Source organism: Actinokineospora sp., assembly GCF_050699995.1.
In the GTDB taxonomy this organism is placed as follows: Bacteria; Actinomycetota; Actinomycetes; order Mycobacteriales; family Pseudonocardiaceae; genus Actinokineospora.
In genome coordinates, this window is record NZ_JBOHGC010000098.1 from 1 (window position 1) to 41165 (window position 41165).

The 41165-nt window shown below is 70.2% G+C and carries 27 protein-coding genes and 2 pseudogenes; 11 read left to right on the top strand and 18 right to left on the bottom strand.

Features of this window, described 5'->3' with window-relative positions:
• Together ACRDSQ_RS05735 and ACRDSQ_RS05740 are read right to left on the bottom strand one after the other, a co-directional pair.
• Nucleotides 1–3573: type I polyketide synthase (locus ACRDSQ_RS05735; protein ID WP_431419469.1), on the bottom strand; the 3573-nt coding region annotated here is incomplete at its 3' end.
• 7 nt (nucleotides 3574–3580) lie between these two features.
• The gene (locus ACRDSQ_RS05740; protein WP_431419424.1) at nucleotides 3581–12055 is read right to left on the bottom strand and encodes a type I polyketide synthase; all 8475 of its coding nucleotides are present in this window, start codon (nucleotides 12053–12055) and stop codon (nucleotides 3581–3583) included.
• 419 nt (nucleotides 12056–12474) lie between these two features.
• Here ACRDSQ_RS05740 and ACRDSQ_RS05745 point away from each other — a divergent pair, with 419 nt between their 5' ends.
• Entirely contained in the window at nucleotides 12475–13836 is a 1362-nt protein-coding gene (locus ACRDSQ_RS05745) for a condensation domain-containing protein (protein WP_431419425.1), read from the top strand.
• Nucleotides 13837–13905: 69 nt separating this feature from the next.
• Entirely contained in the window at nucleotides 13906–16065 is a 2160-nt protein-coding gene (locus tag ACRDSQ_RS05750) for an MMPL family transporter (protein WP_431419426.1), read from the top strand.
• Between the two features lie 57 nt (nucleotides 16066–16122).
• Here the strand turns inward: ACRDSQ_RS05750 and ACRDSQ_RS05755 are convergent, their stop codons facing one another.
• From ACRDSQ_RS05755 to ACRDSQ_RS05765, 3 genes are read right to left on the bottom strand one after another with little or no spacing between them, the layout of a single operon-like run.
• The gene (locus tag ACRDSQ_RS05755) at nucleotides 16123–17316 is read right to left on the bottom strand and encodes a pyridoxal-dependent decarboxylase, exosortase A system-associated (RefSeq protein ID WP_431419428.1); all 1194 of its coding nucleotides are present in this window, start codon (nucleotides 17314–17316) and stop codon (nucleotides 16123–16125) included.
• Complete coding sequence (locus tag ACRDSQ_RS05760) at nucleotides 17313–18854, bottom strand: acyl-CoA ligase (AMP-forming), exosortase A system-associated (RefSeq protein ID WP_431419430.1); 1542 nt, start codon at nucleotides 18852–18854, stop codon at nucleotides 17313–17315. Before ACRDSQ_RS05760 ends, ACRDSQ_RS05755 begins: the two co-directional genes overlap by 4 nt.
• Nucleotides 18855–18863: 9 nt before the next feature.
• Nucleotides 18864–19112: a phosphopantetheine-binding protein gene (locus ACRDSQ_RS05765; protein WP_431419431.1), complete on the bottom strand. Its 249-nt coding sequence runs from the start codon at nucleotides 19110–19112 to the stop codon at nucleotides 18864–18866.
• A gap of 283 nt (nucleotides 19113–19395) precedes the next feature.
• On the opposite strand from ACRDSQ_RS05765, the gene ACRDSQ_RS05770 reads away from it, so the two are divergent.
• Both ACRDSQ_RS05770 and ACRDSQ_RS05775 read left to right on the top strand, forming a co-directional pair.
• Complete coding sequence (locus ACRDSQ_RS05770) at nucleotides 19396–19602, top strand: DUF5988 family protein (RefSeq protein ID WP_431419433.1); 207 nt, start codon at nucleotides 19396–19398, stop codon at nucleotides 19600–19602.
• A gap of 2 nt (nucleotides 19603–19604) precedes the next feature.
• On the top strand, nucleotides 19605–21209 hold the full coding sequence (locus ACRDSQ_RS05775) for a condensation domain-containing protein (RefSeq protein WP_431419434.1): 1605 nt from the start codon (nucleotides 19605–19607) through the stop codon (nucleotides 21207–21209).
• On the opposite strand, the gene ACRDSQ_RS05780 is transcribed toward ACRDSQ_RS05775, so the two are convergent.
• From ACRDSQ_RS05780 to ACRDSQ_RS05805, 6 genes are all read right to left on the bottom strand, one after another.
• Nucleotides 21206–22210: a hypothetical protein gene (locus ACRDSQ_RS05780; RefSeq protein WP_431419436.1), complete on the bottom strand. Its 1005-nt coding sequence runs from the start codon at nucleotides 22208–22210 to the stop codon at nucleotides 21206–21208. The genes ACRDSQ_RS05775 and ACRDSQ_RS05780 overlap by 4 nt on opposite strands.
• A gap of 241 nt (nucleotides 22211–22451) precedes the next feature.
• Nucleotides 22452–23144, bottom strand: a complete 693-nt coding sequence (locus ACRDSQ_RS05785; RefSeq protein ID WP_431419438.1) for a response regulator transcription factor — start codon at nucleotides 23142–23144, stop codon at nucleotides 22452–22454.
• Between the two features lie 376 nt (nucleotides 23145–23520).
• Entirely contained in the window at nucleotides 23521–24783 is a 1263-nt protein-coding gene (locus ACRDSQ_RS05790; protein ID WP_431419440.1) for a helix-turn-helix domain-containing protein, read from the bottom strand.
• Between the two features lie 151 nt (nucleotides 24784–24934).
• Complete coding sequence (locus tag ACRDSQ_RS05795; RefSeq protein WP_431419442.1) at nucleotides 24935–25144, bottom strand: hypothetical protein; 210 nt, start codon at nucleotides 25142–25144, stop codon at nucleotides 24935–24937.
• A gap of 111 nt (nucleotides 25145–25255) precedes the next feature.
• A complete protein-coding gene (gene folE, locus ACRDSQ_RS05800; protein ID WP_431419444.1) occupies nucleotides 25256–25879 on the bottom strand; it encodes a GTP cyclohydrolase I FolE in 624 nt (207 codons plus the stop codon).
• Nucleotides 25876–26313, bottom strand: a complete 438-nt coding sequence (locus tag ACRDSQ_RS05805; RefSeq protein ID WP_431419446.1) for a hypothetical protein — start codon at nucleotides 26311–26313, stop codon at nucleotides 25876–25878. Before ACRDSQ_RS05805 ends, folE begins: the two co-directional genes overlap by 4 nt.
• A gap of 78 nt (nucleotides 26314–26391) precedes the next feature.
• Between ACRDSQ_RS05805 and ACRDSQ_RS05810 the strand changes: the two genes are divergently transcribed.
• The 5 genes and pseudogenes from ACRDSQ_RS05810 to ACRDSQ_RS05830 all read left to right on the top strand — a co-directional run.
• Nucleotides 26392–27075 carry a helix-turn-helix transcriptional regulator gene (locus ACRDSQ_RS05810; protein ID WP_431419448.1) on the top strand — a complete coding sequence of 228 codons (684 nt, stop codon included), beginning with the start codon at nucleotides 26392–26394 and terminating at the stop codon, nucleotides 27073–27075.
• A gap of 188 nt (nucleotides 27076–27263) precedes the next feature.
• On the top strand, nucleotides 27264–28064 hold the full coding sequence (trpA, locus tag ACRDSQ_RS05815) for a tryptophan synthase subunit alpha (RefSeq protein WP_431419450.1): 801 nt from the start codon (nucleotides 27264–27266) through the stop codon (nucleotides 28062–28064).
• Nucleotides 28042–28767, top strand: coding sequence for a GntR family transcriptional regulator (locus ACRDSQ_RS05820; protein WP_431419452.1), 726 nt, complete (start codon nucleotides 28042–28044; stop codon nucleotides 28765–28767). Before trpA ends, ACRDSQ_RS05820 begins: the two co-directional genes overlap by 23 nt.
• Nucleotides 28768–28957: 190 nt before the next feature.
• Nucleotides 28958–29884, top strand: a complete 927-nt coding sequence (locus ACRDSQ_RS05825; RefSeq protein ID WP_431419454.1) for an anti-sigma factor RsbA family regulatory protein — start codon at nucleotides 28958–28960, stop codon at nucleotides 29882–29884.
• A 28-nt stretch (nucleotides 29885–29912) separates the two neighbouring features.
• A pseudogene (locus ACRDSQ_RS05830) lies at nucleotides 29913–30987 on the top strand (aminotransferase class V-fold PLP-dependent enzyme); the annotation flags it as partial.
• Here the strand turns inward: ACRDSQ_RS05830 and ACRDSQ_RS05835 are convergent.
• Entirely contained in the window at nucleotides 30947–31993 is a 1047-nt protein-coding gene (locus ACRDSQ_RS05835) for a sugar phosphate isomerase/epimerase family protein (protein WP_431419456.1), read from the bottom strand. The pseudogene ACRDSQ_RS05830 and the gene ACRDSQ_RS05835 sit on opposite strands and share 41 nt — an antisense overlap.
• A pseudogene (locus tag ACRDSQ_RS05840) lies at nucleotides 31990–32946 on the bottom strand (alkaline phosphatase family protein); the annotation flags it as partial. The pseudogene ACRDSQ_RS05840 and the gene ACRDSQ_RS05835, both read right to left, overlap by 4 nt.
• Nucleotides 32947–33089: 143 nt before the next feature.
• On the opposite strand from ACRDSQ_RS05840, the gene ACRDSQ_RS05845 reads away from it, so the two are divergent.
• Together ACRDSQ_RS05845 and ACRDSQ_RS05850 are read left to right on the top strand one after the other, a co-directional pair.
• On the top strand, nucleotides 33090–33563 hold the full coding sequence (locus tag ACRDSQ_RS05845) for a hypothetical protein (RefSeq protein ID WP_431419458.1): 474 nt from the start codon (nucleotides 33090–33092) through the stop codon (nucleotides 33561–33563).
• A gap of 323 nt (nucleotides 33564–33886) precedes the next feature.
• Entirely contained in the window at nucleotides 33887–34660 is a 774-nt protein-coding gene (locus tag ACRDSQ_RS05850) for a nuclear transport factor 2 family protein (RefSeq protein ID WP_431419460.1), read from the top strand.
• Between the two features lie 57 nt (nucleotides 34661–34717).
• On the opposite strand, the gene ACRDSQ_RS05855 is transcribed toward ACRDSQ_RS05850, so the two are convergent.
• The 5 genes from ACRDSQ_RS05855 to ACRDSQ_RS05875 all read right to left on the bottom strand — a co-directional run.
• Nucleotides 34718–37273 (bottom strand): phosphocholine-specific phospholipase C, encoded by a 2556-nt coding sequence (locus ACRDSQ_RS05855; RefSeq protein ID WP_431419462.1) that lies wholly within the window; start codon nucleotides 37271–37273, stop codon nucleotides 34718–34720.
• A 40-nt stretch (nucleotides 37274–37313) separates the two neighbouring features.
• Nucleotides 37314–38555, bottom strand: coding sequence for a haloacid dehalogenase-like hydrolase (locus ACRDSQ_RS05860; RefSeq protein ID WP_431419463.1), 1242 nt, complete (start codon nucleotides 38553–38555; stop codon nucleotides 37314–37316).
• Nucleotides 38556–38696: 141 nt separating this feature from the next.
• The gene (locus ACRDSQ_RS05865) at nucleotides 38697–39404 is read right to left on the bottom strand and encodes a FadR/GntR family transcriptional regulator (RefSeq protein ID WP_431419465.1); all 708 of its coding nucleotides are present in this window, start codon (nucleotides 39402–39404) and stop codon (nucleotides 38697–38699) included.
• A gap of 8 nt (nucleotides 39405–39412) precedes the next feature.
• The gene (locus tag ACRDSQ_RS05870; protein ID WP_431419467.1) at nucleotides 39413–40177 is read right to left on the bottom strand and encodes a 3-oxoacyl-ACP reductase; all 765 of its coding nucleotides are present in this window, start codon (nucleotides 40175–40177) and stop codon (nucleotides 39413–39415) included.
• A 6-nt stretch (nucleotides 40178–40183) separates the two neighbouring features.
• A partial coding sequence (locus ACRDSQ_RS05875; protein WP_431419468.1) for an aldehyde dehydrogenase family protein occupies nucleotides 40184–41165 on the bottom strand: 982 nt, incomplete at its 5' end.

The window sequence follows — 41165 nt, forward strand, 5'->3', positions numbered from 1 at the left end:
CACCGACACCGCGTCCGGGCCGACGGGCGCGATCCGCACCCGCACGGACGAGGCGCCGGTGGCATGCAAAGTGACACCGGACCAGGCGAACGGCAGCCGGATCTCGCCGCCGTCCCCGGCCGTGTCCCCGGCGAGGTCGGTGGGGCGTAGTGCCGAGTCGAGGAGGGCGGGGTGCAGGCCGAACCGTCCGGCGTCGTGGTGCGCGTCCTCGGGCAGCGCGGCCTCGGCGAAGATCTCGCCGTCCTTGCGCCAGGCGGCGCGCAGGTTCTGGAACATGGGCCCGAAGTCCAGGCCCGCCGTGTCGAGGGTGGCGAGATCGACCGGCTCGGCGCCTTCCGGCGGCCAGGCGGCCGTCATCCCGGACGGGTCGGCGGGTGGCGCGGTGGTGGCCAGCGTGCCGGTGGCGTGCCGGGTCCAGGGCTCGTCGAGGTCGGCGGCGGCAGCGGCGGGCCGCGAGAAGATCTCCACGGGGCGGTGCCCCGGTTCTGCGGACGGTCCGACCACGACCTGCACCGCCACCTCGCCGCCGCCGGACGGCAGCGCCAGCGGCGACTCCAGGGTCAGCTCCTCCACGGCGGCGCAACCGGCCTCGTCCCCGCCCCGGAGGGCCAGGTCGACGAACGCGGTGCCGGGCAGCAGCACGGTCCCCGCGATGACATGGTCGGCGAGCCACGGCTGCGCGCGCGTCGACAGGCGTCCGGCCAGGACGACGCCGCCGGTCCCGGCGAGATCGACGACCGTGCCCAGCAGCGGATGCCCGTTCGGGTCGCGTCCGGGGGCGCCGGTCCCGGCGTCCAGCCAGTAGTGGCGGCGCTCGAACGGGTAGGTCGGCAGGTCGACGCGGCGTGCCTCGCGTCCGGCGAACACGCCGTCCCAGTCGACGTGGGCGCCGTGCGCGTGGACGAGCCCCACGGCCGACAGCAGTTCACGTCGCTCGTCGCGTCCGTCGCGCATCACCGGCACGAACAGCGCGTCGTCGGTCCCGACCTCTGGGTCGAGGCAGGCGGGGCCCATGGCCGACAGGACGGCGTCGGGCCCGACCTCCACGAACGCGGTGACACCCTCCGACCGCATCCACCGGACGCCGTCGTGGAACCGGACGGCCTCACGAACATGCCGGACCCAGTACTCCGCGTCGGGCACGACCGGCCGCCCCGTCACGTTCGACACGAGCGGGACGCGCGGCGGCGAGTACGTCATCACCTGCGCGATCCGCCGGAACTCGGCCAGCATCGGCTCCATCAGCGGCGAGTGGAACGCGTGCGACACGCGAAGGCGCCGCGTCCTGCGCGGCCCACCGAGTTCACTGGCGAGCCGCGCGGCGATGTCGGTGACGGCGTCCTCGTCGCCGGACAGGACGACGGACGTCGGTCCGTTGACGGCCGCTATGCCGACCCGTTCGCCGTCCAGGTAGGGGGTCACCTCGTCCTCGGCGGCCTCTACCGCGATCATCGCGCCGCCGGAGGGGAGTTCCTGCATCAGGCGGCCTCGCGCGGCCACCAGCATCGCCGCGTCCTCCAGCGACAGGACACCGGCGACGTGCGCGGCGACCAGCTCGCCGACCGAGTGGCCCGCCACGTGGCCGGGGGTCACGCCCCACGACTCCAGCAGGCGGAACAGTGCCACCTCGACGGCGAACAGCGCGGTCTGCGCGTAGGCGGTCTGGTCGAGCAGTTCGGCGGCGTCCGGGACGCTCCCGAACAGCACGTCGAGGAGCGGGACGTCGAGCTGGAGGTCAAGGTGCGCGGCGGCCTCGTCCAGGGCGCGCGCGAACACCGGGTACGCGTCGTACAGGTCGCGTCCCATGCCGAGGCGCTGGCTGCCCTGCCCGGTGAACAGGAACGCGGTCGCGCCGCGCGTGTGCGGGACGGTGCCGCGCACCATCCCGGCGATCGTCTCACCGGCGGCGAGCGCGTCCAGGCCGCGCAGTGCCTCGTCCGCGTCGGCGGCGACGATGACGGCGCGGTGCCCGAAGGACGCGCGGGTCGTGGCCGCCGAGAACGCTACGTCCGTCCAGGACGGGGCGTCGGGAGAGCCGGGGCCGAGCAGCGATCTCAGCCCCGCCGCCTGCGCGCGCAGCGCCGTCTCGGTCTTCGCCGACAGCGGGATCGGGGTGATCTGGTCTTTGGGGGCCGCCGGTTCCACCTCGTCAGGCGCCGGTGGCTCCTCGATGATGACGTGCGCGTTCGTGCCGCTGGCCCCGAACGACGAGACTCCGGCGCGGCGCGGAGAGCCGTTGACCGGCCAGTCGCGCGTCTCGGTCAGCAGCCGGACGGTCCCGTCCGACCAGTCGACGTGCGGGGACGGCGCGTCCACGTGCAGGGTCTCCGGCAGCACACCGTGCCGCATCGCCATGATCATCTTGATCATCCCGGCGGCGCCCGCGGCGGCGCCGGTGTGGCCGATGTTCGACTTCACCGACCCGAGCCACAGCGGCCGGTCCGGCGCGTGTTCGCGCCCGTAGGCGGCGATCAGCGCGCCCGCCTCGATGGGGTCGCCGAGCTTGGTGCCGGTGCCGTGCGCCTCGACCGCGTCGATGTCGGCGGCGTCGAGGCCCGCGTCGGCCAGCGCGTCGAGGATGACGCGTTCCTGGGCGGGGCCGTTCGGCGCGGTCATGCCGTTGCTGCGGCCGTCCTGGTTGACCGCGGAACCCCGCACCACGGCGAGGATGTCGCGGTGGTTGCGGCGCGCGTCGGACAGCCGCTCCAGCAGCAGCACCCCCACGCCCTCGGACCACGCGGCGCCTTCCGCGGCGGCGGAGAACGACTTGCACCGGCCGTCGGTGGACAGCGCGCGCTGTCGGCAGAACTCGATGAACGGATCGGCCGTCGCCATGACCGTGGTGGCCCCGGCGAGGGCCAGCGAACACTCGCCGTTGCGCAACGCCTGCACCGCAAGGTGAATCGCCACCAGCGACGACGAACACGCGGTGTCGAGAGTGAGCGCGGGGCCGGTCAGGCCGAGGGTGTACGACACGCGTCCGGAAAGGACACTCGGGGCGCTCGACACCAGGAGCATGCCTTCCAGTGCGGGCGGCGACGCGCCGTTGAACCGCATCGCGTAGTCGTTGTACATCAGTCCGGCGAAGACCCCGGTCTTGGTGCCGGGCAGCGTCGCCGGGTCGATGCCCGCCCGCTCGAACACCTCCCAGCAGGTCTCCAGGAACACCCGGTGCTGCGGGTCGGTGGCCAAAGCGTTGCGGGGACTCATGTCGAAGAAGCCCGCGTCGAAGTCCGCCGCGTCGTACAGGAAGCCGCCGTGGCGGGTGTACGACTTGCCCAGCGCCTCCGGGTCCGGGTCGTAGAGCCCGTCGAGGTCCCAGCCCCGGTTCTCGGGGAACGGCCCGATCGCGTCGACCTCGTCGGTCACCAGCTCCCACAGTCCCTCGGGGCTGGTCACGCCGCCCGGGAACCGGCACGCCATCCCGACGATCGCGATCGGTTCGTGGCGAGCCTGCTCCACCTCGGCCAGGTGCCGACGGGCCTCGGTGAGGTCGACTGTCACGCGCTTGAGGTAATCGCGCAGCTTGTCCTCGGTCGCCATGAATCGAGCCTTTCGGAGCGTGGAATCCAGGGAGGGGTCAGAACTTCTGGTCGATGAAGGCGAACATCTCCTCATCCGAGGCGGAGTCGACCTGGTCGAGGACGGTGTCGTCCAAGGGGACGTCGTCGGTCCTCGACGCCTGCCCGGAACCCAGGCGGTGCAGGGTGCTGTGCAGGATCGCGGCGAGCTTGGTGCGGGTGTTCTCGTCGTCGTCGGACAGCACGCCGTGGATGTGGTCGAGCGTGGTGCGCAGCAGGTCCTCGGGTGACTGGGCCGACGGCGCGATGGTGGTGCGCAGGAACTCGGCGAGCGCGGCGACCGTGGGGTGGTCGAACGCGACCGTCGCCGGGAGCCGGACACCGACCTCCGCGTCGAGCCGGTTGCGCAGCTCGACGGCGGTCAGCGAGTCGAAGCCCATTTCGCTGAACTCGATGTCCACCGCCACCGCGTCGCCGCTGGGGTGGGCCAGCACTGCCGCGACGTGCGAGCGGACGAGTTGGGTCATGACCTTGCGGGCGTCTGCCTCGGCCATCGACGAAAGCCGTTGCGCCAGGCCGTCTACGGGGGTCGCGACCGCGTTCGCGGCGGTCGTGGTTGCCGCGGCCTTGCGGGTGACCCGGACGAGTCCGCGCAGGACGGCGGGCAGTTCGCCGGTCTCGCCTCGCTGCCGCAGACCCGCGGTGTCCCACTTCGCCGCGACCACCTGCGGGTCCGGTGAGCTGAGCGCGTGGTCGAGCAGGTCGAGACCCTGTCGCGGGGTCAGCGGGGCGATGCCGGAGCGGGCCAGCCGGGCGGTGTCCGCCGCGGTCAGTCCACCGGTCATGCCCGCCTCGGTGTCCCACAGGCCCCAGGCGACCGAGACCGCGGGCAGGCCGAGGTCGTGCCGGCGCGCGGCGAGGCCGTCGAGGAACATGTTCGCCGCGGCGTAGTTGCCCTGGCCGGGGGTGCCGACCACCCCCGCCACCGAGGAGAACAGGACGAACGACGACAGCGGCAGGTCGCGGGTCAGTTCGTGCAGGTGCCAGGCGGCGTCGGCCTTCGGCGCGAACACGGTGTCCAGTCGACCGGCGGAAAGCCCGTCGACGGTCGCGTCATCGAGGACCCCGGCCGTGTGCACGATCCCGGTGAGCGGCCGGTCGGCGGGGATCGAGTTCAGCAGGTCCGCCACGGCGTACCGGTCGGAGACGTCGCAGGCGGCCACGTCGACCTCGGCGCCCAAGTCGCACAGGCGGGTCACCAAGTCTTCGGCGCCGGGTGCGGCCGTGCCGCGCCGCGAAGCCAGGAGCAGGTGCCGCACACCGTGCTGCTTCACCAGGTGCTCGGCGACCAAGGCGCCGAGACCACCGGTGCCACCAGTCACCAGCACGGTTCCCGAAGCGTCCATAGTGGACACCCCGGCTGTGGTGCCGCGGCGAGTCAGGCGGGGAATCAGGACGTCCGCGTCGCGCACCATCAGCTGGGTCTCGCCCGTCGCCACCGCGGCGGCGACCGCGGCCCACTCGGTGCAGCCCTCGTCGACGTCGACCAGCGCGAACCGCCCGGGGTGCTCCGCGGCGGCCGACCGGACCAGGCCCCAGAGCGGGGCGCCCGCCACGCCTTCAGCCGATCCGGCGAACACGCCGCGGGTCACGAACAGCAGCCGGGACCCGCTGAACCGCTCGTCGCCGAGGAAGACCTGGATGAGGTCGAGGACCTGGTACATGCCTTCGCGGGCCGAGTAGGCGAGGTCAGCAACCACACCATCCACATCGGACAGGGACGAGACCACGATGGTGTCGGGCACCTCGCCCGCGGTGATCTCGGCGAGGGAGGAGAGGTCGTAGTAAAGGGGGGCGTCGATGCCCGCCAGGCCGAGTGTCGCGCTGAGGTTGTCGGCGGCGCTGTCGCTGCCCACGACTGCCCAGCGTCGGGTGTCCGCCGGCGCTTCGGTGACGGTGAGGTCGATCCAGTCGATCGCGTAGGGCGCCACACCGCTCCGCGCCGGTGCGGCGGCGCCTTGGCGCTCGACCGGGCGCAGCGTGAGGGCATCCACGTCGGCGATCGGCTGTCCGGCGTCGTCGTGGATCGCCAGGGACACCCGGTCGCCCGCGGTCTCGGTGATCCGCACCCGCAGCGCTCGCGCGCCGACCGCGCTCACCCGCACACCGCTCCAGGAGAACGGGAGCAGCAGCGAGCCCTGGTCCATCAGCGCGTGCGCCGGGTCGCCCAGGACGATCACGTGCAGCGCGGCGTCCAGCAGCGCGGGGTGCAGGGTGAAGCTGTCCGCGTCCCCGCGCACGGAGTCGGGAAGGGCGACCTCGACGTAGGTGTCGGTGCCGCCGTCGGTGGACACCCGCCAGGCGTCGACCAGACCCTGGAAGGCGGGCCCGTAGGCGTAACCCCGATCGGCGAGCCGCTCATAGGCCTCGTCGAGATCGACCGCGACACCGTCGGCGGGCGGCCAAACCAGGACGTCGGCCGGTGTCGGCGCGGCCACCGCGAGCACGCCGGTGGCGTGCCTGGTCCACGACGCCGTGTCGTTCAGGTCGTCGGCAGGCTCCGACGGGCGGGTGTGGACGGTGAGTCCGCGCCGGCCTGAGGTGTCGGCCCCGCCGACCACGACCTGGAGCTGGACGGCGCCGGTCTCCGGCAGCACGACCGGTGACTCCAGGGTGAGGTCGGCGATCTCGTCGCAGCCGCAGACGGTGGCGGCTTCGAGGGCGAGTTCGACGAACGCGGTGCCCGGGAGCAGCACCTGGCCGTCGACGGCGTGGTCGGCGAGCCACGGCAGGGCGGCGACGGACAGCCGCCCGGTGAGCAGGAACCCGTCGCCCTCGGCGAGGGATACCACCGCGCCGAGCAGCGGGTGCCGGGACTCGGCCATGCCGCTCGCGGCGAGGTCCGCGGTCGGGGCCGCGTCCTCGATCCAGTAGCGGCGGTGCTCGAACGGGTAGGTGGGCAGGTCGACGTGGCGGCGCGGCACGTCGGCCAGCGCGGCGGACCAGTCGACGTCGGCGCCGAGCACGTGGGCTTGGGCCGCGGCAAGGAGGAACCGGCGCCTGCCGCCGTCGCCGCGGCGCAGCGAACCGATGGCGGTGCCCGCGGAGTCCGCGGCGGAGAGCGTGTCCTGGATGTGGCCGGTCAGCACGGCGTGCGGGCTCGACTCGATGAACAGCGGGGTGCCCTGGCCCGCGAAGGCGCGGACCGCGTCGGCGAACCGGACGGGGTTGCGCAGGCCGCCGTACCAGTAGTCGGCGGTCAGGTCGGCCGCGTCGATGAACGTGCCTTCCATCGCCGAGCAGAACGCGATGTCGCTCGGCCGCGGCTTGACGACGTCCAGGGCGGTGAGCAGTTCCTCACGCAGGGCCTCGATGTGCGGGGTGTGCGCGGCGTAGTCGATGGCGACCTTGTGGACGCGCACATCCGTGCAGATGGCGGCGAACTCGTCGAGCGCGGTCAGGTCACCGGCGACGACCGTGCTGCTGGGCCCGCTCAGGATGGCGATCCACAGCTGGTCGGCCCACGGCTCGATCCGTCGCCCGGCTTCGTCAGCGGGCAGGGACACGGCGAGCATGCCGCCGGTGCCGGTGAGCTTCATCAGGGCCTGGCTGCGCAGCGCCACGATCTTCGCCGCGTCGTCCAGGCTGAGCGCGCCCGCCGCGCAGGCCGCGGTGATCTCGCCCTGGGAGTGGCCGACGACGGCGGCGGGCTCGATGCCCACCGACCGCCACACCGCGGCGATGGACACCATGACCGCGAAGAGCACCGGCTGGATGACATCCGAGCCGACCAGGTCGGGCGCGTCCTCGTCGCCGCGCAGGACGGCCAGCACGGACCAGCCTGTGTACTTGCCCAGCGCTTCATCGCACTTGGTCAGCTCGTCGCGGAAGACCGCGTCTGTGTCGAGCAGCTCCGTGGCCATTCCCGCCCACTGCGAACCCTGACCGGGAAAGACGAACACGGGTCGGACGTCCGCGGCGGCCACACCGTCCACTACGGACTGATGTGGGAGTCCTTCGGCGAGCGCGGCCAGTGCGGCGGTCAGGTCGTCGCGGTCCTCGGCGACGACCACCGCGCGGCGGTCGAACCTGGCCCGACGCGACAACACGTGGCCCGCGGCGGGGAGATCGGACTCTGGGGCGGTGACCGCGTAGTCGCACAGGCGGGCGGCTTGCGCGCGCAGCGCGGCCTCGGTCTTGGCCGACAGCGTCCAGACGAGCGGTCCGGGTGCCGTGGTGGGCTCGGTCGTGGCTTCGGGGGCCCGCTCCAGAATGACGTGGGCGTTGGTGCCGCTGATGCCGAAACTCGACACCGCCGCCCGCGACGGCCGGTCACCGGGCAGGTCGACCGGTTCGGTGAGCAGCCGGATGCCGCCGCCCGCCCAGTCGACGTGCTCGGTCGGGGTGTCGACGTGCAGGGTGCGGGGCAGCACGCGGTGTTCGAGGGCCTTGACCATCTTGATCACGCCCGCGACTCCCGCCGCGGCCTGGGTGTGGCCGATGTTCGACTTCAGCGAGCCGAGCCACAGTGGACGGTCCTGCGGCCGGTCCCGGCCGTAGGTGTCGTGCAGGGCCTGCGCCTCGATCGGGTCGCCGAGCCGGGTGCCGGTGCCGTGCGCCTCGACGGCGTCGATGTCGGCCGGGTCGAGCCGGGCGTCGGCGAGTGCCTGCCGGATCACGCGTTCCTGCGACGGCCCGTTCGGGGCGGTCATGCCGTTGCTGCGGCCGTCCTGGTTGACCGCGCTCCCCCGCAGCACCGCGAGCACCGGGTGTCCGTGCTGGCGGGCGTCGGAAAGGCGTTCCAGGAGCAGCACTCCGGCGCCCTCGGCCCAGCCGGTGCCGTCGGCGGCCGAGGAGAACGCCTTGCAGCGCCCGTCTTCGGCGAGCCCGCCCTGGCGGCTGAACTCGACGAACATGCCGGGGGTCGACATCACGGTCGCGCCACCGGCCAGGGCGAGCGAGCACTCGCCGCGGCGAAGTGCCTGCGCCGCCAGGTGAACGGCGACCAGCGACGCTGAGCACGCGGTGTCGATGGTGAGCGCGGGACCCTGGAGTCCCAGGGTGTAGGCGATGCGGCCCGAGACGACGCTGAGCGCGTTCCCGGTGAGCAGGTGGCCGTCGACGTCGCCGACGGGCTGGTGCAGGCGCGGGCCGTAGTCGGGGGCCATGGCGCCGATGAACACACCGGTGTCACTGCCGCGCAGGAGGGCGTGGTCGAGTCCGGCGCGTTCGATGGTCTCCCAGCAGATCTCGAGCAGCACCCGCTGCTGCGGGTCCATCGCCATGGCCTCGCGCGGGCTGATACCGAAGAGACCCGCGTCGAACTGGTCCGCGTCGTGCAGGAACCCGCCGTGCCGGGTGTCGCTGGTGCCGGAGCGCTCGGCGCCGGTGGCGAACAGGGCTTCGACGTCCCAGCCGCGGTTGGTCGGGAACTCCGAGATCGCGTCGGTGTCCGTGGCGACGAGCCGCCACAGGTCCTCGGGGGTGGTCACCTCGCCGGGGTAGCGGCAGCCCATGGCGACGATCACGACCGGGTCGTCGTCGGCAGGCTGGGAAGCGGTGATGACGACGGCTTGCTTGTCGTTGTCCGACAACGAAGTCAGGTGGTCGACGACCGCGTCCGGGGTCGGGTGGTCGAACAGCAGGCCGGTCGACAGGCGCAGCCCGGTCGCGGCTCGTAATCGGTTGCGCAGCTCGACGGCGGTGGCCGAGTCGACGCCGAGTTCCTTGAAGGTCCGGCTCGGCAGGACGCTCGCGGCGTCCTGGTGGCCCAGCACGCCCGCGGTGGTGCTGAGCACCAGGTCGCGCAGGGAGCGCCGGGAGTGCGCAGCACCCCTCACCGGCTCCTCGACCGACCGCGTCTGTCCATTTGCGACGAGCGGTCGCGGGGAAGCCTCGGCGGACCAGTGGCGCTGCCGCTGGAACGGGTAGGTGGGCAGGTCGACGATCCGCGCCGAATCAAGCGTTCCCGCCCAGTCGACCGGAGCGCCAGCGGTGTACGCCTCGGCGAGTGCGCGCTGGAACCGGTCGAACCCGCCGTCGGCGCGGCGCAGTGTGCCGACGACGACGGTGTCGCGCTCGGCTTCCTCGGCGGTCTCCTCGACCCCGGCGACGAGCACGGGGTGCGGGCTGCACTCGATGACCAGGTCGCAACCGTGGTCAAGCGCGCGGCGCACGGCGTCGGCGAACCGGACGGGCTGACGCAGGCTGCGGTACCAGTACCCGGCGTCGAGACCCGCGGTGTCCATCGGTTCACCGGTGAGCGTCGAGATGAACAGGGTGTCCACGGACACGGGCCGGATCGGTTCCAGCGCCACGAGAAGCCGCTCACGCAGCTCTTCGACCGCGACCGAATGCGATGCGTAGTCGACGGGGACGATCTTCGTGCGGTAGTCGGCGTCGAAGATCCGGCCGAGTTCGGCGAGCACCTCACGGTCGCCGGACACGACCACCGACGCGGGCCCGTTGACCGCGGCCACGGTGGCGCGGGGAGCGTGCGCGGCGACAACGGACTCGACCACGTCGAGCGGGGCGGCGACCGACATCATGCCGCCGCTGCCCGCGATGGCCGCGATCGCCTGGCTGCGCAGCGCGACAACCCGCGCTCCGTCGGAAATGGACAGTGCGCCGACGGCGGTCGCGGCGGCGATCTCCCCCTGCGAGTGGCCGATCACCAGGTCCGGCTCGACGCCGTGCGAGCGCCACAGGTGCGCGAGGGAGACCATGACGGCCCACAGGGCGGGTTGGACCACATCGACCCGGTCGAGGTCGGGCCCCGCACCCCGGAGCACGTCGGTCAGCGAGTAGTCGACGAACGGCGCGAGCGCCGCGTCGCACTCGGCGACGCGCTCGGCGAACTCGGGCGAGCTGTCGAGCAGCGCGCGGGCCATCTCCGGCCACTGCGATCCCTGGCCGGGAAAGGTGAACGCGCAGCGGGCCGGGGTCGCGGTGCCGGTGACGACGGACATGTCCTGGCGCCCGGCGGCGAGCGCCGAAAGTGCCTCGACCTTGCTCGGCAAGTCGTCGCCGAGGAGCACCGCGCGGTGGTCGAACTCGGCGCGGGTGCGCACCAGGGACAGCGCCACGTCCGCGGAGTCGAGGCTGCCTTCCCCGATGCGGGCACGCAGCCGCTCGGCCAGCGCGGACAACGCGGGGGCGGACCGGGCGGTGAGCACCCACGGCGCGTCCGGCCTGCCCGAGCCACTGGGCTCGTCGGCGCTCGCGGGCGCGGCGGCGAGGACCAGGTGGCAGTTGGTGCCGCCCATGCCGAAAGAGCTGACCCCCGCGACCAGCGTGGCGTCCGGCCGGGGCCAGGGCTGTGCCGTGGCGGCCACGCGCAGGCCGAGGTCGTCCAGGGGGATGTTCGGGTTGGGGGTCTGGAAGTTCAGGCTCGGCGGAAGTTCGCCGTGCTTGATGCTCAGGACGACCTTGAGCAGGCCCGCGATGCCGGCGGCGCCTTCGAGGTGGCCGATGTTGGTCTTCACCGAGCCGACCAGCAGCGGGGCCGGTCGCCCCTCGCCCAGTGCGGCGCCGAGCGCGGCGGCCTCCACCGGGTCGCCGACCCTCGTGCCGGTTCCGTGCAGCTCGACGTACTGGACGTCGGCGGGCCGGACACCGGCGTGCGCGCAGGCCGCCTCGATGACCTGCCGCTGCGCCGAGCCGTTCGGCGCGGTCAGGCCATCGCCGCCGCCGTCGTTGTTGACCGCGCCGCCGAGGATCACGCAGTGCACGACGTCGCCGTCGCGCAGCGCCGCCGACAGCGGCTTGAGCACGACCAGGGCGCCGCCCTCGCCGCGCACATAACCGTTGGCGCGGCTGTCGAAGGCGTAGCAGCGGCCGTCCGGAGACAGGGCCCCGAAGGAACCGATGGCGTCGGTGGTCTCGGCGAGCAGGTTCAGGTTCACCCCGCCCGCCAGCGCCAGCTCGATCTCGCCGCGGCGCAGGCTCTCGCAAGCCAACTGCACGGCGACAAGAGACGAGGACTGGCCGGTGTCGAGGGTCAGGCTGGGGCCCGCGAGGCCGAGGAAGTAGGACACCCGGTTGGCGATCATGGCCCGGTTGGCGCCGGTGTAGCTGTGCGGGCCGGGTGCGCCCACGCGGTCCTGCATCGCCGCGTAATCCTGGGAGATGGCACCGAAGTAGACACCCGCGGCGGTCTGGCGCAGCGCCGTCGGCGCCAGGCGGGCGTTCTCCAACGCCTCCCAGGCGAGTTCGAGGGCGAGGCGCTGCTGCGGGTCCATCACCGCGGCCTCGTTGGGTGAGATCCCGAAGAAGTCGGCGTCGAACCGGTCCACGTCCGCGATGAAGCCGCCGCGGCGGTACTCGGGTTCGCCAAGGACACCGAGGTGCGGCCAGCGGCCTTCCGGCACCTCGGTCACGGCGTCGACGCCCGCGCGAAGGTGGCGCCAGAACGTGTCGGGGTCGCCCGCCTGGGGCAGCCTGCAGGACATGCCGACGACGGCGATCGGCTCGGCGGCCGCACGGCGAATCCCGTCGACCTTCGTGCCATTCGGTTGAATCGTCTCACCAACCATGCGATGCGCCACCCTCACGGTCGTCGCCTTTATTTCTGTTCGGCAAATTCGCGGGAAGAATGGTCGGCGAGACCACTCGGACCGCGGAATACGTGCCGGGTTATCCACTCGTTCGTGCTTGTCCCGGAATTAATACCCGATGACCGAGCCGCCCGACAGGAGAACTAGGCCATCTGCGCGGGGTCCGCGGTGACAACAAACGGCCACCAGAATCTGCCGTCGGCCGCGCTTGACGCTGCGTCACGGCCGCCGCTAGCGTTGCGATCACGCAGCGCGACGTAAGGCGTCGATCACGTGTTCACGGTCGGACCGAAACAAGTTTCACATTGCTTTCGGCGGCGGAATCTTCAGATAGCGAACAAGTTGCGGTAAGGCGTCTCGCGCGTGAAGAGGCCGATTCACCTCATTTAGGAGTCCACGTGCACGTCGACGCCCTCCTCAGCCATGGCCAGCTCTACAGCTGGCGCGAAGTGGACACATATCCGCGGGACTGGAAGAAGGAAGCCAATCTCCCGGCGACCTGGGACCTGCGCGGACGCACTCTCGAGCAGGTGCGGACAGCCCTGCGGCGGCTTTTCGACCGCCACGAGCCACTGCGCACCACCTACCACCTGCGTGACGGCGAGCCGGTGCAGCGGGTGCACGCGGACCTGCCGATGCCGGTCGACCGCGTCGACCGGGTGATCACCGACTACGGCGACCCCGACCGCACCACCGCGGCGCTGGTCGACGTGGCGTTCCCGATGACGGATTCGCTGTGCTGGCGCGCAGTCCTGGTCACCACCGGCGGCGAGCCGATGTTCCTGTCGCTGTCCTTCTCGCACCTGATCGTCGACGTGTGGTCGATCATCGAGCTCGAAGCGCAGTTCAAGGCCCTGATCGAGACCCCGGACGCGCCGGAGCCGGTGTGCCTCTCGCCGCGCGAGCTGGCCGGGCGGCAGCGCGAGGAGTCGTGGCAGGGCAGGCAGAACAGCGCCGAGCGGTACTGGCGGCGCGTCCTGGCCGACGACCTGACCCACCAGTTCCCGACGCTGCCGCTGGAGAAGACCGAACACCGCGTCCAGGCGACGCTGCACTCGAACCGCCTCGGCGGTTTGGCCGCCCAGGCCGCGAAACAACACGGCGTGTCCGCGCCCGCCGTGCTGCTGGGCCTGGTCGCCGCGGGTCTCGCCGAGCACACCGGGGCCGAGCGGGTCGCGATGAGCGTGATGTCGTCGAACCGCTTCGCCGCCGAGTACCAGCACGTAGTCGGAACGCTGAACCAGCTGATCCCCGTGGTCACCACGGTCGACCACCGCTCGACGCTGGCCGAGCACCTCACCGCGCTGCACTGGGCGAGCGCGAAGGCGTACCGCTCCTCCCTCTACGACCTCGACCGGATCGCGGCCATGGCCGAGGAGGCGAACGCCGCGGGCGAGCACGACTGCTGGTTCAACCACCTGTTCCAGTGCTGGTTCAACTACCTGCAGCTCGACGGCCGGCCGTGCGACGCCGCGGATGAGACCCCCGCCGAGCTGGTGTGGACCCCGGTGGCCCGGCAGTACGGGCAGCCGTTCGACGTGCGGGTCACGGTCAAGGGCGGCCGCACCAGCGTCGCGCTGCGCGCCGACCCGGATGTCGTCTCCGCGCAAGGCATCACCGACATCCTGCGCGCCGTCGCCCTCGGCGCCGAGCGCGCCGCGACCGACCCGGACAGCACCCTGAAGGACCTCTGGAGCGCCCGCGCCGAGCCGCTCGCGCCGACCCTGTTCCCGCCGGTCACCCCGGCGCCACCGAAGTAGCCGATCGAAACCGACGGAAGGAAGCGCATGTTTGCCTGGTGGGGAACGGTTGTAGGCAGGATCCGGTGGTTGATCCTGGTCGGGACAGCCGCGTTCGTCGCGTTCGCCGGGATCTGGGGCACCGGTGTGTTCGACCGCCTCGCCGATGACGGCAGCCTCAGCGACCCGGCCAGCGAATCGCAGCGGATCATCTCGCGCGTGTCCGAGGAGATCGGCCGCACGAACGTCCATCTGATCGCCCTCTACTCCAGCGACACCCTGGACGTGACCGACGCGCGGTTCCGCGACCCGGTCAACGCGGTCGTCGCCGACCTCAAGGCCGACAAGGCCGTCGAGATGGTCACGTCGTTCTACGAGACCAAGGCGCCTTCGCTGGTCTCCACGGACAACAACGCCACCTACGTGCCGATCCGGTTCGTCGCGGGAACCGGAGAGGCGGTCGTCAAGCAGGTCCGGGACCGGTTGGCCATCGAAGGCCTGACCACGCAGATCGGTGGGCAGCTCGCGGTCAACCTGGACATCGACAAGCAGGTCGGCGACGACATCGTGCGCGCGGAGCTGATCGCGACGCCGATCCTGTTGTTGCTGCTGGTGTTCATCTTCGGCAGCGTGGTCGCGGCGAGCATGCCGCTGCTCATCGGCGGCGTGGCCATCCTCGGCGCGTTCACCGCGGTGCGCGGCCTGACGATGGTCACCGACGTGTCGGTGTTCTCGATCAACATCATCACCATTCTCGGCCTCGGCTTGGCCGTGGACTACGCGCTGTTCATGGTGAGCCGCTTCCGCGAGGAACTCGACAAGGGCTACGAGGTGAACGACGCGGTGCGGCGCACCATGGCCACCGCGGGCCGCACGGTCGCGGTGTCCGGTGTCGTCGTCACGCTCGCCCTGTCCGGGCTGATGATCTTCCCGCAGATGCTGCTGCGCTCGATGGGCCTCGGCGGCGCGTCCGCCGTGATCGTCGCGATGCTGACCAGCCTCACCGTGCTGCCCGCCATGCTGGCCGTCCTCGGCCACCGCATCAACGCGCTTCGCCTGCCCTGGCTGCGCAAGCGCAAGATCCCGACGGTGACCGGTGCGGTCGCCACGGCCGCGGCCAAGACCGCCGACAACGGGGTGTGGGCCCGGATCGCGAACAGCGTCATGCACAGGCCGGTGCTCTACACCCTGGGCGTCACCCTGATCCTGCTGCTGCTCGCGGCCCCGTTCACCCGCGTCCAGTTCGGCGGCGTCGACGAACGCGTCCTCCCCCCGGGCACCGAGAGCCGAGTCGTCTCCGAGCGCCTGGCAGCGGAGTTCGACGGCGACGGCGTCGACCCGATCCGAGTCCTGGTCAGCGGCGCTTCCAAGGACACGGCCACCGCGTTCGCCAAGCAGATCGTGGATGTCCCCGGCGTCCGCGCCACCTCGGTCGCGGGCCAGAAGGGCGACTCGACCCTGTTCACGGTCGGCTACGACGGTGCGTCCAACTCCGAGCACGCGCGCGACATCGTGGTCGGTATCCGCGATCTCGCCCCGCCCGCGGGCGCGGAAGTCCTGGTGGGCGGCCCGACAGCGGGTGTCGTCGACCAGGTGAACGGCCTGGGCGAGCGGGTGCCGTGGATGCTGCTGCTGGTCGCGGGCATCACGTTCATCCTGCTGGCCTTGGCTTTCGGGTCGCTGGTGGTCCCGCTCAAGGCGATCGTGATGAACCTCGTGTCCATCGGCGCCGCCTTCGGCGTGGTGGTGTGGATCTTCCAGGACGGCCACTTCGCCAACTTGCTCAACTTCACCCCGACCGGCTACATCGACGCCAGTCAGCCGATCCTGATGCTGGCCATCCTGTTCGGCCTGTCGATGGACTACGAGGTCTTCCTGCTCTCACGCATCCGTGAGCAGTGGGACAACCTCGGCGACAACACGGCGGCCGTGGCCGGCGGCGTCCAGCGCACCGGCGGCATCATCACCTCGGCCGCCCTGCTGCTGTGCGTCGTGGTCGGCGCCTTCGCCACGTCGGGCATCACCTTCATCAAGATGGTCGGCGTCGGCATGCTGGTGGCCCTCGCGGTGGACGCCACCCTGGTCCGCCTGCTGCTGGTGCCCGCGACGATGCGGCTGCTCGGCGGCGCGAACTGGTGGGCCCCGAAGTTCCTGCGGCGCATGTACAGCCGCTACGGCTTCCACGAGTCGGACGACCCGGACGAGCCGGTCGGCGTCAAGCCGGAGCCGGACCTGGTCACCACCCGCTAGGTGAAAATCAGAAAGGCCCAAGTCCGGTGGACTTGGGCCTTTCTGGCGTTCTGGTGGTCAAACCAGCACTTCGAGCGGCGCCGGGTGGCTCAGGAACGCGGTGGGGCTGGCGGTCAGCCCATAGGCCCCAGCCTGGAAGACCGCGACAAGGTCACCGATCTCGGCGGCGGGCAACTCGACATCGTCGCCAAGCAGGTCAAGTGGGGTGCACAGGCAGCCAACGACACTCGCGGTCTCGGTGGCCGCGTCATCGACCCGGTTCGCCACGGCGATCGGGTAGTTCCGCCGGATCACCTGGCCGAAGTTGCCGGACGCGGCGAGCTGGTGGTGCAGGCCGCCGTCCACCACAAGGAAGGTCTTGCCCCGGGACATCTTCCGGTCGACGACCCGGGTGAGGTACACACCCGCCTCCCCGACCAGGTAGCGCCCGAGTTCCACCACGACCCGGGCCTGCGGCATTCGAGCCCGAATCGGACCGCCCACCAACGACGCCAGGTTCTCCCCGATGGGCGCCAGATCCAGTGGCTTGTCCCGAGCCGAATACGGGATACCGAAGCCGCCGCCCAGATTCAGGTACCGCACCGCGACGTCGAATCCCGAAATGAGCTCGACGGTCTTCCGCTGCGCCTCGCAGATGCTTTCGGCATTCAGGTTCTGCGAACCGGCGAACACGTGGAACCCTTGGAAGTCCAAGTCCCCCAGCGTCGACAGCATCTCGGGAATCCGCTCCGAGTCGATGCCGAACTGCTGCGGTCCCCCGCCGAGCCGCATCCCGGACCCGCGCACGCTGAAGTCAGGGTTGACCCGCAGCGCGACCCGGGCGGCGACGCCCAACGTCTCGCTGACGGCACGGACCCGCGTGACCTCGTGCTCGGACTCCAGCTCGACCGTCACCCCGGCCGCGACCGCCTGGGTCAGCTCCGCCAAGGACTTTCCCGGCCCGGCGAAGCTCACCCGAGACGCGGGCATCGGCGTGTCGAGCGCATTGCGAAGCTCGGCGCCGGAAGCCACGTCGAACCCGTCGACCAGCCCACTCATGTGCTGGATCACCGCGGGCATCGGGTTGGCCTTCACCGCGTAGCTCAGGTTGATCTCCGTGGGCAAAGCCGCCCGAACCGTCGCCACCCGGGCGTCGAGCAAGCCACGGTCGTAGGCGAAGAACGGTGTGCTTCCCACCCGCGCGGCGAGCCGCTCGACCTCGATCCCGCCGACCGTCAACCGCCCGTCGACCCGCCCAAACCCTTCGGTCACGACGACAACCTCCGACGCAGTTCGTTGCGGTCGAACTTGCCGTTGCCCGAGCGGGGCAGCTCGCCGAGCACCTCGACGCGGCGCGGGAGCATGTACTTCGGCAAGTCCTTCTCCAGGGACTTCACCAGCGTGTCCGTGTCGCACGGGCCGCCGCCGACCACGAGGACGACGTGCTGGCCGAGCTTCTCGTCGGGCACGCCGAACGCGACCGCTTCGCCCACCAGGCCGGTGGCGTAGGCCGCTTCCTCGATCTCCGTGGGGCTGACCCGGTAACCGGAGGTCTTGATCATGTCGTCGGTGCGGCCGACGAAGAACAGGAAGCCGTCCTCGTCGCGGTAAGCCGTGTCGCCGGACCACACCGCGATCTCCGCGCTGTGCAGCCCCGCGTTGTTGGCACCCCCGGTCGGACAGGGCCTGAAGCGCTCCGCCGTCCGCCGGGGGTCGTTCCAGTAGCCGAGCGCCACGAGCGCCCCGCGGTGCACGATCTCGCCGTGCTCGCCGGGGTCGCACTCGGTGCCGTCCGGCCGCACCACGAGGATCTCCGCGTTGGGGATCGCCCGGCCGATCGAGTCCGGCCTGCGGTCGACCTCGGCGGGGTCGAGGTACGTCGACCGGAAAGCCTCGGTGAGGCCGTACATCAGGTACGGGTCGGCGTCGGGGAAGATCTCCCGCAGCCGGTCCAGGGTGGCTTTCGGCATCCGGCCACCGGTGTTCGCGAAGTAGCGCAGCGCGCGCGTCGACTCCGCGGGCCAGGTCAGGCCGGTGAGCTGCAGCCACAGCGGTGGCACGCAGGTGAGCGCCGTGACGCCGTGGCGCGCGCAGAGGCGAACCACTTCGCGCGGAAGCAGGTAATTGACGAGCACGACGTGCGCGCCCGCGACGAACGCCGTGGTCAGCTGGCTGAAGCCGGCGTCGAAGCTCAGCGGGAGCACCGACAGCACGACGTCGTCAGCGGTGTGGCCGAGGTAGTCGCCGACGCTTTCCGCGCCCGCCAACAGGTTGCGGTGCGAGAGCACCACGCCCTTCGGTCCGCCGGTGCTGCCCGAGGTGTAGAGGATCGCGGCGACATCCGCGTCGATCACGGCGACCGACGCCTCGGCCGGGCCGTGCAGGTCCGCCCAGGCGGTGACCGCCGGGTCGGGTTCGTCGAGGTCGCCGACCAGCACGATCTCGCGCACTGACGCGGAATCCTTGAGTTCGGCTGACAGCGTCCGGCACCGCTCTGGGGTGGTGATCAGCACGGCCGCGGCGCAGTCGGCCACGATGTAACCCACCTGCGGGGCCTTGAACACCGGGTTGACCGGGACGATGACACCACCGGCCGCGGACACCGCGAACAGGGCGACGACGGTCTCGATCCGCTTGTCGAGGTACACCACCACCCGTTCGCCACGGCGCAACCCGAGCTTGCGCAGACCCGCGGCGACGCTGTCGACGCGGGCACGCAGTTCGCCATAGGTGACGGTCTCGTCTTTGAAGGTGACCGCCGGGTGGTCCGGGTCGCCACACCGCGGCAGGTCGTCGAGTCGAGTCGGCATCGGCGGTCCTCAGGCCACGAGCGTGGACAGCGTCCGCCACAGCGAGCCGACGGTCGCGAAGGTCTCCTCGTTGAGGATGTCGTCGGGCAGTTCGACGTCGTAGCTGTTCTCGATGTCGGCCAGCAGGGCCACGATGCTCATCGAGTCCAGGCCGAGGCCGCCCAGGTCGCTCGCCGCCGCCAGGTCACCGGAATCGGCGTACGGCAAATGCGGCCGAAGAATGTCCTGGAATTTGTCGGGGATTTCGGATGCGGACAAAGTCTCACCTCTGATTTGGCGCCGGGCCGACTGTGCGAACAACACGGCGAAAACAGCTCGCCCGCCCTAGATTCGCCGACGCCGGAACACCCCGTCAAGACGTGCATTTACCTGGCCGGTGGCCATTATCGCCGTCCGCTACCTGCCACCGGCCCACCCGTTGTCCGGCCATCCCACACCCGCGATTATCGAGTGTGTTCGCGACGAACGACAAGGCGGGCAAGCAAAGCAGCCGGAGGAGTTTTATTCCATTCATTGCCAGGCCGATTGGGAGATGATCGCCATGGATCCGATTCAAGCCGTGCTCGTCGGCGGACCCGCCGAACTGTCCGACGACCGCGTCCGCGAGGTCGCGGGGCTGGCCGAGGAGATCAAGCTGCCCAGATGCGGCGGCTACGAGCACTTCAGGTACTCGGGCGAATCACGCGACCTGCACGGGTCCTCCCTCGCCGTCTTCGAATGGTCCTACCGAACCAAGATCGCGGAGTAGCTGTGAAGAGCGCACACCTTTGCTGGGGCCAGCGTTACATCTGGCTGCGACACCACCACATGCCCGCGCACGCCCGGCATGAGGCGCACATCGTCCTCAGGTTCGACATGCCGCCCGGTGTCACCCTCGCGATGGTCCGCGCGACGCTCAACTACCTGGTGCGCAGGCACGAGGCGCTGCGCACCACGTACCACTTCGACGCCGACCGGGACCCGGAGCAGCGGGTCCACCCGCCCGCCGCGGTCCCGGTCGTGCAGGTGACGGCGGAGCGCGACGGCACCTCGACCCCGGCCGAGGTGGTCGAGGAACTGAGCTCGACGGAGTTCGACCTCGCCGTGCAGTGGCCGATCCGTGCCTGCCTGATCACCGCGGGCGGGGCGCCGAAGCAGCTGGTGCTGGTGCTCAACCACATGGCGTTCGACGCGTGGACCGTCGACCGGTTCGAGCGGGAGTTCGAAGCCCTCGGCGCCGGTCTCGCCGCGCGCAGGCCCGCGGTCCTCGAACCGATCCGGCACCAGCCCACGGACCTCGCCCGGTGGGAGTCCTCCGCCGAAGCCCTTGCGGCCAAGGAGAAGGCGCTCGTCCACTGGCGTGGAGAGTTCGCCGAGCTGTCCACCGACCTGTTCGCCGCACGCCGCGGGCCTGGTGATGAACCTGCCGCGCGGAGTGCGTCACTCACCTCGCCCGCGATGCTCGCCGCGTGCCGCCGGATCGCCGACCGGCACACGGTGTGGCCGTCGCTGGTCCACGTCGCGGTGTACTCGATGGTGATGGCCGTTTACACCGGCAGCGCCGAGGTCGCCCACCTGTCGTTCTCGGGCAACCGTGAAGCCACCGCCTACGCCGACGTCATGACCTGCATGTTCTCGCCGCTGCTGCTGCGGGTCGACTGCGGGGACAACCCGCCGTTCTCCGACGTGCTGCGCAGCGCCGCCACCCGGTTCCGATCGGCCCAGGACAACGCGGCCGTGCCGTACGACGAACTCGTGGAACTGTCGTCCCGCGAGAGTTCCCGGCGCGGCGAGGTGGTGCGCACGGGCTCGGAACTCAACTTCCTCAACCACGGCGCGCACGTCTCCAAAGCCCGCCGGACGAAGTTCGCCTGGAACCCGACGCCGTCGGCGTGGGCGGAGTACGGCGCCGACACGTTCTTCCGGATCTACGAGTTGCAGGACGCCGTCGTCATCGGGCTCAACGCCGCGTCCACGGTCATGGACGCCGACGCCGTCGAGAAGTTCTTGCGCGCGTACGAATCCGTGCTCGTGGCGCTCGACGATCCGGCGAGCGACCTCCGGCTCGACGAGGTGGCCGGGATGATCGGGTTCGAGCCCGCCCCGACGACTCGGGCGCTTGAGGTCGAGACCGCCACGGCGCAGGCGGATGCCGCTCTGGCGCTCGCGGCGGCGGTCGGTCAGGCGAACGGACTCGACGAGGTCCGGCTGTCGGAGAGCTACACGGTGGCCGGTGGCCGAGTCCTGCGGATCCCCCGGGTGCTCGCGCTGCTCGCCGAACAGGGCTGGACCGGGCTGTCGCTCCAGCAACTCGCCGCCGGGACCCCGCTGTCAGCCCTGGCGGCGCGGTTGACCGCGGTCATGGTGGGCGCCTAGTTCACCAGGCACTTCTGGGCTGCCTGAACGCCTGCCTGGAAACGGCTTACCGCGTGGAGGTCGCTCATCAGCGCGGCGATGTGGCGGCGGCACGTCCGCACGGACATGCCGAGCTTGCGGGCGACCACCTCGTCGGTGAATCCCTTCGCCATCAGACAGGCCACTGTCTGCTGCAGTTCGTCGGCCACCTCGGCGTACCCGGATTCGAAGCTCTCCAAGGGAGTCGCCGAATCCCACAGGTGGTCGATCACGGCCAGGAGGAACTCGACGACCTCGTCGTGGCGGACCCGCGAAGCGCTCGCCTCGGCCGCGCCGTCGCCCAGCAGGACCGCCGACGACCGGTCGAAGACGGCCGCGGCCCGCGGGATGTGGCTGGCGGTGCGGACGACGGCACCCGCGTCGATCAGCTTCTTGATCTTCACCCGGGTGGCGAAGTCGGTGCGGCTCTTGTGCCCGCAGACCACCCGAACCGCGACTCCCCGGCTCAGCAGCCGATCGCACACGCCCATGAAGTCGTCGAAGTCGTCGGTGTCGACCGTGCCCGACAGCAGGACCAGCATCTCCTCCCGGCACGCGTCGCTCGCCACCTTCAGCAGCCCGCGAACCTCCATCGTCCCGGAGACGCTCTCCACCGACGCGCTCGCCGCGCCCCGCAGGCCCGTGTGGACATAGTCCTGTCGGAACACGTCCGTCCGCTCGCGGATCTGCGCGATGAGCTCGCGGCGCTGGTAGATCTCGCGTTCCATCGGGGACACCAGCAGCGCCGCCGCCACCTCGGGGTCGACCGGCACCAGCCTGCGGTCCGGGTCGACCCGCAGCAGCCTGCTCTCGATCAGGTGGTTCACCGTCGCGTTGACCTCGTGGACCGTGAGCGCGAGATCCACCGCCGCCTGCTCGACCGACTCGATCGCCCCTCGGCGCGTGGCGTAGCGGTAGACATCGATCAGGTGGGCTCCGACGAGCGGCGTGATTTCGGGTCGTAACGCGGTCACCGAGTTCATGACGTACCTTCCAGGTCGACCTGACGAACATCCGGAACGCCCCCGGACGTTCGAACACCGCTCTACTTCATCGTGATCAGCCGGGGCGTTCAAGGAACCTGCATCTTGCTGCAGCGGTCGATTTTCCTTACATACCAACAGTTTCCGCGAAAACAGCACGGAGAGTCGCACCGGCTGACCCGGCGCGACTCTCCGTGCTGTGATGTGAATCGGTGTCTACTTCAGCGTCCACTTCGGTGCGTTACACGAGTCCGAGCTGGACGGCGCGCACCCCCGCCTGGAACCTGCTGCGGGCCCGCAGACCGACCATCGCCCCCGCGACGTCGTTGCGCACCGTGCGCACACTGACCCCGATCCGGCGCGCGATGGCGTCGTCGGTCAACCCCTCGGCCAACAGCCGCAACACCATCTTCTTGCGCGCGTCGCACGAGCTCTCACCGGCATCGGCCCCACCGATCTCCGATTCGATCCCATTGCGCCACAACCGGTCCCCGATCAGGCTCAGCGAGCCCAACACCCGGTTGAGTTGAACCAGCCCGGCCCGGCCATCGTCATCGTGGACGATCGCGGCGGCACGGTCCACAAGGGTCGCCCGGATCGGCACATGGTCGACCACCCGCGGCGCGGACCGCCGGACCGCCAGCCACTTCGCGTGCGCGGCCGCGGCAGGCTCCTCGAGGACCTTGGAGCTCCACACCGCCCGCAGCTTCGCACCGCGGCGCAGCACCGCGTCCGCGACCAGGCGGGAGAACTCGAAAGACCCGGCCGTGAAGACCGGAACCAGCTGCATGACCTCGCCTTCGACGGTGGCCGCCATCTGCTCGACGAACGCCGCCGCGTCGTCGCACCCGTCGAACCGGGTGCGCTCGCCGGGCAACCGGCCCGCCGTCCGGTAGAGCAAGTCCGCGCTGGACTCGAAGGCGGTCTCGGTCATCCGACCCCACCACACTCGCGACCCGTTCTTAACTCTGGGCAATCACTCATCTCGGCCCCTCCGCCCTGACCTGTGACCCCGGTCACTTCATTACGCCCGTCATCAAGGCTATGACCGTGTGAGTCATGGTGTCAATGACTGGGTGAAAGTGCATCCTAAGGTCACCTACCAGTGACTTGACCGTCATCTAGGACTTCACGCAGGTGGTTGCCGCAGTAATAGGGGTTCACCGGCCCACTGCTGGCGACCCGTCGTCAGTAAACCAGCCGCCCGCGTCTTCCAGGTTGCTTGACAGGGGTAATTAACGCGCTCCACGCCGGGCCGCCCTCACGGGTTCACGAGAGGTCCACCTGGGACAAACCGCGCGCCGAGGCGCTCAGGACGAGCGCAGCTCGTCGATCTCGCGCCACACCTCGGCGGCGACCCGATAGGCGGCGAGTTCCTCGCCGAGACGCGCGGCGGCGCGCAGCGCGTCCACGGCCTCCTCGGTGCGGCCGAGGCGGTGGAGGGCCCGGCCGCGGGTGCGCCGCAGCCGCAGGAGATCCGCGGCCGCGAGGCCCTCCGGTTCCTCCTCGGACAGCTCCAGTGCCCGCTCCGACTCCCCGCGCGCGAGCGCGTACCGGGCTTCGATGCTGACCAGTTTCGCTTGGTCGCCAGCGGAATCGGCCAGTTCCAGCGCCGACCGCATCCAGTTCACGTACTGGTCCACTTCGGACAGCTCGGCGTCGGCGTCGAGCAGCACCGACGCGGCGGCGCTGGCGAAGCGGCCCCACTCCCGGATCGAGGTGCCCGGCTGGGCGAGCATGTCCTTGGCCTGCCGCACGTGCCGCTCGGCTCGCTCGCCGACACCGAGTCGGGCGAAGGCGACCGACGCGGCCCAGTGGGCGCGCCCGAGGACCGTGCGGCTGCCGAGCTTCTCCGCGCAGGCCAGCATCCGGTCGACCAGGGTCGGGATCTCCCCGGTGTCGCCGGAGTCGACCTTGACCGAGATCAGCACGCCCAGCGCGCGGACATTCTCGCCGGTGTTGGCGAGTTCGGTGTCCGGCAACGCTTCCATGGCGCGGGTCGCGAGGACCATGGCCTCGGCCATGTGCCCGCAGTCGCGGGCGGCGGCGGCCTTGTCCAGCCGCAGCTTCACCATCAGCTCGGGCACCCCGACCTGGTCGGCCACGGCGACGAGGTCGTCGAGCAGCGCGTAGCGGGCCTGGTGGTCCGCCCGCAGGACCAGCACGTCCTGCAGGGCGATGCCGCGTTCGACCACGGCGGACGGCACGCCGTCGCGCACAGCCGAGTCATAGGCGCTCTGGTACCGGTCGCCCGCGTCGTCGAGGTCACCGAAGTCGAGCGCGCTGCGGGCGAGGATGTCGAGCACCAGCGTGCGGTTGGCCTCCGGGCCCGGCTCGGTCTCCTTGATCGGCAGGACCGCGTCGGCCACCAGGGCCTCAAGATGCACGTCGAGCGCCCGGGCTATCTGCAGGACCACCTCGAGGGTGGGCACCCGGGCGCCGGTCTCGAGCAGCGAGATGTAGCTCGGATTCACCACGTCACCGGCCACGTCCCGCTGCGACAGCCCGCGCTCCTGACGCAACTGGCGCAACCGGCGACCGAACTCCGGCTGCTGGACCCCGACGATGCTCACACGCCCGACCTCGAGTCTCATGACTGATACGCCAGTCAATTACCTATCTAGAGTCAACTAGCTTGCAGGAAAGTCAACGTAGCATAACTGCAGTCGACCCTTTGTGAGGGCGCACTGCCTGCTGTCCGAATGTCGGACAACCGCGAGCGGACTACGCGGCCCGCCACGGCCAGTCGTCCGGCCCACCCGCGAGGTGACCCGCGGAAGTGTCGCGCGCGGCCGTGGCGTTCGATCCCCCCTCACCCGCGACGGGTGCGGCGGCACTGGCCACGGCCACCGCTAACATCCCGACCAGCAGGGCGCTGATGAGCTTGCTTCCGGTGGAGTCATTGGCTGCGGCGATCTTGTTTACTCTCGTCATGACTCAGGTTTAACGCACTCGATGTGAGCCACACAACAGCGGTGCAGGATCAGGCAGCCCCTGACCCGGATCGACCATGCCGCCCGCCCGCTGTGGTAGACCGCGCTAGTGCTAGCCGTTGACGCCGGCGAGGGCGAAGAACTCCTGGCGAGAGCGGGCATCCTCGCGCAGCGCGCCCTGCAGGGCCGACGTCACGGTCCGAGCACCGGCCGCACGCACCCCGCGCAGGGACATGCACTGGTGCTCGGCCTCGATCACCACACCCACGCCCTTGGGCTCCAGGTGATGCTGGAGCCAGTCCGCGACCTGCTTGGTCAGGCGTTCCTGCACTTGCAGGTCACGAGCGAACAGTTCGACGACTCTGGCCAGCTTGGACAGGCCGAGGATGCGTTCACCGGGTAGATAGCCGACGTGGGCGACGCCTTGGAAGGGCAGCAAATGGTGCCGGCACAGCGAGTGCACTGGGATGGCCTTGGCGAGCACCAGTTCGTCGTATCCCTCGTCGTTGGGGAACGTCGTCAGGTTGAACTCGCGTGGGGTCAGCAGCTCGGCGTACGCGTGGGCGACGCGCCTCGGCGTGTCCGCCAAGTGCTCGGCTGCCGGGTCCCGACCCAAGGCGACCAGGAGATCGGACACCGCCCGCTGAGCGGCGGGCAGGTCGATGCCTTCGCGTCCGTGGACCACCCGACGCCGACGGTGCTCGTCGAGTTGATCGGTCAGTTCGGGGAGGCTCATGCGGTCCGCCCTCGGTGCGCGGGCGTGTAGCGGACCGCGAGGCGGGACAGGGCGACCGCCCCGACGAACAGGCCGAAGTCGCGCAAGGCGATGTCGTAGAAACCAGGGAACGACACCAGGTTCACGATGATCCCCGCCAGCCAGGCCGCCACAAGCAGGCCGCCGAACCTGGGGGCCACGGCGACCACGATGCCCGCGAGGATCTCGACCACCCCGACGCCGTACATCGCCTGCTGAGCCGTGCCGGGAACGATGCCGTCGATCCATGGCGCCAGGTAGCGCGGCCAGTCGACGAGCAGGTTCAGGAACTTGTCGAGCCCGAACAGGATGGGCGCGACGGTGAAGACCGTGCGCAGCAACAAGAACGACTGATAGCCGGGGTCCGACAGCACGCCGGGACCCTCGGTCGCGGCGGCAGGCGTTTCGGTGGCCATGACTCCTCCTTCTATCGACAACTCGTGTTAACGTTAGAGCGTGGCCAGCAATTTAGTCAATATGGATTGGTTTTAGAAATGGGAGAGTCCTGGGACGCCCGGGTGTCAGCCGTGGCCGCACTCGACGAGCCCACCCGCCGACGGCTCTACGACTTCGTCGCGCGCCAGGCGGCGCCGGTCAGCCGGGACGAGGCAGCGGCGGCCGCGGACCTGGCTCGCACCACGGCGGCGTTCCATCTCGACAAGCTGGCCGAGGAAGGCCTGCTCGAGGTGGTGCACGAACGTCGCACCGGCCGCAGCGGGCCCGGGGCCGGCCGGCCGTCGAAGCTCTACCGGCGCTCAGGCAGGCAGATCGACGTCTCGCTGCCGGACCGGCGGTACGAACTGGCCGGACACCTGCTCGCCGCCGCCCTGCAAGAGGCGGACGGCACGGGCGAGTCACCGCGAAGCGTGCTCGCCAAACGGGCCCGCGAACTCGGCCACGACCTCGGCGAGACGGCGCGGGCCGCCGAGCCCGAGGGCAGCCGCGACGCGGTGCTGCGGGTGCTGGAGTCGTACGGCTTCGAACCTCGGGCCGCGGACACCGCGATAGTCCTCGGCAACTGCCCGTTCCATAGCCTGGCCAAGCGGCACACGGAACTGGTGTGCGGCATGAACGTCTGCCTGATCGACGGACTCCTGCACGGGCTCGCCGTCACGGACCTGACCGCCGGCCTGCACCCCGAGCCGGACCACTGCTGCGTGCGCGTCGACCCCGCCTAATTAGGCGCAATGCCGGTCGCTTATGCCTCAGGGGGTGCGCACGATCACGGAGGTTTCCGTGTCCACGCCCGGCACCACGACGGTCTCGCACGGAACGCCGGTGACCTCGCAGCGGAGGAGGCCTCGGCCGCTGTGTCCGTTCACCAACACGACTTCCGCGCTCTCCCAACCGCACTCATGAGGGCGTCATGACCACGCTCGAAGACCGGCTCCGGTCCGCACGCGCCCAGGGGCGCAAGCTGCTCGTCCCCTACGTCACCGGCGACATCACCGACGACTGGACCCGCTACCTCACCGCCTACCAGGACGCGGGGGCCGACGCGGTCGAGATCGGGCTGCCGTTCTCCGACCCGATGCTCGACGGCGGCACCATCCAGGAAGCCTCGGATCGCGCGCTCGCGGGCGGGGCAACGGCCGACCGGATCCTCGCCGATCTTGCCGAGACCGACCTGACCATCCCGCGCGTCGTCATGACGTATACGAATCTCGTGCTGCGCCAAGGAGTCGAGACCTTCTGCGGCAAGCTGCGCGACGCGGGCGTGGCCGGACTCATCGTGCCGGACCTCCCGCTCGGCGAGGTAGGTGGACTCGAGCGCGCCGCCGCGGCGTCCGGAGTGGACTTGGTGCTCCTCGCGGCGCCGTCCACCGCACCGGAGCGGCTGCGCGAGATCGGCGAGCGCAGCCGGGGTTTCGTCTACGCCGTCAGCGTGATGGGCACGACCGGCGAGCGGGACCAGTTCGCGGAGTCCGGGCTCGCCCTCGCCCGGACGCTCAAGGCCGTGACCGACCGGCCGGTGTTGCTAGGCTTCGGCGTCTCGCGCCCCGATCACGCGGTGCGGGCAGGCCGCGCGGGCGACGGCGTGGTCGTCGCGTCGGCGCTGATGCGCCGGGTGCTCGACGGCGCGGGTCCGGCCGAGGTGGGCGCGCAAGTGCACGCCATGCGCACCGAACTCGACCGGAGTGCCGATGAACCAACAGGCTCCACGTGAACCCAAGTACCACGCGATCGCGGCCGACCTGGCCGCGAAGATCCGCTCGGGCGCGTACCGGCCGGGCCAGGCGCTGCCGTCGCAGCGGGACCTGAGCGCGGCCTACGGCGTCACGATGATGACGTTGCGGCAGGCACTTCGGGTGGTCGAGGACGACGGCCTGGTGTCCCAGCAGCCTGGGCGGGGAACCTTCGTCACCGAGCCGCGTGCGGCCTACCAGCTCGACTCGCTGCGCGGTCTCGCGGAGGACCTGCGCGAGCAGGGTCACACGGTGCGAACCGAGGCCCGGGCGCCCGCCGAACTCGGCGCGGGCCGCGCCCTGCGGATCGAACGGGTCCGGCTCCTCGGGGACCGGCCCGCGGTGCACCAGGTGTCCTGGGTTCGGCAGCCCTATGGGTCGTTGGTTCGCGGAGTCGACTTCACCCAGGTTTCGCTCTATGCGGCGCTTTCCGAGCACGACGTGGTCGTGCACCGGGCGACCGAGCGGTTGCGGCCCGCCGTCCTCGACACCGAGATCGCCGCCCTGCTGGGACAGCCCGAGGGTGTGCCGGTGTTCGTCAGCGACCGGGTCACGTATGGGATGGACGGTGACCCGGTTGTCGTCGACCAGGCGACCATCCTCGGTGACGCCATGGAAGTCCGGGCCGAACGCGCGGCCACGGGCCTGTCTTTGCGGTGGACGAGCAACGTCGAACACGGGTGACCGCGGCGCTGCCAGTCAATGATCGACCAACCACGCGCACGGCCAAGAATACGCCAACCACCTGCGAGGCGACTTGACCGTGCCGACCCGATTGGTTAGACAACTCGGGAGACGTTTGCGGGGGCATCGCGGCGGGGTACAGATCGGACCATGGCCTCAACGGTCGAGCGATGGAGGTCAGACGAGGTCGATGACCGCTTCCGAGGGATTTGCGCATCCCGCACTCTTCTACCGCGGTGCCGACGAGTACCTCGACGGGACGCTGCCCTTCATCCGAGCGGCGCGGGCCGCGGGCGAGCCGGTCGCCGTGGCCGTGCCCGGCCCCAACCTCAAGCTGCTGCGCGACGCGCTGGGCGCGGACGCCGACGAGGTGCGGATGCTCGACATGACCGAGGCGGGCCGCAACCCCGGCCGCATCATCGCCACCGTGCTGCGGGCCTTCGCCGACAGCCACCCCGACCGGCCGGTGCGCATCATCGGCGAACCGATCTGGGCGGACCGCTCCGACCTTGAGTACCCGGCCTGCGCCCAGCACGAAGCGCTGATCAACCTGGCCTTCACCGGCCGGGACGCGACCATCCTGTGCCCCTACGACACTGAACAGCTCGCCCCCTGGGTGATCGCCGACGCCGAGGCCACCCACCCGGTCCTGATCGACGCCGGTGGCACCCGGGCGAGCACGCGGTACGCGCCCCTCGACATCGTCGACCGGTACAACCAGCCGCTGCCCGAGTTCGACCAGCCGGTCGAGATCCTGGTCGAGGGACCCGACCTGACCGGCGCCCGCATCCTCACCCGCGAGCACGCGGGCCGCGCGGGAGTGCGGGCAGAACGCGTCCCGGACGTCGAACTCGTGGTCACCGAACTGGCCACCAACAGCCTCCTCCACGGCGGCGGCACCGCGCGGATCCGGCTGGGCGCCAGCGGGCGCCACTTCGTCTGCGAAGTCCGCGACACCGGCCGCCTCACCGACCCGCTCGCGGGCAGGCACCCGTCGCTGCCGGGGCAGTCGGGCGGCCGCGGCCTCCTGCTCGTCCACCACGTCAGCGACCTGGTCCGCACCCGGACCGAGGTCTCGGCCACCACCATCCAGGCATACTTCCGAGTCGGCGCGTGATCGCCGCGGCCTGCGGTTGGGTGGTGCCATGGACCGCCGCGCGACCGATCCGCTGACCGAGTACCTCGCCGAGTTCGACGAACCCACCGGCTACGTCGACTTCGCCCGGTTCGGGCCACCCGGCCACTCGGTGGTCGCCACCTCCGAGTCGCTGCTGCGGCGCGCGGCGCAGGCCGGACCCGACACGGTGGACGAGCTGATGGGCGAGGAACACCAGGCGAAGGCGGCGGCGGCCCGACTGTGCGGCACCAGCCGACCAGGTGGTGCTCGTGCCGAACACCAGCCTCGGCTTGGTCCAGGCGGCGTTCGGGTGCCGTGGGGAGGTCCTGGTGCCCGCGAGCGACTTTCCGTCCAACACCTATCCGTGGGCGCGGGCTCAGGACGTGGGTCGGGTTCAGGTCGACTGGCTTCCCGGAACCGTTACACCACAAGGGGTCGCTGAGGCGCTGACGGCGCGCACCACGGCGGTGACGGTCAGCGCTGTCGACTTTCGGACCGGGTACCGCATGGACTTGGCCGTGTTGCGTGACATCGTGGGCGATCGGCTGTTGATTGTGGACGGTATTCAGGGCTTTGGGGCGGTCTCCTCGGCTTGGTCGGCGGCGGATGTGCTTGTCGTTGGTGGGCAGAAGTGGTTGCGGGCGGGGTGGGGAACCGGGTTCGCGGTGTTGTCGGATCGGGCGCTTGATCGGTTGGAGCCGTTGGTGTCGAGTTGGACTGGAGCGGTTGAGCCGACGTTGTTCGACGATCGGCTGCATTCGGCTGCCGAGGGTGCTGCTCGGTGGAACATCACCAACTTGAGCCCAGTTACTTCGGGGGCGTTGGCTCGGGCGCTTGAGTTGGTGGAAAGTGTTGGGGTTGCGGCTATCGAGTCTCGGATCATGGCGTGTGTCGGGGCGCTGGCGGAGGTTGTCCAGTCGGCGGGTGGGCGGGTTCGCGCTCAGGGGGCGAACATTCTGACGTTTGCCACCGGGGATGTTCAGGGGGCTGGTGCTGCCTTGCGTGATGCTGGGGTTGCGGTGACTGTTCGTGGGGATCATGTTCGGCTTTCGCCGCACGCTTCTACGAGTCTGGAGACTGTGTCGGCTGTTCGTGCTGCGCTTGCTTAAGGCTGGTGCTGAAGGCTGCGTCGAAGGCTGCGGTGGGTGGGTCGAAGACCAGGTTTCGTACGTACGTCACCGCTTCCTGCGCGCCCCTTAGTCGGTCCATGCCCGCGTCCTCCCATTCCACTGAGATCGGGCCGCGATAGCCGATGGTGTTGAGGGCTCGGAAGCAGTCTTCCCAAGGCACGTCACCATGTCCGGTGGAGACGAAGTCCCAGCCTCGGCGGGGGTGGCCCCATGGCAGGTGGGAGCCGAGCCTGCCGTTGCGGCCGTCGAAGCGTTTGCGGGTGTCCTTGCAGTCGACGTGATAGATGCGGTCGGCGAAGTCGAGGATGAAAGCGACCGGGTCGAGGTCCTGCCAGACGAAGTGCGACGGGTCCCAGTTCAGACCGAAGGCCTCGCGGTCGCCGACCGCGGCCATGGCGCGTTTCGTGGTCCAGTAGTCGTAGGCGATTTCCGAGGGGTGGACTTCGTGGGCGAAGCGGACGCCCACTTCGTCGAAGACGTCCAGGATGGGGTTCCATCGGCGGGCGAAGTCGGCGTAGCCGTCTTCGATCACGGACTCCGGGACTGGCGGGAACATCGCGACGTACTTCCAGATTTTCGAGCCGGTGAAACCGACAACGGTGTCCACCCCGAGTTTGGCCGCCGCCCTGGCTGCGTTGGCCATGTCTGCGGCGGCGCGTTGGCGGACGCCCTCCGGGTCCCCGTCGCCCCAGATGTGGGTGGGGAGGATTCCCTGGTGGCGGAAGTCGATCGGGTCGTCGCAGATGGCCTGGCCGACCAGGTGGTTGGAGATCGCGAAGACCTTGAGACCGTGGCGGTCGAGTTGGGCGAGTTTGGCCTCGACGTAACCGTCCTCGCCGACCGCGCGGTCGACCTCGAAGTGGTCGCCGGAGCAGGCGATCTCCACACCGTCGTACCCCCACTTCGCCGCGAGTGCGCACACCTCGTCGAAGGGGAGGTCGGCCCACTGGCCGGTGAACAGGGTGATCGGGCGGCTCATCGGGCGAACTCCTTCACGGGAATGCCTTGCAGGGACAGCAAAAGGTGACGGACATCGGTGGCATCGATCCGGCCGTCGCGTTCGACGGCGGCGGGGACGACCGGGTCGGAACACAACAGCACCGGCCCCTCCGACGGGTTGTCGGGCAGCCTGCCGTGCGTGCCGCGCACACACGACGGGTCGAGGGGGACGGCCTTCATCGTGTACCGCAGGCCCAGTTTCTTGCGGGCCAGCGTCACCCCGGCCTTCGCCTTGACGAACGAGTCCGCTGGGTCGAAGAAGAGCTCAGCCGGGTCGTAGCCGGGTTTGCGGTGGATGTCGACGCCGCGGGCGAAGTCCGGAGCCCGGTTGTCGTCGTTCCAGTAGTAGTAGGTGAACCACGCGCCCGGCTCGGCGATGGCGACGAGTTCGCCGGACCGCTCGTAGTCGAGCCCGATGCCCGCCTGCGCCTCGCGGTCGAACACGGTGTCGACGCCGGGCAGTTCGCCGAGGATCGCCCGCACCCGCGGCACGTCGGCCGGGTCGGCCACGTACACGTGCGCGAGTTGGTGGTCGGCGACGGCGAACGCCCGCGAGGTCCACGGGTCGAGGTATTCCATGCCCGCCTGGGGGTAGACCTGCAGCAGGCCCTCGGCTCGCAACTCCCGGTTGATGTCCACGGGTTTGCGCGCCGGGGTGATGCCGTACTCGGACAGCGCGACGACCGTGGCGCCCGCCGCCTCGGCGTCGGCGAGCAGTGGGGCGATCGCGGCGTCGACGTCGCGGGCCGCGGCGACCGCCTGCGGCGAGTGGGGGCCGAACCGCTGCAGGTCGTAGTCGAGGTGTGGGACATAGACCAGCAGCAGGTCGGGCCGGTCCTCGGCGAGGATCTTCCGGGCCGCGCCGACGATCCACCGGCTCGACACGATCGACGCCGTCGGACCCCAGTACTGGAACAGCGGGAACGCACCTGACCGCGCGCGTCGGTTGTCGACGTGATCCGCCCGCCCAGGTCATAGGCCGTGGTGGAGCGACCCGCGTCAGGGTCGACGGTCGCCGTCTGCGCGGAGCGTTCTCTTAGGACAGTCCCGACCCGTCCACGAGAGAGCGAAACGACATGAGCACCCAGACCTGGCGGCGCGGCGCGGCGGCCGTGGTCGCGGCCATCGCCACGATCACGTTCGCGACTCCGGCGCACGCCGTCGGGCCCGATGTCGCCGACGCGGTCGAAGTCTTCGAGCGCGACGTGTTCGAGATCGTCGGCTCGACGCTGCGAAACCCGACCGCCGCGACCGATCCCGCAGCCCGGCTGTTCAGCAACAGCGGTGTGTCCCTGGAGCGGACGTGGGGGCAGTGGTCGGCCGCCGCGGCGACCTCCGTCGTGCGGAGCACAGGTGGGCGCACGGCCCGCACCGATGTGCGGCTCGGCTTCACCGGACTCGTCCCGAACGGGGTGTACTCGGTGTTCTGGGGCACCCTGACACCCGACTCCGAAAACCCCCTCTGCCCGGGCGTCGAGCGGGACCTTGGCGCTGCCCAGTGTCGACCCCGCCCAAACACCCGACGCCTCGTCGTTCATCGCGGCCGGTGACGGCACGGCGGCGTTCCGCGGCAAGCTCGACGGATCGCTGCTGGACTCGGCGGCGCAGGTGTTCTTCAGCCTGGTCTACCACTTCGACGGCAAAGACCTACGGCCCACTGCCCAACGCGGGCGAATTCCAGACCCAGGGCGAGACCCTGCCGCAGCAGCTTCGGCGAGGACGCGATGCGCCACCTCCTCATCCTGCAGAAGTGGTGACCGGGTATTTCGGTCCTAGTGAGGGGCCGCCGAACGGCGAAGTATTCCGGTGGCCTGTGCTGCCGGGCCGAAGCGGCCGAGCGACAAGCGCAGGCCGGCGACCGTAGGAGTTTTCCATGGCAGACCTGAAGATCAGCGGAATGGAGCGGACCGGTGAGGTCCGCCAGTTCCGGGACCACGGCAAGATGGTGTTGGGCACGGCAGGCGGCATGACCCTCGGCAAGGGCATGTTCGAGCCGGGCTGGCGCTGGTCGGAGGACGTGAAACCCTTGGCGGGCACCGACTCCTGTCAGGTGCACCACCTCGGCTACATCCAGTCCGGCGCCATGGCCATCCGGCTCGACGACGGCCGCGAGTTCGAGGTGCACGCCGACGACCTCGTCGACATCCCGCCGGGACACGACGCGTGGGTGATCGGTGACGAGACGTGCGTGATGCTCGACGCCTCGCCGGAGGCCACCGGATACGCGACCGGAGCCGCCCAGCGCGTGGCGCCCTACGCCGACGACAACGTCGCGGCCGTGCGCGCGGGCTATGCGGCGTTCAACAGCGGGGACATCCCGACCCTGATGTCGATCCTCGCCAAGGACTGCGTGCAGCACGTGCCGGGCAACAGCCAGTTGGCGGGTGAGTACAAGGGCGTCGACGCGGTGCTCGGCTACTACGGCAAGCTCGGCGAGCTGACCGACGGCACCTTCCGGGTCGACCTCATCGAGGTCCACAGCGACGGCAAGAGCCACGTCTGCGCCATCCACCAGGTGACCGCGACCCGCAATGGCGTCACCCGGGTCAGCCGTGGGTCGCTCCTGTTCACCTTCTACGGCGGCCACGCCACGGACCTGCTGGAACTGCACGGCGACCAGGCCGGTGACGACGCGTTCTTCTCCTGAGACCCATTTGAAAGCGGGCCCGTCCGACACCGGTCGGACGGGCCCGCCTCCACCGCGTCAGTATCCGAGCGGGAACAGTTCGGCCGCCGAGGCCCACGGACCGCGGCCACCCGCCTCGGTGAGCACCCGCACCCGCACATAGCGGGCCGCGGTCGGCCAGAAGCGGACGGTCTTGGTCGTCGCGTCGTCGGCGAAGGTGCCCGATGAGACCCTGGACCACGTGGTCCCGTCGGTGCCGAGGTCGATCTCGTAGCCGCCGAAACGCCCGTTCGCGCCGCCGTCCTGGCGGGGCACGTAGGTCAGACCGATGACGGTCCGCGCGCTGCCGAGGTCCAGCCGGATCTCGTGGGGCGGCTGCGCGGGCGAGGTCGACCACCGGGTGTGCCAGATCGTCGACGTGGTGCCGTCGACGGCATTGCGGGCCGCCCCGTTCTCGGCCGTCGTCTCCTCACTGCTGACAAAGGACACCACAGTGGACAGTCGACCGGAACCCATCACCGGGTCGCTCTTGCTCGCCGCACCCGTCTCCATGTGCCCCGCGAAGCGCCGCAGGAAGCCGTCTTTGGTGTCCGCGGTCGCCGTCAGGTCGTACCAGTGGTGGGTTCCGGTCACGGTGAAGTAGTCCTCGACCACCGCGTTCACCGCGACCGGATAGGTCCACGGCCCGCCCGAGCGGTTGCCGACGGCGACCTTGACCACGCAGGCCGCCGACCCGGTGTTGGTCATCCTCAGGTACACCCGTCCCTCGGAAGGCGCGTAGCGCAAGGTGACCTCCGGGTTGGCGTTGCCCGAAGAGGTCGCGGTGACCCGGTTGCCCGCGAACCGCCGGACGAAGCCGTTCGGGCCGTACGCGGTGAGGTCGTAGGCCCCGGTGGGCGCCCCGGAGGAGAACGTGTCGGACAGCGTCTTGCCCGCCTCGACGGTGTACCGCCAGGGCCCGTCGGTGCGGAACTGGTTGGCGTAGACGGAGAAGTGCGCGCCCGCGGCCCCACTGTTCACGAAGTCGAAGGCCACCGAGCCCGCGGTCACGGTCGAGTTGACCGCGAGGGTGTACGGCAGCGGCCGGGCGGGGCGCACACCAGGCTCCTGCAGCGGGAACGCCTGCGTCGACGGCGGCGTGCGGAACGTGCCGCGAGGCCCGCTGGACGTCGCGGGCACCGGCAGCGTCGGATACGTGGGCACAGCGGTGTCCAAGTCCAAAGTGGACGTCAGGTCACCGCACACCGCCCGCCGCCACGGGGTGATGTTCGGCTCGGCCACGCCGGTGACCCGCTCCAGGAACTTGAGCACGGAAGTGTGGTCGAACACCTCGGAACACACATAACCACCGCGGCTCCACGGCGAGACGACGATCATCGGCACCCGTGCGCCGAGGCCGATCGGGGCGCCGGAGACGATCTCGTCGGCGAACGCCACTGTCGACTTTCCGTCCGAGCCGTCGCCGACCACCGGCGGCGCGGGCGCGGGCGCGTGGTCGAAGAAACCGTCGTTCTCGTCGTAGTTCAGGATGAAGACGGTCTTGTTCCACGTGGTCTGGTTCGACGCGAGGACGTCGAGCAGCTTGCTGGTGAGCACCGCGCCGTTGGCCGGGCCGTTGGTCGAGTGTTCGCTCTCGGCGGTGTTGGGCACGAGCCAGGACACCGCGGGCAGCGTGCCGCGGTCGACATCGGCCTTGAACGCGGCGAGCAGGCCGTCGCTGCGTTCACGCCGCAGCGCCCCGTCGTAGAGCGCGCGCTCGGCCGGTGTCAGGGTTGCCACGCCTTCGGCGAGTTGGGCCAGCATGGTGTTCTGCGTGGTGCTCGACGCCCCGCGCAGCGCGTCGTAGAACGCCTCCACCTTGTTGTACTCGGTCTTGGCCAATGCCTTCAGCGCGACGTCCACAAAGGTCTTGAAGTACTCCAGGGGGTTGTCGGTGAAGTTGTCCCACTCCTGGTAGACCCGCCAGGAGACCCCGGCCGTCCGCAGCCGTTCGGCGTAGGTGCTCCACGTGTAGCCGGTGTGGTTCGCGTTGCCGTACGGCGCGTTGCCGATCGCCCGCGAGGTCGAGCCGGGTTCGTACCCGATCATTCCGCTGAACAGGTGGTTGCGGTTGGGGTTGGTCGGGCCCATCTCCGAGCAGTGGTAAGCGTCGCAGATAGTGAACGCCTCGGAGAGCGCGTAGTAGAACGCCAGGTGCTCACGCCGGTAGCCCGACATCGTGTTGGTCTTCTTGTGCTTCACCCAGTCGTCGTTGCGGCCCTTGTTCCACGCGGCGTGGCCGTCCGACCAGTCGTGCGGCGTTCCGGCCATGTGGTAGTCGCTGACCGCGTACGGCAGCACGTATCCGTTCGGGTGGCCCACCTTCAGGTCGGTCGTGACCGTGGCGGGCTGATGGAACACCGACCGGCCGGTCGAGAGCCGCAGGGCGTTCGGGTCGTTGAAGCCGCGGACACCGCGCAGGGAACCGTAATAGTGGTCGAACGAGCGGTTCTCCTGCATGAGGATCACCACGTGTTCGACCAGTTCGAGCCCGCCGGTCGGCGCGGCGGCGGCCATCGCGGTGCGCACACTCAGCGGCAACAGGGAGAACGTCGCCGCGCCCGCACCCAGTCCTAGGAAACTACGACGATCCATGATCTTCCTTACTGCAGGGGGGACAAGGAAGAATCCGTCCTCAGTGGACGGTGTCGAGCTGGTCGGGAATCACGTGTCCGGCGTCGTCGACAGCCGGAACCGGGCTGCCCTCGGCGTCGGTCGCACCCGTTGTGGCGCAGGGATAGGGCTTGGCCTGCGCCGGTTTGGGCTGGATGAACATCGGGTTGACGATCCAGCGGCCGTCGAGGTCGTGGTAGGCGTGGCACATCAGTTCGGTCTTGTTCCGGTTGATCGCCAGGCGCAGCGCGGTGGCGTCGCGGACGAACGTCAGGTCGGTGGTGGAGTCGCCCGCGGCGAACACGGGACGCTTGCCCTCAGCCTGCCGCTCGAACGCCTTGGCGCCGCGCACCCCGTAGATCTCCTGGTTCACCCAGCACCGCTTGCCGTCGATATAGGTGATCACGCTGTCCGCGCCGTCGGGCACGTCGCCGCACCCGATCAGCCGAGGGGTGAGCACGCCCGCCTTCCTGACCGAGCGGATGCCGACGACCCGGTTCGCCGCGACGCCGACGCCCGCGGCCCAGACCTCGACCACGTCCTGCGGTGAGGCGGACACGACCCAGATGTCGAAACCGTTGCGCCGCAGCGTCTTGAGCAGGTCCCGCTGCTGGTCGTAGTAGCGCACCCAGCCCGTGACCCGCTGGGTGCCGACGAGCTGGGTGGCCCCCACCGGAGCCGCCAGGTTCTCCCGCCGGGCGGCGGCCGCAAAGCCGCGAACCTCGGCGGGCGTCCACCCGGCGAGCAGCTGCGGAAGCCAGGCGTAGGTCGACTCCATCCGGCGGTGGTCGTAGCCGGCGAACGCGGACGCGCCCGTCGTGGTCGCGGCGGTGGCGTAGACGCTCAGGATCTCGTCGGCACACCGGGTATCGGTGCTGGTCGGCAACGGCTTGCCAGCCGCAACCGCTGTGCCGCAAGCGTTTTGCAGGGCGGTCGCGGCATCGGGCGTGAGGTGGCGGCTGGAGTCGGCCCAGTCGGCGGGCCGGCGCACGACGTCGTTGCGCAGCGCCCAGAACAGCGTGGCGTCGCCGACGTCGTTGCGGATCACGGTGTTGTCCCAGTCGAACACGGGACGCGGCCCCGGACGCCCCGCGCAGCGGCCGTGTTCGGCGATCATGGCGTCGAGCCGCTGCCGGTTCTCGCCGTGCCAGACCTGACCCGGGTCGAGGGCGACGCAGTCAGCGGCGGCCGCCGACGGGGTCGGCGCCCAGCTCAGCACACCGATCACGACGGCGGCGATGGGGATGAGGAGCGGTACTCGCATGAGCAGTCCTTCCAGGGCTTAATGGATCAAACTTGACCCATTAGATTCACCTGGACAGGAAGCTTGACGCACAAAGATGCGCGAGTCAAGCGTCAAATAGACGAAAACCAACCATTACGCGCAACTTTGCGCAGGCGACACTCAGCGGAGGAAACCGCGCAACAGAGACGCGGTGCCCTCGGTGTGCTCGGCCATCGCCGTGCGCGCCGTCGCCGGGTCGCCGCCGAGGATGGCGTCGACGATCGTCGCGTGCTGGGTGTTGGAGTGGTCCAGGTTCGGCTGCAGCAGGGGGATCCGGTCGAGCAGCGCGTCGACCCGCATCCGCACGTCGGCCACCGCGCTGGTGAGCGACGTCGAGCCGCTGGACTCCGCGATCGCCAGGTGCAGCCGGGCATCGCGGCGGCGGTAGTCGTCCAGGCCCGCCGTCGAGGCCTCCGTGAGCGCGTCCTTGAGGTGGCGGCGTTCGTCCGGGGTGAGCGAGCGCATCGCCGCCTGCTCGGCGGTCCCGGTCTCGAGCACGTGCCGCAGGCAGAGCACGTCCTCCAGCTCCTGGGCGTCGATGATCCCGTCGCCGGCGGGCTTCGTGGGCAGCACCGCGTTGACGAAGGTGCCGCCGTAGCGGCCGCGGCGCGACTCGACATATCCGGCGTCGGACAGCGCGCGGATCGCCTCGCGCACGGTCACCCGGCTGACGCCAAGGCGTTCGGACAGCTCGCGCTCGGGCGGGAGGCGGCCGCCTGCCTCGACGACGCCGAGGCGGACGGCCTGGAGCAGGCGCTCCACGGTCTCTTCGAACGCGTTCCCCGCACGGACCGGTCGGAAGAGTGCCGCACTCGCCTGCACACTCATCTGCTCTCCTACACCGGGGTCACGTATGCGCCTGAGATCCCACCATCCACAAGGAACTGGGACGCGGTGATGAACGACGCGTCGTCACTGGCTAGGAATGCTACCGCAGCGGCGATCTCCTCGGGTTCGGCGAAGCGCCCGACCGGCACGTGGACGAGCCTGCGCGCGGCCCGTTCCGGGTCCTTGGCGAACAGCTCCCGCAGCAGCGGGGTGTTCACCGGTCCCGGGCACAGCGCGTTGACCCGGATGCCCTCGCGGGCGAACTGCACACCCAACTCACGGCTCATCGCCAGCACCCCGCCCTTGGACGCCGTGTAGGAGATCTGCGAGGTCGCCGCACCCATCACGGCCACGAACGACGCCGTGTTGACGATCGACCCCTTCCCCTGGCGCCGCATGTGCGGGATCGCGTACTTGCAGCACAGATACACCGACGTCAGGTTGACCTGCTGGACCCGCTGCCAGGCATCGAGCCCGGTGGTGAGGATCGAGTCGTCGTCGGGTGGTGAGATCCCGGCGTTGTTGAACGCCACGTCCACGGACCCGAACTCGGCGACGGCGGTGTCGAACAGCGAACGCACCTGCTCCTCGTCGGTCACGTCCGTGTGCACGAACAGGCCGCCGACCTCGTCGGCCACCGCCTTGCCCGCCGCGTCGGACACATCCGCCACCACGATCGTGGCGCCCTCGGCGGCCAAGCGGTGTGCCGTGGCCAGCCCCACGCCGCTCGCGCCGCCGGTGATGACCGCCACCCTGCCCTCGAAACGTCGCATAGCCGATCATCCCTCCGTGTCGATGAAGACGTTCTTGGTCTCGGTGAACGCCGCGAGGGCGTCCGGGCCGAGTTCCCGGCCGAGGCCGGACTGCTTGAAGCCGCCGAACGGTGTCCAGTACCGCACCGACGAATGCGAGTTGACCGACAGGTTCCCGGCCTCGACCCCGCGTGACACCCGCAGCGCACGGCCGACGTCTCGGGTCCAGATCGAGGCGGACAGGCCGTAGTCGGTGTCGTTGGCCATGGCGATCGCACCGGCCTCGTCGGTGAACGGGAGCACCGCGACGACCGGCCCGAAGATCTCGTCCGCGGCCAGCGGGTCGCGGATGTCCGACGGGGTGACCACGGTCGGCGGGAACCAGTACCCCGGCCCGTCGGGAGCCTGTCCCTGGAAGGCGATCGGGGTGCCCTCGGGCAGGTACGAGCGCACTTTCTGGCGGTGGGCGTGGGAGATCAGCGGGCCCATCTCGGTCTTCTCAAGGCTGGGGTCACCGACCACCACACCGCGCACGGCGGGTTCGAGCAGCTCCATGAACCGGTCATAGACCGATTTCTGCACCAGGATCCGCGAGCGGGCGCAGCAGTCCTGCCCCGCGTTGTCGAACACGCCGTACGGCGCCGCCGCGGCGGCCTTCTCCAGGTCGGCGTCGGCGAAGACGATGTTCGCGTTCTTCCCCCCGAGTTCCAGGGTCACCCGCTTCACCTGGTCCGCGCAGCCCGCCATGATCTGCTTGCCGACCCCGGTCGACCCGGTGAAGACCACCTTGCGCACCAACGGATGCGTCACGAACCGCTGCCCCACCACCGAACCCTTCCCCGGCAGCACCTGGAACACGTCCTGCGGGATACCGGCCTGGTACGCCAACTCCGCCAACCGCAACGCCGTCAGCGGCGTCAGCTCGGCGGGCTTGAGCACGACCGTGTTGCCCGCCGCCAACGCGGGCGCGAAACCCCACGACGCGATCGGCATCGGGAAGTTCCACGGC

Excerpts from the sequence above, each read along its gene's own strand:
- ACRDSQ_RS05740 (WP_431419424.1), bottom strand. The coding sequence starts at position 12,055 with ATGGTTGGTGAGACGATTCAACCGAATGGCACGAAGGTCGACGGGATT.
- ACRDSQ_RS05760 (WP_431419430.1), bottom strand. The coding sequence starts at position 18,854 with ATGCCGACTCGACTCGACGACCTGCCGCGGTGTGGCGACCCGGACCAC.
- ACRDSQ_RS05770 (WP_431419433.1), top strand. The coding sequence starts at position 19,396 with ATGGATCCGATTCAAGCCGTGCTCGTCGGCGGACCCGCCGAACTGTCC.
- ACRDSQ_RS05780 (WP_431419436.1), bottom strand. The coding sequence starts at position 22,210 with ATGAACTCGGTGACCGCGTTACGACCCGAAATCACGCCGCTCGTCGGA.
- ACRDSQ_RS05785 (WP_431419438.1), bottom strand. The coding sequence starts at position 23,144 with ATGACCGAGACCGCCTTCGAGTCCAGCGCGGACTTGCTCTACCGGACG.
- ACRDSQ_RS05795 (WP_431419442.1), bottom strand. The coding sequence starts at position 25,144 with ATGACGAGAGTAAACAAGATCGCCGCAGCCAATGACTCCACCGGAAGC.
- folE (WP_431419444.1), bottom strand. The coding sequence starts at position 25,879 with ATGAGCCTCCCCGAACTGACCGATCAACTCGACGAGCACCGTCGGCGT.
- ACRDSQ_RS05805 (WP_431419446.1), bottom strand. The coding sequence starts at position 26,313 with ATGGCCACCGAAACGCCTGCCGCCGCGACCGAGGGTCCCGGCGTGCTG.
- ACRDSQ_RS05810 (WP_431419448.1), top strand. The coding sequence starts at position 26,392 with ATGGGAGAGTCCTGGGACGCCCGGGTGTCAGCCGTGGCCGCACTCGAC.
- trpA (WP_431419450.1), top strand. The coding sequence starts at position 27,264 with ATGACCACGCTCGAAGACCGGCTCCGGTCCGCACGCGCCCAGGGGCGC.
- ACRDSQ_RS05820 (WP_431419452.1), top strand. The coding sequence starts at position 28,042 with ATGAACCAACAGGCTCCACGTGAACCCAAGTACCACGCGATCGCGGCC.
- ACRDSQ_RS05825 (WP_431419454.1), top strand. The coding sequence starts at position 28,958 with ATGACCGCTTCCGAGGGATTTGCGCATCCCGCACTCTTCTACCGCGGT.
- ACRDSQ_RS05835 (WP_431419456.1), bottom strand. The coding sequence starts at position 31,993 with ATGAGCCGCCCGATCACCCTGTTCACCGGCCAGTGGGCCGACCTCCCC.
- ACRDSQ_RS05845 (WP_431419458.1), top strand. The coding sequence starts at position 33,090 with ATGAGCACCCAGACCTGGCGGCGCGGCGCGGCGGCCGTGGTCGCGGCC.
- ACRDSQ_RS05850 (WP_431419460.1), top strand. The coding sequence starts at position 33,887 with ATGGCAGACCTGAAGATCAGCGGAATGGAGCGGACCGGTGAGGTCCGC.
- ACRDSQ_RS05855 (WP_431419462.1), bottom strand. The coding sequence starts at position 37,273 with ATGGATCGTCGTAGTTTCCTAGGACTGGGTGCGGGCGCGGCGACGTTC.
- ACRDSQ_RS05860 (WP_431419463.1), bottom strand. The coding sequence starts at position 38,555 with ATGCGAGTACCGCTCCTCATCCCCATCGCCGCCGTCGTGATCGGTGTG.
- ACRDSQ_RS05865 (WP_431419465.1), bottom strand. The coding sequence starts at position 39,404 with ATGAGTGTGCAGGCGAGTGCGGCACTCTTCCGACCGGTCCGTGCGGGG.
- ACRDSQ_RS05870 (WP_431419467.1), bottom strand. The coding sequence starts at position 40,177 with ATGCGACGTTTCGAGGGCAGGGTGGCGGTCATCACCGGCGGCGCGAGC.